Source organism: Haloferax marinisediminis, from assembly GCF_009674585.1.
Classification (GTDB): Archaea; Halobacteriota; Halobacteria; order Halobacteriales; family Haloferacaceae; genus Haloferax; species Haloferax marinisediminis.
Window position 1 is genome coordinate 1,453,559 of record NZ_WKJP01000001.1, and the last position, 51,981, is coordinate 1,505,539.

Annotated in this window: 68 protein-coding genes, 2 tRNA genes and 2 pseudogenes (2 of these 72 only partly in view); 29 read left to right on the forward strand and 43 right to left on the reverse strand. The window is 62.5% G+C overall.

Going from position 1 to position 51,981, the window contains the following annotated elements; all coding sequences use genetic code 11:
- The 25 genes in view from secY to GJR98_RS07635 are tightly spaced (at most 4 nt apart) and all read right to left on the reverse strand, a layout consistent with a single transcriptional unit that may run on beyond the window.
- A protein-coding gene (secY, locus tag GJR98_RS07515) for a preprotein translocase subunit SecY (RefSeq protein ID WP_151136996.1) crosses the window boundary here: on the reverse strand, positions 1-1,402 show its 5' portion. Its footprint begins 68 nt before the window's first position; only the first 1,402 of its 1,470 coding nucleotides appear in the window; its start codon is at positions 1,400-1,402; the stop codon falls past the left edge of the window.
- A 3-nt stretch (positions 1,403-1,405) separates the two neighbouring features.
- Positions 1,406-1,909: an uL15m family ribosomal protein gene (locus tag GJR98_RS07520; protein ID WP_151136998.1), complete on the reverse strand. Its 504-nt coding sequence runs from the start codon at positions 1,907-1,909 to the stop codon at positions 1,406-1,408.
- Positions 1,906-2,370 carry a 50S ribosomal protein L30 gene (locus GJR98_RS07525; RefSeq protein ID WP_151137000.1) on the reverse strand — a complete coding sequence of 155 codons (465 nt, stop codon included), beginning with the start codon at positions 2,368-2,370 and terminating at the stop codon, positions 1,906-1,908. The genes GJR98_RS07520 and GJR98_RS07525 overlap by 4 nt, the downstream gene beginning before the upstream one ends.
- On the reverse strand, positions 2,370-3,014 hold the full coding sequence (locus tag GJR98_RS07530; RefSeq protein ID WP_151137002.1) for a 30S ribosomal protein S5: 645 nt from the start codon (positions 3,012-3,014) through the stop codon (positions 2,370-2,372). Before GJR98_RS07530 ends, GJR98_RS07525 begins: the two co-directional genes overlap by 1 nt.
- On the reverse strand, positions 3,011-3,565 hold the full coding sequence (locus GJR98_RS07535) for a 50S ribosomal protein L18 (protein WP_058571910.1): 555 nt from the start codon (positions 3,563-3,565) through the stop codon (positions 3,011-3,013). The genes GJR98_RS07530 and GJR98_RS07535 overlap by 4 nt, the downstream gene beginning before the upstream one ends.
- The gene (locus tag GJR98_RS07540; RefSeq protein WP_058571911.1) at positions 3,565-4,020 is read right to left on the reverse strand and encodes a 50S ribosomal protein L19e; all 456 of its coding nucleotides are present in this window, start codon (positions 4,018-4,020) and stop codon (positions 3,565-3,567) included. Before GJR98_RS07540 ends, GJR98_RS07535 begins: the two co-directional genes overlap by 1 nt.
- Positions 4,020-4,733, reverse strand: coding sequence for a 50S ribosomal protein L32e (locus GJR98_RS07545; protein WP_151137004.1), 714 nt, complete (start codon positions 4,731-4,733; stop codon positions 4,020-4,022). Before GJR98_RS07545 ends, GJR98_RS07540 begins: the two co-directional genes overlap by 1 nt.
- Positions 4,733-5,269 (reverse strand): 50S ribosomal protein L6, encoded by a 537-nt coding sequence (locus tag GJR98_RS07550; RefSeq protein WP_151137006.1) that lies wholly within the window; start codon positions 5,267-5,269, stop codon positions 4,733-4,735. The genes GJR98_RS07545 and GJR98_RS07550 overlap by 1 nt, the downstream gene beginning before the upstream one ends.
- A 4-nt stretch (positions 5,270-5,273) precedes the next feature.
- Positions 5,274-5,666 carry a 30S ribosomal protein S8 gene (locus GJR98_RS07555; RefSeq protein WP_058571914.1) on the reverse strand — a complete coding sequence of 131 codons (393 nt, stop codon included), beginning with the start codon at positions 5,664-5,666 and terminating at the stop codon, positions 5,274-5,276.
- Positions 5,667-5,669: 3 nt separating this feature from the next.
- On the reverse strand, positions 5,670-5,846 hold the full coding sequence (locus GJR98_RS07560) for a 30S ribosomal protein S14 (RefSeq protein ID WP_151113216.1): 177 nt from the start codon (positions 5,844-5,846) through the stop codon (positions 5,670-5,672).
- Positions 5,843-6,361 carry a 50S ribosomal protein L5 gene (locus tag GJR98_RS07565; protein ID WP_151137008.1) on the reverse strand — a complete coding sequence of 173 codons (519 nt, stop codon included), beginning with the start codon at positions 6,359-6,361 and terminating at the stop codon, positions 5,843-5,845. Before GJR98_RS07565 ends, GJR98_RS07560 begins: the two co-directional genes overlap by 4 nt.
- A complete protein-coding gene (locus GJR98_RS07570) occupies positions 6,358-7,059 on the reverse strand; it encodes a 30S ribosomal protein S4e (RefSeq protein WP_151137010.1) in 702 nt (233 codons plus the stop codon). The genes GJR98_RS07565 and GJR98_RS07570 overlap by 4 nt, the downstream gene beginning before the upstream one ends.
- Positions 7,056-7,412 carry a 50S ribosomal protein L24 gene (rplX, locus tag GJR98_RS07575; RefSeq protein ID WP_058571918.1) on the reverse strand — a complete coding sequence of 119 codons (357 nt, stop codon included), beginning with the start codon at positions 7,410-7,412 and terminating at the stop codon, positions 7,056-7,058. Before rplX ends, GJR98_RS07570 begins: the two co-directional genes overlap by 4 nt.
- Before the next feature lies 1 nt (position 7,413).
- Complete coding sequence (locus GJR98_RS07580; RefSeq protein WP_151137012.1) at positions 7,414-7,812, reverse strand: 50S ribosomal protein L14; 399 nt, start codon at positions 7,810-7,812, stop codon at positions 7,414-7,416.
- A complete protein-coding gene (locus GJR98_RS07585) occupies positions 7,812-8,156 on the reverse strand; it encodes a 30S ribosomal protein S17 (protein WP_151137014.1) in 345 nt (114 codons plus the stop codon). The genes GJR98_RS07580 and GJR98_RS07585 overlap by 1 nt, the downstream gene beginning before the upstream one ends.
- Positions 8,147-8,578 carry a ribonuclease P protein component 1 gene (locus tag GJR98_RS07590; protein ID WP_151137016.1) on the reverse strand — a complete coding sequence of 144 codons (432 nt, stop codon included), beginning with the start codon at positions 8,576-8,578 and terminating at the stop codon, positions 8,147-8,149. The genes GJR98_RS07585 and GJR98_RS07590 overlap by 10 nt, the downstream gene beginning before the upstream one ends.
- Complete coding sequence (rpmC, locus tag GJR98_RS07595; protein WP_058571921.1) at positions 8,579-8,791, reverse strand: 50S ribosomal protein L29; 213 nt, start codon at positions 8,789-8,791, stop codon at positions 8,579-8,581. It lies immediately after the preceding gene.
- Positions 8,792-9,685 carry a 30S ribosomal protein S3 gene (locus tag GJR98_RS07600; protein ID WP_151137018.1) on the reverse strand — a complete coding sequence of 298 codons (894 nt, stop codon included), beginning with the start codon at positions 9,683-9,685 and terminating at the stop codon, positions 8,792-8,794.
- Positions 9,685-10,146, reverse strand: a complete 462-nt coding sequence (locus tag GJR98_RS07605) for a 50S ribosomal protein L22 (protein WP_151137020.1) — start codon at positions 10,144-10,146, stop codon at positions 9,685-9,687. Before GJR98_RS07605 ends, GJR98_RS07600 begins: the two co-directional genes overlap by 1 nt.
- 4 nt (positions 10,147-10,150) lie before the next feature.
- Positions 10,151-10,573, reverse strand: coding sequence for a 30S ribosomal protein S19 (locus GJR98_RS07610; RefSeq protein ID WP_151137022.1), 423 nt, complete (start codon positions 10,571-10,573; stop codon positions 10,151-10,153).
- A 2-nt stretch (positions 10,574-10,575) separates the two neighbouring features.
- A complete protein-coding gene (locus GJR98_RS07615; RefSeq protein WP_151137024.1) occupies positions 10,576-11,301 on the reverse strand; it encodes a 50S ribosomal protein L2 in 726 nt (241 codons plus the stop codon).
- 2 nt (positions 11,302-11,303) lie between these two features.
- Positions 11,304-11,555: a 50S ribosomal protein L23 gene (locus GJR98_RS07620; protein WP_151137026.1), complete on the reverse strand. Its 252-nt coding sequence runs from the start codon at positions 11,553-11,555 to the stop codon at positions 11,304-11,306.
- Positions 11,552-12,298, reverse strand: coding sequence for a 50S ribosomal protein L4 (rpl4p, locus tag GJR98_RS07625; RefSeq protein WP_151137028.1), 747 nt, complete (start codon positions 12,296-12,298; stop codon positions 11,552-11,554). Before rpl4p ends, GJR98_RS07620 begins: the two co-directional genes overlap by 4 nt.
- A gap of 3 nt (positions 12,299-12,301) precedes the next feature.
- Positions 12,302-13,318 carry a 50S ribosomal protein L3 gene (locus GJR98_RS07630; protein WP_151137030.1) on the reverse strand — a complete coding sequence of 339 codons (1,017 nt, stop codon included), beginning with the start codon at positions 13,316-13,318 and terminating at the stop codon, positions 12,302-12,304.
- Positions 13,319-13,322: 4 nt separating this feature from the next.
- Positions 13,323-14,165, reverse strand: a complete 843-nt coding sequence (locus GJR98_RS07635) for a putative RNA uridine N3 methyltransferase (RefSeq protein WP_151137032.1) — start codon at positions 14,163-14,165, stop codon at positions 13,323-13,325.
- 288 nt (positions 14,166-14,453) lie between these two features.
- Here GJR98_RS07635 and GJR98_RS07640 point away from each other — a divergent pair.
- Positions 14,454-14,524, forward strand: a tRNA-Gly gene (locus GJR98_RS07640).
- 12 nt (positions 14,525-14,536) lie between these two features.
- Positions 14,537-14,607 (forward strand) — tRNA-Gly (locus GJR98_RS07645).
- Positions 14,608-14,855: 248 nt separating this feature from the next.
- Here GJR98_RS07645 and GJR98_RS07650 read toward each other — a convergent pair.
- The 5 genes and pseudogenes from GJR98_RS07650 to GJR98_RS17460 all read right to left on the reverse strand — a co-directional run.
- Positions 14,856-15,186: pseudogene (locus tag GJR98_RS07650) on the reverse strand (VOC family protein); the annotation flags it as partial.
- 115 nt (positions 15,187-15,301) lie between these two features.
- Positions 15,302-15,556: a hypothetical protein gene (locus GJR98_RS07655; RefSeq protein WP_151137034.1), complete on the reverse strand. Its 255-nt coding sequence runs from the start codon at positions 15,554-15,556 to the stop codon at positions 15,302-15,304.
- 108 nt (positions 15,557-15,664) lie between these two features.
- Positions 15,665-15,940 carry a DUF7130 family rubredoxin-like protein gene (locus tag GJR98_RS07660; RefSeq protein WP_151137036.1) on the reverse strand — a complete coding sequence of 92 codons (276 nt, stop codon included), beginning with the start codon at positions 15,938-15,940 and terminating at the stop codon, positions 15,665-15,667.
- Between the two features lie 37 nt (positions 15,941-15,977).
- The gene (locus GJR98_RS07665; protein WP_151137038.1) at positions 15,978-17,036 is read right to left on the reverse strand and encodes a YihY/virulence factor BrkB family protein; all 1,059 of its coding nucleotides are present in this window, start codon (positions 17,034-17,036) and stop codon (positions 15,978-15,980) included.
- A 44-nt stretch (positions 17,037-17,080) separates the two neighbouring features.
- Positions 17,081-17,248: a hypothetical protein gene (locus tag GJR98_RS17460; RefSeq protein WP_191965434.1), complete on the reverse strand. Its 168-nt coding sequence runs from the start codon at positions 17,246-17,248 to the stop codon at positions 17,081-17,083.
- A 103-nt stretch (positions 17,249-17,351) separates the two neighbouring features.
- Here GJR98_RS17460 and GJR98_RS07670 point away from each other — a divergent pair, with 103 nt between their 5' ends.
- The 3 genes from GJR98_RS07670 to GJR98_RS07680 all read left to right on the forward strand — a co-directional run bounded on the left by GJR98_RS07670 (position 17,352) and on the right by GJR98_RS07680 (position 19,185).
- Positions 17,352-17,666: an MTH1187 family thiamine-binding protein gene (locus GJR98_RS07670; protein ID WP_151137040.1), complete on the forward strand. Its 315-nt coding sequence runs from the start codon at positions 17,352-17,354 to the stop codon at positions 17,664-17,666.
- Between the two features lie 104 nt (positions 17,667-17,770).
- A complete protein-coding gene (gene mch, locus GJR98_RS07675; RefSeq protein WP_151137042.1) occupies positions 17,771-18,703 on the forward strand; it encodes a methenyltetrahydromethanopterin cyclohydrolase in 933 nt (310 codons plus the stop codon).
- Complete coding sequence (locus tag GJR98_RS07680) at positions 18,700-19,185, forward strand: hypothetical protein (protein WP_151137044.1); 486 nt, start codon at positions 18,700-18,702, stop codon at positions 19,183-19,185. The genes mch and GJR98_RS07680 overlap by 4 nt, the downstream gene beginning before the upstream one ends.
- Before the next feature lie 6 nt (positions 19,186-19,191).
- Here the strand turns inward: GJR98_RS07680 and GJR98_RS07685 are convergent, their stop codons facing one another.
- From GJR98_RS07685 to GJR98_RS07705, 5 genes are all read right to left on the reverse strand, one after another.
- Positions 19,192-20,796, reverse strand: a complete 1,605-nt coding sequence (locus GJR98_RS07685) for a GTPBP1 family GTP-binding protein (RefSeq protein ID WP_151137046.1) — start codon at positions 20,794-20,796, stop codon at positions 19,192-19,194.
- Between the two features lie 136 nt (positions 20,797-20,932).
- Positions 20,933-21,481: a J domain-containing protein gene (locus tag GJR98_RS07690; protein ID WP_151137048.1), complete on the reverse strand. Its 549-nt coding sequence runs from the start codon at positions 21,479-21,481 to the stop codon at positions 20,933-20,935.
- A 93-nt stretch (positions 21,482-21,574) separates the two neighbouring features.
- Entirely contained in the window at positions 21,575-22,372 is a 798-nt protein-coding gene (gene pyrF / locus GJR98_RS07695; protein ID WP_151137050.1) for an orotidine-5'-phosphate decarboxylase, read from the reverse strand.
- A gap of 82 nt (positions 22,373-22,454) precedes the next feature.
- Positions 22,455-23,636 carry an MFS transporter gene (locus tag GJR98_RS07700; RefSeq protein WP_151137052.1) on the reverse strand — a complete coding sequence of 394 codons (1,182 nt, stop codon included), beginning with the start codon at positions 23,634-23,636 and terminating at the stop codon, positions 22,455-22,457.
- Positions 23,637-25,184 (reverse strand): amidohydrolase, encoded by a 1,548-nt coding sequence (locus GJR98_RS07705; protein ID WP_151137054.1) that lies wholly within the window; start codon positions 25,182-25,184, stop codon positions 23,637-23,639. It abuts the gene before it with no gap.
- A gap of 117 nt (positions 25,185-25,301) precedes the next feature.
- On the opposite strand from GJR98_RS07705, the gene hmgA reads away from it, so the two are divergent.
- The 4 genes from hmgA to GJR98_RS07725 all read left to right on the forward strand — a co-directional run bounded on the left by hmgA (position 25,302) and on the right by GJR98_RS07725 (position 28,807).
- A complete protein-coding gene (gene hmgA, locus GJR98_RS07710; RefSeq protein ID WP_151137056.1) occupies positions 25,302-26,513 on the forward strand; it encodes a hydroxymethylglutaryl-CoA reductase (NADPH) in 1,212 nt (403 codons plus the stop codon).
- A gap of 147 nt (positions 26,514-26,660) precedes the next feature.
- On the forward strand, positions 26,661-27,557 hold the full coding sequence (locus GJR98_RS07715) for a CPBP family intramembrane glutamic endopeptidase (protein ID WP_151137058.1): 897 nt from the start codon (positions 26,661-26,663) through the stop codon (positions 27,555-27,557).
- An 86-nt stretch (positions 27,558-27,643) separates the two neighbouring features.
- Positions 27,644-28,435 carry an alpha/beta fold hydrolase gene (locus tag GJR98_RS07720; protein WP_151137060.1) on the forward strand — a complete coding sequence of 264 codons (792 nt, stop codon included), beginning with the start codon at positions 27,644-27,646 and terminating at the stop codon, positions 28,433-28,435.
- Positions 28,436-28,657: 222 nt separating this feature from the next.
- Positions 28,658-28,807: a hypothetical protein gene (locus tag GJR98_RS07725; RefSeq protein ID WP_154269716.1), complete on the forward strand. Its 150-nt coding sequence runs from the start codon at positions 28,658-28,660 to the stop codon at positions 28,805-28,807.
- 26 nt (positions 28,808-28,833) lie between these two features.
- On the opposite strand, the gene GJR98_RS07730 is transcribed toward GJR98_RS07725, so the two are convergent.
- A complete protein-coding gene (locus tag GJR98_RS07730) occupies positions 28,834-29,373 on the reverse strand; it encodes a DUF5817 domain-containing protein (protein ID WP_151137062.1) in 540 nt (179 codons plus the stop codon).
- 86 nt (positions 29,374-29,459) lie between these two features.
- Between GJR98_RS07730 and GJR98_RS07735 the strand changes: the two genes are divergently transcribed.
- The 3 genes from GJR98_RS07735 to GJR98_RS07745 all read left to right on the forward strand — a co-directional run bounded on the left by GJR98_RS07735 (position 29,460) and on the right by GJR98_RS07745 (position 31,165).
- Positions 29,460-29,804 carry a cupin domain-containing protein gene (locus tag GJR98_RS07735; RefSeq protein ID WP_151137064.1) on the forward strand — a complete coding sequence of 115 codons (345 nt, stop codon included), beginning with the start codon at positions 29,460-29,462 and terminating at the stop codon, positions 29,802-29,804.
- Positions 29,805-30,017: 213 nt separating this feature from the next.
- Positions 30,018-30,560, forward strand: coding sequence for a hypothetical protein (locus GJR98_RS07740; RefSeq protein WP_151139402.1), 543 nt, complete (start codon positions 30,018-30,020; stop codon positions 30,558-30,560).
- 170 nt (positions 30,561-30,730) lie between these two features.
- Positions 30,731-31,165, forward strand: coding sequence for a hypothetical protein (locus GJR98_RS07745; protein ID WP_151137066.1), 435 nt, complete (start codon positions 30,731-30,733; stop codon positions 31,163-31,165).
- A 68-nt stretch (positions 31,166-31,233) separates the two neighbouring features.
- On the opposite strand, the gene icd is transcribed toward GJR98_RS07745, so the two are convergent.
- A complete protein-coding gene (gene icd, locus GJR98_RS07750) occupies positions 31,234-32,487 on the reverse strand; it encodes an isocitrate dehydrogenase (NADP(+)) (RefSeq protein ID WP_151137068.1) in 1,254 nt (417 codons plus the stop codon).
- 148 nt (positions 32,488-32,635) lie between these two features.
- On the opposite strand from icd, the gene GJR98_RS07755 reads away from it, so the two are divergent.
- From GJR98_RS07755 to GJR98_RS17465, 5 genes and pseudogenes are all read left to right on the forward strand, one after another.
- Positions 32,636-33,547, forward strand: coding sequence for an isoaspartyl peptidase/L-asparaginase (locus tag GJR98_RS07755; RefSeq protein ID WP_151137070.1), 912 nt, complete (start codon positions 32,636-32,638; stop codon positions 33,545-33,547).
- A 63-nt stretch (positions 33,548-33,610) separates the two neighbouring features.
- Positions 33,611-34,546: pseudogene (locus tag GJR98_RS07760) on the forward strand (oxidoreductase).
- A 106-nt stretch (positions 34,547-34,652) separates the two neighbouring features.
- Positions 34,653-35,093: a DUF7522 family protein gene (locus tag GJR98_RS07765; RefSeq protein ID WP_151137072.1), complete on the forward strand. Its 441-nt coding sequence runs from the start codon at positions 34,653-34,655 to the stop codon at positions 35,091-35,093.
- A gap of 95 nt (positions 35,094-35,188) precedes the next feature.
- Positions 35,189-35,821, forward strand: a complete 633-nt coding sequence (locus GJR98_RS07770; protein ID WP_151137074.1) for a DsbA family oxidoreductase — start codon at positions 35,189-35,191, stop codon at positions 35,819-35,821.
- Between the two features lie 87 nt (positions 35,822-35,908).
- Positions 35,909-36,064 carry a hypothetical protein gene (locus GJR98_RS17465; RefSeq protein WP_191965435.1) on the forward strand — a complete coding sequence of 52 codons (156 nt, stop codon included), beginning with the start codon at positions 35,909-35,911 and terminating at the stop codon, positions 36,062-36,064.
- 29 nt (positions 36,065-36,093) lie between these two features.
- Here the strand turns inward: GJR98_RS17465 and GJR98_RS07775 are convergent, their stop codons facing one another.
- Positions 36,094-36,732, reverse strand: coding sequence for a dienelactone hydrolase family protein (locus GJR98_RS07775; protein WP_151137076.1), 639 nt, complete (start codon positions 36,730-36,732; stop codon positions 36,094-36,096).
- A gap of 167 nt (positions 36,733-36,899) precedes the next feature.
- On the opposite strand from GJR98_RS07775, the gene GJR98_RS07780 reads away from it, so the two are divergent.
- The 3 genes from GJR98_RS07780 to GJR98_RS07790 are packed head-to-tail and all read left to right on the forward strand — an operon-like array spanning position 36,900 to position 39,236.
- Entirely contained in the window at positions 36,900-37,904 is a 1,005-nt protein-coding gene (locus GJR98_RS07780; RefSeq protein ID WP_151139403.1) for a thiamine pyrophosphate-dependent dehydrogenase E1 component subunit alpha, read from the forward strand.
- Positions 37,904-38,944: an alpha-ketoacid dehydrogenase subunit beta gene (locus tag GJR98_RS07785; RefSeq protein ID WP_151137078.1), complete on the forward strand. Its 1,041-nt coding sequence runs from the start codon at positions 37,904-37,906 to the stop codon at positions 38,942-38,944. Before GJR98_RS07780 ends, GJR98_RS07785 begins: the two co-directional genes overlap by 1 nt.
- Positions 38,945-38,975: 31 nt before the next feature.
- The gene (locus GJR98_RS07790) at positions 38,976-39,236 is read left to right on the forward strand and encodes a lipoyl domain-containing protein (RefSeq protein WP_151137080.1); all 261 of its coding nucleotides are present in this window, start codon (positions 38,976-38,978) and stop codon (positions 39,234-39,236) included.
- A 67-nt stretch (positions 39,237-39,303) separates the two neighbouring features.
- On the opposite strand, the gene ppk1 is transcribed toward GJR98_RS07790, so the two are convergent.
- Both ppk1 and GJR98_RS07800 read right to left on the reverse strand, forming a co-directional pair.
- Positions 39,304-41,574 carry a polyphosphate kinase 1 gene (gene ppk1, locus GJR98_RS07795; RefSeq protein ID WP_151137082.1) on the reverse strand — a complete coding sequence of 757 codons (2,271 nt, stop codon included), beginning with the start codon at positions 41,572-41,574 and terminating at the stop codon, positions 39,304-39,306.
- Between the two features lie 54 nt (positions 41,575-41,628).
- Entirely contained in the window at positions 41,629-42,330 is a 702-nt protein-coding gene (locus tag GJR98_RS07800) for a metallophosphoesterase family protein (RefSeq protein WP_151137084.1), read from the reverse strand.
- Between the two features lie 172 nt (positions 42,331-42,502).
- Between GJR98_RS07800 and map the strand changes: the two genes are divergently transcribed.
- The 3 genes from map to GJR98_RS07815 all read left to right on the forward strand — a co-directional run bounded on the left by map (position 42,503) and on the right by GJR98_RS07815 (position 45,019).
- Positions 42,503-43,393, forward strand: coding sequence for a type II methionyl aminopeptidase (gene map, locus GJR98_RS07805; RefSeq protein WP_151137086.1), 891 nt, complete (start codon positions 42,503-42,505; stop codon positions 43,391-43,393).
- A 57-nt stretch (positions 43,394-43,450) separates the two neighbouring features.
- Complete coding sequence (locus GJR98_RS07810; protein WP_151137087.1) at positions 43,451-44,002, forward strand: HIT family protein; 552 nt, start codon at positions 43,451-43,453, stop codon at positions 44,000-44,002.
- An 81-nt stretch (positions 44,003-44,083) separates the two neighbouring features.
- On the forward strand, positions 44,084-45,019 hold the full coding sequence (locus tag GJR98_RS07815) for a cation diffusion facilitator family transporter (RefSeq protein ID WP_151137088.1): 936 nt from the start codon (positions 44,084-44,086) through the stop codon (positions 45,017-45,019).
- A gap of 24 nt (positions 45,020-45,043) precedes the next feature.
- Here GJR98_RS07815 and GJR98_RS07820 read toward each other — a convergent pair whose 3' ends face one another.
- Positions 45,044-45,634 carry a S26 family signal peptidase gene (locus GJR98_RS07820; protein WP_151137089.1) on the reverse strand — a complete coding sequence of 197 codons (591 nt, stop codon included), beginning with the start codon at positions 45,632-45,634 and terminating at the stop codon, positions 45,044-45,046.
- A 113-nt stretch (positions 45,635-45,747) separates the two neighbouring features.
- Between GJR98_RS07820 and GJR98_RS17955 the strand changes: the two genes are divergently transcribed.
- Both GJR98_RS17955 and GJR98_RS07830 read left to right on the forward strand, forming a co-directional pair.
- Complete coding sequence (locus GJR98_RS17955; protein WP_151137090.1) at positions 45,748-46,017, forward strand: DUF7571 family protein; 270 nt, start codon at positions 45,748-45,750, stop codon at positions 46,015-46,017.
- A gap of 126 nt (positions 46,018-46,143) precedes the next feature.
- Positions 46,144-46,893, forward strand: a complete 750-nt coding sequence (locus GJR98_RS07830) for a class I SAM-dependent methyltransferase (RefSeq protein WP_151137091.1) — start codon at positions 46,144-46,146, stop codon at positions 46,891-46,893.
- An 18-nt stretch (positions 46,894-46,911) separates the two neighbouring features.
- Here the strand turns inward: GJR98_RS07830 and GJR98_RS07835 are convergent, their stop codons facing one another.
- Positions 46,912-48,192, reverse strand: a complete 1,281-nt coding sequence (locus GJR98_RS07835) for a tRNA (N(6)-L-threonylcarbamoyladenosine(37)-C(2))-methylthiotransferase (RefSeq protein ID WP_151137092.1) — start codon at positions 48,190-48,192, stop codon at positions 46,912-46,914.
- 235 nt (positions 48,193-48,427) lie between these two features.
- Here GJR98_RS07835 and GJR98_RS07840 point away from each other — a divergent pair, with 235 nt between their 5' ends.
- Entirely contained in the window at positions 48,428-48,829 is a 402-nt protein-coding gene (locus tag GJR98_RS07840) for a DUF5518 domain-containing protein (RefSeq protein WP_151137093.1), read from the forward strand.
- A 122-nt stretch (positions 48,830-48,951) separates the two neighbouring features.
- On the forward strand, positions 48,952-50,220 hold the full coding sequence (locus GJR98_RS07845) for an outer membrane protein assembly factor BamB family protein (RefSeq protein WP_151137094.1): 1,269 nt from the start codon (positions 48,952-48,954) through the stop codon (positions 50,218-50,220).
- 12 nt (positions 50,221-50,232) lie between these two features.
- Here GJR98_RS07845 and deoC read toward each other — a convergent pair whose 3' ends face one another.
- Positions 50,233-50,871, reverse strand: a complete 639-nt coding sequence (gene deoC, locus GJR98_RS07850) for a deoxyribose-phosphate aldolase (protein WP_151137095.1) — start codon at positions 50,869-50,871, stop codon at positions 50,233-50,235.
- A 66-nt stretch (positions 50,872-50,937) separates the two neighbouring features.
- Here deoC and GJR98_RS07855 point away from each other — a divergent pair, with 66 nt between their 5' ends.
- Together GJR98_RS07855 and GJR98_RS17470 are read left to right on the forward strand one after the other, a co-directional pair.
- Positions 50,938-51,750, forward strand: a complete 813-nt coding sequence (locus tag GJR98_RS07855; protein WP_151137096.1) for a DUF63 family protein — start codon at positions 50,938-50,940, stop codon at positions 51,748-51,750.
- Between the two features lie 211 nt (positions 51,751-51,961).
- Positions 51,962-51,981, forward strand: partial view of a DUF7344 domain-containing protein gene (locus tag GJR98_RS17470; RefSeq protein ID WP_195759377.1) — the 5' end (the start) only. The gene runs 370 nt beyond the window's last position; only the first 20 of its 390 coding nucleotides appear in the window; its start codon is at positions 51,962-51,964; its stop codon lies off the right edge, out of view.

The following is a 51,981-nucleotide window of genomic DNA, read 5'->3' on the forward strand; positions in this document are numbered from 1 at the left end:
CGTACAGCTTGTACGTGATGGAGACCGTAAGCAGCAGCCCCGTCCCGGAGACGGCACCGATGGTTCCCAGCATGTTCGCCATGACGGCGAGCAGGCCGACCAACGCGCCACCGATGACGGTCACTTGCGGGATGTACCGCTCCATGACCTTCTCGATGACCTGCGGGTTACGTCGGAAGCCGGGAATCTGCATCCCGGAGTTCTGAATCTGTCGTGCAGTCGCCTCGGGGCCCATGCCGGTCGTCTCGACCCAGAAGATTGCGAACACCGCACCACCGACGATCATGAAGACCAGGTCGATGAGCACGCGGATTGCAATGTCGAGTGGGTCAGCCGACGTGAGGCCCAGGAACCACATCCAGTCGGAGCGCGACTGGATGGGCGCGAGGTAGTAGAACAGGCCACCGGTGACCTGTCCACTCGCGTACTCGCCAAGCCACGCGGGCATCCCCGCCCACTGGCTGTCGAGAATGCGCCCGAGGAACTGGATGTTCGCCTGCAGGGCGCGGACGAGGATCATCGGCAGGACGCTCGCGTAGATGAGCTTCACCGGGAAGCGACCGCGGGCACCCTTCACACGAGCGTGCGACAGGGGAATCTCCACGCGGACACTCTCGGCGTACACGACGATAGCGAAGATGAGTACCGTCGTTGCAAGCGCGAGCAGTTGACCCTGACCGAGGAAGATGGTCGACAGCAAGTCAGTCGGCGAACTCGGCAGCTGAACGGAACCGGTGAAGATTCCGATCCACGTCGGGAAGAAACCCGACGCACCACCGAGGCCTTGCCAACTGAACAGCCCACCGACGAGCTGCTGGCTGACACCGGCGATGATGAACAGCCCAACACCGGAGCCGACGCCCCACTTGCTGACAATCTCGTCCATGAACAGGATGAGGACACCACCGACGGCGATCTGCGCGAAGATGAGTACCTCCACGCCGAACGTGCCGATACCGAGCGCAGATGCGACGGCAGGGTCGGCTGGCAGGAATCCGCCAGCGAACACCATCGGAACGCCCGTCAGGACAATCATGACCCCGACGAGCAGCTTTTGAAGTCCCTGATAGAGGACCTGATCGCGCGGGTTGTTGTTGGTGTCCAGCCCGAGCAGGTCAGCACCGCCAAGCAGTTGTAAGACGATGCTCGCCGTGACGATTGGACCGATACCCAGTTGGAGCACCGAGCCCTGCTGTCCGGCCAAGATGGAGCGGAACTGACCGAAGAGGTCGTTCGCAGCCCCAGCGTCGACACCGAACAGCGTCACGTTCGTCAGGAAGAAGTACAGGACGAGGATACCACCAGTCCACCCGAGTTTCCGGCGGAACGGTACGTGTCCCTCCGGTCGGGCGACTGAAGGCATCCGCGCCAGCACTGGTTCGGCGGCGTCCTTCCATCCCATGATTTATTCCTCGTTATCGTCGTCGGCGTCAGCCTCGGCTTCCGCTTCGGCTTCAGCCGCTTCTTCTGCGCGTTCGGAGAGTTCGGCGCTGCCGCCAGCCTCTTCGATGAGTTCGACGGCACCGGCGGTGAATGCGTCAGCGACGACGTTCAGTTCGTTGCGAACTTGGCCGCCACCGAGCACCTTCACGACGTCCGCGTCCCAGCCGTCCTCGGCCACGTCGCGAGCGTCGATGGTGTAGGCGTCACCGTCTTTCTCGGCGAGTCCGTCTGCGGCGAGGAGTGCAGCGTCCTCGTCGAGCTTCTGGACCTTGACTTCGGCGACGGTGTCCTGCAGGGTGTCCGGTCGCTTGAAGCCGTGCTTGCCGAGCGGTTCGTAGTTGTGGAATTCGTGCTTGTCGCGCCCGGCACGGCCACGGCCACCACGGTGTCCGGCACCACGCCGGTTCTTGTGGGTACCGCCGCTGTGGGTCCGGGAGCCACGCTGGCGTCGTTTCTTGGACGTCATCGCATTGCCTCCAGGAGTTCGTCGATCTGCTCGGTCTCGTGCTTACCGAGCTGACCGCCTTCCTTCGTGACGTGCTTCTGGCCGCGGTGGCCACCACGTGCAGGGTGGAGTCGGAGCACCGGGGAGACACCCTGCTTTCGCAGCGTCGTCTCCTCGTCGTAGACCGCCTGCGCGAGCGAGGCGATGTCGTCGTAGTCGGTGTTCTCGGAGACCCACTCGTCGGTGATGTCGGCGTCGCCCTCTTCGGGCTCGGCGCGCGTGCGGATGAGGGTCTCGACGACGTCGACACTCGGCGTGCCGTGTGCGACGTAGTCGTTGACCTTCGTGATCATGCCACGGTAGGTGTCCGACTCGGGGACGAACGTTGCGTGGTTCACGCGGGTGATGTTGAGCATCTTCAGCGTGTCACGAACGTCCTGTGCCATGTTGACTTCACCGCGAAGTTGAACGATAGCCTGCATTAGTCGCGCACCTCCTGACGGACTTCACGAGCGCGTCGCGGCGTACGGGACTGCGACGCGTTCTTGAGTGCGTTGTACGTTGCCTTTGCGAGGTTGACGGTCGTCCGCGTGTTCCCGTCGCTCTTGGTCCAGGCGTCCTGGACGCCGGCGAGTTCGAGGATGTTGCGGACCGTCTCTGCGGCCGCGAGGCCGAGACCCTGCGGTGCTGGGATGATTCGAACCGTCACAGAGCCTGCTTTCCCTTCTGCCTTGCGGGAGAGGGAGTTGAGGCCGCCTGCGCGGTCTTCCCAGGAACCGGAGCCGCGGTCAACCTTGATAATGTTCAGTTTCGCCACCTCGATCGCTTTCTGGATAGCGCCGCCGACCTGATCGTCGCGGGCTTCAGCGTAGCCGAGGTAACCGTCACGGTTGCCGACTGCAACGACACACCGGAACTTCACCCGGCGGCCAGAGTCGGTCATGCGCTGAACCATGTTGATGTCGAGAACTTCGTCTTCCAGTCCGGGGAGGAGCTGGTCGACAATCTGGGGCTCCTTGAGCGGAAGCCCGGTCTCGAGCGCCTGGTCCATCGACGTGACGTCGCCGTTCTGCACCATGCGGCCGAGCCGCGTTCGCGGCTCCCAGCCGTTGTTATTTCTGCTCATTCGTCCTCCTGAAGGTTCCCGAGCACTTCGTCGAAGTGGTCGGGGAGGTTCGTGGCGTCGAAGTCTCCACTGTAGAGCGGCTCGTCGAGCTGCTCTGCGTACTCAGCGATGTGGACACCGCGGTTGCGGTCCCAGTCTGCGAGCACTGCGTCGTTGTGGGGGATTTCGAGGCCAGCGTCGATAGCACCCTCTTGCACTGCGAAGACCTTGTTTCCGGGCGTGGCCGTGTTGAGGCCGATGTCGAGGACTGCTTCCTCGACGCCGGCGGCCAGTGCCCGCTTACCTGCCAGGTACCCCGTGAGGTACGCGCTCGGGAGGTTGCCCGTTGGGGCTTCCCAGCCGTACTCGGCGAGGTCGGCAGAGGTCGCTGCAGCGTGGGTCTCGTCGCCCTGCGGGCCCGGCGTGACCAGCTGCGCCCTGACGTGCTTGTTGCTCACGCGAGCAACGAGGCGGGGTTTACCCGATTTCAGCAGGCGCAACCTTTGATGGTAGTCCGTCCGGACTTCGCGGCGGCGACGCATCGGAACCTTGTATCGTGGTCCTGTCGCCATTATTGAATCTCCACCTGGTAGTTGTTCTGGATGTATGCTTCGAGCCGGTCCACGCTGTCGAATTCGCCACCGGACGCCTTGTTGTAGAGCGAGCGGTACTGGGTACGGTCGAGCGTACCGTCGTCACGCAGCTCTTTCAGGCGACGGCGCTGGGCGCGGATTCGGCTGACCCATGCGTCTTTCTTGTTCTTCCGAGCGCCGGAACGGCCCTTGCGGGAGCCGGCACCCTTGCGGTGACCGTAGGAACGCTTGGCGGCGCGCTCGCGTGCGCGACCTTTCGAGTTGCCCTTGGCGTCCTTGGCGCGAATCGTGCCCTCGTCGACGAGTTCACGGATGTCTTCGCGCGTGATGGCCTCCGCGATGTCGGACTGTGCCTCAGGGTCGAACCAAACACGACCCTTGCCAACGTCGAGGACGTCAGCGGCCATGCGCTTCTGTGCTTTCAGGTCCGTCATCAGTTATCCACCTCGACTTCGACGTAGGTGGGGTTGAGAACGCGAATCTCGCGCTCTTCAGCCACTTCCTCGATGCGCTCGCGCTTGCGCGCGCCGACCGAGGACGCGATACGAACAGCCTGCGTGTCACCGTCGACGCCTTCGAGGTCGTCCGTGTTGAACACACGAACTTCCTCGAAGCCGGACGGGTGCAGACCACGGGCGGCCTTCGGCGTGCGGTAACCCGCCTGAACCTTGGGGCCTTTGCCCTTGATGCCGCGTCGCTGCTTGGAGAGACCACCACGGGGGCGCCGCCACGACGTGGGCGTGCGCTTCTTCTTGTGGTAGTCCTGCCGGTTGAACTGCGGCTTGCCTTCGCGGCGCTTCTGTGCGAGTGCCGCTGCCTTCTCGGCGTCGAGTTCGGGCTTCTTGTCCGCGTAGCCGCGGGGGCGAAGTTCCGTCTCGACGTCTTCGGCAGGCTCTTCTTCGGCTTCTTCGGCTTCGGCGGACTCGTCTTCGACCTCAGCCTCCGACTCTTCGGAGACTTCCAGGCCACCGACGTCGGCTTTGATACGCGCGGCGAGCGCGTTACCAATGCCATCGGCTTCGGCCAGTTCGGACTGGCTCGCAGCCTTCACGTCGTCGACAGTCTCGAAGCCTGCTTCGCGAAGCGCGTCAGCTTTCGACGGGCCGACACCGCTGATGTCTTCGAGTTCGGTGATTTCTTCCGACATTAGGCACCACCAGTCTTGGGTTTCTGGGTGATGTACACGCCGTCGGTGAACACGCGAGTGTCCTTGTCCGTGACGCGAGTGAGTTGTTCGATGTCGGCGGCAGTCTGCCCGACGTCCTCCTTGCTGGGGCCGCTCAGGGTGACTTCTTCGCCGTCGACCTGTACCTGGGTGTCACCGCGAACTGCTGCTCGTCGCGGGGACTTCTCGCCGAGGAAGTTCTTGATGACGACTTCGTCGCCTTCGACGTTCACTTGCATCGGGAAGTGAGCGTAGTGGACTTCCATCTGGTACTCCCATCCCTCGGTGACGCCGTGAAGCATGTTGTTCACGTGGCTCTCGAAGGTGCCGATCGTCGCGTTCGTTTTCGCGTTCTCGACGTCGGTTTCGATGACCACGGAACCGTCTTCGACGGTGACCGAGACGTTCGGGTACCACAGGCGCTTGGTGACGCTACCGTTGGAACCCTCGACGGTGAGTTCGAGGTTGTCGACCTCGGCGGTTACCTCGTCCGGGATTTCGATTTCTATTCGGCTCATTGTTCTAGTAGACGTAGGCGATAATCTGGCCACCGATGCCCTGTTCGCGGGCCTCGTAGTGGCTCATGACGCCGTGGCTCGTCGTGACGATGAGCGCCCCGTAGTCACGGGCGGGGAGGAACTGCTTCTCCCATCGCTCGAAGTCGTCAGCACCCGCGGAGTACCGCGGCTTGACGGCGCCACACTTGTTGATTGCGCCTTTCAGTTCGACCTCGAACTTACCGGCCTTGCCGTCGTCGACGAATTCGAAGCCGTCGACGTACCCGCGGTCGTAGAAGACCTCGAGGACGGAGCCGATGATGTTCGAGGCGGGCTGGATCTCGTGGGACAGGTGTCCGACGCTCTCGGCGTTGTTCACACCGGAAAGCGCGCTACTGAGTGGATCGTTGTCAGCCATATATTATCGGTACTTCTTGAATCCCATCTCGCGGGCAATCTCTCGGAAGCACTGGCGGCACAGGTTGATGTCGTACTTGCCGACAAGTCCCTGCTTTCGCCCGCAGCGCCGGCACTCGTTCTCCTGGCCGGTGCGGCGGGTCGCGTGCTCGCCCGTCTGTTCTGTTTCGCTATCGCTCATTCTTCAACCTCCACGTCGAACGTGGATTCGATGAACGCGACGGCGTCCTCGACGGTCATCCGGTGGGATGACGGAATCTGTCGAGAGCGCTTGTCGCGCTTTTTCACACGGTATCCGGGGCGGACGAGGTTGACCGTCACGTCCAGGCCGTAGATACCGATCTGCGGGTCGTACTCCTGACTCGGGAACTCGGTGTGCTCTGCGACACCGAAACCGAAGTTACCCGTCTCGTCGAACGACGAGAACGAGAGGTCCGCGATTGGGAGTGCGGTCTCGAGGAACTCGACGGCGGCGTCGCCGCGGAGCGTAACCTTCGCGCCGACGGGTTCGCCCCGACGGACACCGAAGTCCTGCGAAGCACGGCCGGAGACCGTACGAACGGACTCCTGTCCCGTGATCTCTTCGAGGATGTCTTCGGCTTTCGCGAGTTCGCGACCACCTTCGCCGACGCCCATGTGGACGACGACTTTCTCGATACGCGGGTCGCGCATCGCGTGGAATTCAGCTTCGCTCATTCGTCATCACCCGTGAAGTTCTCGTCGATGACGACGACGTACTGTTCGATGGTCTCGAACGCGCCGTCTTCGGTCTCGACGACAACGGAGTTGTTTCCGCTGCCCTTCGTCGTGATAATCTCGGTGACTTCACCGATTTCGCCGGCGTGGGAGCCAGCGACGGCAGTGACGAGTGCGCCTTCCTCGTACGGGAAGTGCACGACGACGTCCTTCGTCTCGTTGTCGACGACGATGGAGTCCTTGTTGCTGTACTCCGAGGCGTCGTCGACGACGAGGTTCGAGCCGTCGTGAAGCGTCAGCTGGAACTTGCCGCCAGTGACCTGCGTCTTGCGGACGATCTTTCCGAGTCGGCTGGATGCCGAGTCGGCGTCGATGGGCGTCAGTGCGAGACGGCCACCCTCGTCGGGGAAGACACGGTAGTATTCGTCACGCTCGGTGAACGCCAGGATGTCGAACATCCCGATGGGACGGCGAACGTCGGATGCCGCGTCGCCGTTGACCAGAACACTCTGGTTGTTGAGGGCGTACTTGGCTTCCTTCTTCGAGTCCACGTAGCCGAGCACGTCGCGCAGGACGATGAGCAGGGGAACCCCTGCCTTGCCGTGCGGACCGGCACCGGCTTTGACCGTGAACGTGCCTGTCTTGCGCTCGACCGGCCAGGACTTCGGTACGGACAGTCGCTTCTGGTGTCGAGTCATTCGTTATCCTCCTTGAGTCGGGCCTCGCGCACGTCGTCTTCGAGGTCCAGTTCCGTCACGCGGACGTTACTGGCCTGAAGGGGTCGTGGGACCTCCTCACCGTCGGCTTTTGCCACAGTGACGCCTTCGACGTAGATGACGGCGTCCTTGAGGTCGACCTCGGTGACTTCGCCATCTTCGCCGGCGAAGTCGCCACGGAGTACCTCCACGGTGTCGCCCACGTTGACGCGGACGTTCCGGGTGTCGTACTCCTCGCGGAGGTCGGCCGACAGCGGTGCGCGGACCTGCTTTTGCCGCTCGTGGAGCGGCGCATTGCGAACTTCGTTTCGCTGTTTGCGCGGTTGTCGGGTCATACTATACAATCATCGTAGCCGTCGATGCGATACTCCCGAAGCGCTCGGCCACTTCGCGTGCGACGGGTCCTTTAATCTCGGTCCCGCGAGGCTCTTCCATCTCGTCGATGATGACGGCGGCGTTGTCCTCGAACTTCACACGCGTCCCGTCCGGCCGGCGGAAGGATTTCCGCTGGCGGACGATGACGGCTTCGAGCACCTGGCGGCGCATCTCTGGGGTACCTTTGGTAACCGAGACGGTCACCTTGTTCCCGATGCCTGCCTTGGGGTGTCGGTTCTTCGTGCCGGAGTAACCCGCGACGCTGATAACCTTGAGTTCGCGTGCGCCGGTGTTGTCGGCACACGTGATCAGCGAGCCACGAGCGACGCCTTTGGTGATGTCTGCTTTGAGCGCTTCCATCACTCGTCACCCCCGATGATTTCAACCACAACGTGTGATTTGGTCTTCGAGAGCGGGCGTGTCTCCGCAATCTTTACTTCGTCACCGACAGCGACGTGGTCGAGCACGCCCGGCACGTGTGCCGGAATGCGCGAACGTCGCTTCATGTAGCGGTCGTACTTCGGAACGAATACGTCGTACTCCCGCTCGACGATGACGGTCTTTGCCATGTCCGTCGAGACGACTTTGCCCTCCAGGGTCTGACCCCGGACGGAGAGCGAGCCGTAGAACGGACATTTTTCGTAGTCGTAAGCCTCGGATTCGTCGGGTTCCGGAGGCATTGGAACGTCTAGTCCTATCGCCATTTCGAGTCACCTGTAGTTTCGGTGCGTAGGGCGGGTCGTGAGAGCAGTTGTGAGCCATCCACCGTAACGTAGGCCATGCCCTCGCAATTCCCAATGTGGGAAGCGGCCGATGATGAGTCGGCGCGCCGGCCAGACTGACTGGCATCTAATCCGCCAGTAGTATCCGACCGAAGTTTGGACGTGGTCCCCGACACCTTCGCAGCGCCGGCGGCTTCATCTGTGCACGGAATCTCAAATTCGAAGGTCGCCCCTCGTTTCGGCACCTGCCGCACCCGAGTCCCATCGTCGACCATCAGCGTACGCATCGTCTCGACGACGATACGCCCGGCTATCCCGACAAGGTCGGGGTTCGCCGCGTCGACGACCTCTACAGAGAGGCCGTTGAGTTCGTGTCGCGCGAGGGTCTCGGGTGTCAGTGGCATTTATTCTTCGTCGAGGTCGCCTTCTTCGCCCTGAATCGTCTTGATTCGGGCGATAGTCTTCTTCAGTTCAGAGACGCGCCCCGGGTTGTCCGGTGCGCCACCCGCGGCCTGAACGGCCTTGGCGTTGAGCAGTTCGGTCTCGAGCTCTTCGAGCTCGGCGACGCGCTCTGCGGGCGTCATGTCGCGAATCTCTTCGGTGTAGAGGATTGCCATTTATTCTTCCTCCTCTTCGTCGTCGTCTTCCATCTCGGCAACGAGGTCGGCCGCCTCTTCGGCGACATCTTCGTCGAGGTCTTCCTCGACGGCTTCCTCGTCGGCGTCGGCCTCGTCCTCGACGACTTCTTCGTCGAGGTCTTCCTCGACGGCTTCCTCGACGACTTCCTCGTCGACGGCTTCCGTCTCGGGTTCGGCTTCGACGTCCTCGGAGACGTCCGGAACTTCTTCCGGTTCCTCTTCGAGGAGGTCTTCGACGCTCTCGGTCTCTTCGATCTGTTCGACCGCTTCAGGCTGGGCGTCTTCCTCGACTTCGAAGTCGTCGGGGAGGCGCGCACCCGGCGGGATGATCTTGACCGTGACGCCGATGGTACCGAGCTTCATGACTGCGACGCCCTGGCCCTCGTCGACGATTTCCTGTGCGGGTTCACCGTTGTGCTTGATGTAGCCACGGTTGAACTTCTCCACGCGCGAGCGAGCGCCCGTGACCTTGCCGGAGAGGACGATTTCGGCACCGAGGGCGCCGGCGTCCATGATACGGTCGATGGTCGTGTGGCCCGCTTTGCGGAAGTACCAGCCACGCTCGAGTGCGTTGGCGAGGCGGTCGGCGACGATCCGGGCGTTGAGGTCCGGCTCGTCGACTTCCTGCACGTCGATCTGGGGGTCGTCGAGGTTGAATCGCTCTTCGAGTTCCCGAGTCACCTTACGGATGTTTTTCCCACCCTTTCCGATGACCATACCGGGCTTCTCGGCCTTGAGCACGATCTGCGTGCCCATGGGCGTCTTCGCGACGTCCATGCCGCCGTAGCCGGCGCGGCCGAGCTCTTCGGCGAAGAACTCGTCGATCTGGGACCGCTGCAGTCCGTTCTCGATGAATTGGTGTTCGTCAGCCATTATTCCTCGACCTCCTCGATGATGAGTTCGACGTCACAGATTGGGGTGTTCCACGGGTCTGCCCGGCCGAAGGCGCGGGGCTTGCGACCCGGACGTTCGCCGACCTTGTGGGCGGCGACGTGTTTGATTTCCATGGCTGGGCCGTCGAATCCCTGTTCGGTCGCGTTGTTGCGGACGTTCTCGAGGAGCTCGAGGAACGCCTTGGACGCTTTCTCAGGGTATCGTCCTGCGTCCCAGCCCTCGATGTCGCTTCGGTGACCGACACCGGAGTTGTGCTGCTTGAACGGAACCGAGCGCTCGCCGTCGATGACGGCTGCGAGGTAGTCCTCGGCGTCGGCGACGGTCATCCCCTTGATGGCGCGGGAGATGGCCTTGCTGTGCTTGAGGCTGATGGGCCGGTCCCGGAGCATACCCTTGGCCGTGGAGTCCGGGTCGGCCTCGACGCTGTAATTGATTCCCATGGTTTTACTTGAGCGGCACGAACTTCGAGGACCGGGTCGCGCCGATACCGGCCTGACCGTGGGTCACTGACGAACGGGTCAGCTGGAACTCGCCAAGGTAGTGCCCGATCATTTCGGGCTGAATCTTGACGCGTTCGAACTCCTGACCGTTGTAAACGGCGAAGGTGAGACCGACGAACTCGGGGAGAATCGGCATGTCACGCAGGTGCGTGCGGACTGGCGCGTTTGCCGTCTCCTCTTCCGTCTTGTCTTCGACCTTCGCGAGCAGTTTTTCGTGCTCAGTGGACAGGCCACGGGTGATGGTTCGCCGCTGACGAGCGGGGAGCAGTTCCGCGACTTCGTCGAGGTCCATATCCTGGAGCTCTTCGAGCGTGTAGCCACGGTAGGTGAACTCACCTTCGCGGCCGGTACGGTATTGCGTGCTCATGATTACTTACCTCCCTTGCCACCGCGACCGGTGCGTTTGGAGGCGATGTCACCGACCTTCCGTCCCGGCGGGGCGTCCCGCGAGACGGACTTCGGCTGACCGGGGTGCTGGCGGCCACCGCCACCGAACGGGTGGTCGACGGCGTTCATTGCAACACCACGAACGCGCGGCCACTTGATACCGCGCGCTTTCATCTTGTGGTACTTCTTCCCTGCCTTGACGAACGGCTTCTCCGTGCGGCCGCCACCGGCGACGACGCCGATGGTGGCACGGCACTCGGGGTTGAGGCGCTTGACCTCACCCGACGGCAGCTTCACGACAGCGACCTTGCGGTCGTGCGAGAGGAGCTGCGCGCTGACACCGGAGGCACGGGCGAACTTCCCGCCGTCGCCGGGCTGGCGCTCGACGTTACAGACGGGGACACCCTCAGGAATCTCGGCGAGGGGCAGCGTGTTGCCGGGCTTGATCTCGGCGGAGACGCCGATCTGAAGCTCTTCACCGACAGTGATGCCCTCGGGAGCGAGGATCATGCGCTGTTCGTCCTCGAATTCGACGAGGGCGATAGGCGCACTGCGGGCGGGGTCGTGCTCGATGCCGACGACCGTACCCGAGATGGTGTCTTTCTTCTCAGACTTCTTGTGCGACAGTTCGGCCTTGTAGCGGTGCGACGGCGCCCGGAAGGTGGACGAACCGCGACCACGACGCTGGCCCTGAATTCGGCGTCCCATGGTTAGAACACCCCAATTCGCGACGCGACTTCCTGCGCGTCGTCGTCTTCAGAGAGACGAACGGTTGCTTTCTTTTTCCCTTTCATCGTGACCTGTGTGTTGATCTTCTCGACGGTCACGTCGTAGCGCGACTCGATTTCGTCCGAAATCTCGGACTTGGTCGCGTCGACGTGGACGATGAACTGGAGCTTGTTCTGGAAGTCCATCTGGTTCATCGCTTTCTCGGTGACCAGTGGGTGCTCGATGATGCTCATCGTTCTGCGACCTCCTCGAGTGCGCTTTCGGTGAAGAGCGTGAGGCGGCCGGCGTGCGTACCGGGCGCGAGGTCCTCGGCGGAGACGTTCGCCGCGGTGGCGACGTCGACACCGGCGAGGTTACGAGCAGCCTTCGAAGGCTCCTCGGACGTCACGAAGAGGATGGACTTCGGACGGGTGTACTTGCGGCCACGGAGCTTACCCTGACCGGCTTTCACCTTCTTGTTCTCTTCGGAGCGCTCGATGTCGGCGTAGACGCCGAGCGACTGCAGGAGGTCGACGACCTCCTTCGTCTTGACGAGGTCGTCGAAGTCGTCGGAGACGACGAGCGGAAGCTCGAGGTCATCGTCGAACTGGTGACCGCGCTCGCGGACGAGTTCGGGGTTCGCCGTTGCGGCGAGTGCCGAGCGGACTGCGAGTTTGCGCTCTTTCGTGTTGATTTCCTTCCCCTGGTCCTTCTCGGCCTTCGGCGGGTGTGCGCGACGACCGGAGACGGCGTGCGGGACACGTCGTGCGACGCCATTCTGGCGTGGGTCGTGCGACATGCCGCGACCGCTTCCCATGGACTCTGCCGGCGTTCGCATGCCAGCGTAGGGGTCGGCACCGTACGGCTGTTTTCGGTTTGCCTGAGCTGCGATGACTGCGCGCTTGATGAGGTCCGGACGGTAAGCCGTCTCGAAAACCTCAGGCAGGTCGATGCTGCCTGCGTCGTCACCGTTCAGGTCTCGGATAGTTGCCTGCATGGTTTAACCCTGGTTCGATGCGGTAGAGACGAAGCGCACCTCGGGGTCGAGGCGCGGCTGGTCGTTCGGCCGGACGGCCGGGCGGAACCGCAGAAGACGCTTGTTGGGACCCGGGAGCGAGCCCTTGATGAGCGCGTAGTTGCCGTCGACCTCGCCGTAGTTGACGAAGCCACCGTCGACGGAGGCGTCGTCGCCGTCGCCGAGGTCGATGAGGCGCTTGTTGAGCTCGGTGCGCTGGTGGTAACCAGTCTGACCGAGCTGCGGAACCGTCGAGCGGACACGCGACGGGTTCCATGGGCCGAGGTTGCCAATACGGCGTCTCCAACCCTGGCGGGCGTGCTTGCCCTTCCGCTTCTGGACGCCCCATCGCTTGACGGGACCTTGCGTACCCTTACCCTTCGTGACACCGGCGACGTCGAGATACTCGCCAGCACGGAACACGTCGGACATCTCGTGTACGCCACCCTCGCCAACGAGTTCGAGGGCGAAGTCGGCGCGCTCCACGAGGGAGCCGCCGCCGACGCGAGTCTCCATCACGTCGGGCTTCTTCTTAGGCACGTTCTTGAGTTCGGACGGGACCGTGTGCGTGATGACGCGGAGGTCATCGACTTCACCGGCCTCGACGGCCTCGCGAAGCGCTTCGGCGTCCTCTTCGAACGTGTCTTCTGCCGGAAGGTTGAGGACGCGGTCGAGTTCGTCGTGGAACTCGTTCGTCCAGACCTCAGTCTTCGGCTTCATACCGTACGACGTCTGCTCGTAGGCGCGAAGAGCAACAGCACGCATCGGTGGCGTCTCGACGACGGTCACCGGCACTGCTTCCTCCATACCCTCTCGGGGGGAGTCCGCTTCGTCGTTGACCATCATGACGTGGGTCATGCCGGCTTTGTAGCCAGCGAATCCCTGCAGTGCAGGAGAGCCATCGTCACTTGGCCACGACTTGATGCGCGGGACCTCTTTGGTCACACGCTTGCGTGGGCTGAAGCCCATCGAGCCTTTTCGTGGTCTGCTTGGTTGTGGCATGTATTCACTCCGTGAGTGTCAGGGAGGCGAGTGACGCGAACATCGCTTCTTCCGTTCGCACCACGTCGCTTCCCTGTCGCGGAATCGTATTGAGCCAGAGGTCGAACCCCGGACCACCGGAAGGTTCGACGTCTGCAACATCCTCGGGAGACATCCCGAGCATGTCCGGAAGCCCACGGCCCGGTGAACCGAAGACGACGGTCATACCGCCGGCATCGGCGATGCGGGCAGTCAGTTCTCCCAAACGGGGGACTGACAGCGGCTCGCCATAGCGAGACGTGGCGATTCGCACGCCCGCATCTGGCCTGCCGAGTGCTTCCGTGAGGTCCATGCGGGATACGTCGAACCCCGGAAGGGGGTCGTCGACGATCCTCGCACGGACCGGTTCTCGCGAAGAGATCCTGACAGCGACGCGCTCTCCCTCTGTGAGGTTCATCCCGGGAGGGACGAACAGGGAGATCGGGTGTTGCATTCCGCAATTGACCCGAACGCGGTCGTCAGGTCCGACCTCGGTCACGATTCCTTCTCGCAACGCAGGCAACTCGTCGGAGTCGCCCGCGGTCGTAGACGAGACGAGGACAGGGGGCAGAATCCCGGCGTACCGGAGTTCGTCACGCTTGCCCCACACTTCCTTCCGGAGGTATGGGGGCGTCGCAGCGTACCGAAGTACGGTTTCGACGAACTCGCCGCCCCACCTGGTCTCGCCATCTTCGTCGGGGAAGATGACGAGTTCGTCCGCCCGGAACACCGCCGCCGCACGGGCGACGTAGCCGAGTTTGCGAGTTGCCTCGCGTTGGTCTTCGGCTTCCCGGACGAGTGAGGTCGGCACGAGTACGCTAAGTTTCATGCCGAATTCATCCTCGTGTCGTCTAGACTGTGGCGTTTCTACCGTAGGGTCACCTAAAAGAGTAGCGAATCAAATCTGGGGTGATAGAGCCTCCCACGCACCAGTTTGTGGGGGATTGGCGAATGACGTGTGTGCGTGAATACCACGATTTTCGACCAGTCGGACGAACCGAATCCCACGTGGTAGCAGGTGCCGCGCTGTCATCCGATTTCTTCCCCGTTTCGCAAGTCTTATTTATCAACCCAGCATTATCCTGAAACGCAGCAAGCGCCACGATACACGCGGAATGCGCTGGTAGTGTAGTGGTATCACGTGACCTTGCCATGGTCACAACCTGGGTTCAAATCCCAGCCAGCGCACTTCCACCTCATGCGTCGGTAGTGTAGTGGTATCACGTGACCTTGCCATGGTCACAACCTGGGTTCAAATCCCAGCCGACGCACTTCTACAACGAACCTACCTTCCGAGCGACCGCTGTGCGTGTCGCTCGGACTGTGAGGAGTGAATGCGAGAACTGGGATTTGAATCAGGGAGCGTCGCGAGCGAAGCGAGCAGAGCGACCGAGGTTCAAATCCCTCGGGTTCGTTCTTCGCCCTCAAAGGTGAGTCTTCACCAACCGCTACATTCCGTTTACATCGGATACGCCACCTCCCACAGGTGGCCATCTGGGTCGGAGAAGTACCCGGATTACCCGCCCCAAAAGGCGTCCTGTGCCGGTTTCACGATTCGTCCGCCACCGGCTTCCACCTCGTCCAGAATCGCGTCCACCTCGGCTTTCGTGGACACGTTGTGTGCGAGGGTGACGCCCGAGAATCCGTTTCCTTCCGCGGCGACAGTCGCGTCTTCGGCGAGTGACTCCCACGGGTAGAGCGCCAGCCACGTCCCATCGAGTGTGAAGAACGCGATGTCGCTGTCCGGGTCGCGGTCGCGTAACGGAAAAACCGAGTCCGTCTCGATAGAAGCGAATAGAGTCAGCGAGGTCCGAGACGCCGAGTGTAACGATTGTGATTCGCGGGTCCATGCGCGAGGGACGACGACGCAGTGCAGAAGCATTGGTAGGCAGTCGGCCTCGACTCTGCGCTCGCGTGTGGGCGAAGAAGAAATTAGTACCCGAGCGTGTCGACCGTCTCGATTAATTAGTACCCGAGCGTGTCGACCGTCTCGATTCGTTCGATACCGTCGAGTTCGCAGAGCGCCGCCACGTCGGATTCGGAGAGGACGACCACCACACCACCGAACTGGAGTTCTTTCTCGACAGACCCACCGAGTGACTCCACGTGGTCGTCGAGAGCGAGCCGGGCGTCGTCGTCGACAGGTTCGACACGGAGTTCGGCCGTCTCGTCGTCGAATGGGTCGTCACGCATCCGTCGGACAGGATGAGAGAGGTACATACTCGTCGGTCGATGGCTGGCGGGAAAACGGTCGCGGTCGGTGCTGAGCACCCCCACGTGGCCACTTCGGAACTCGACGCTCGAACCCGACGCTCGTGTTCGTGACCCTCAGTCTTCGGTGTAGTAAAACAGCGATTCACGTGCGGCCCCACAGTCCGGACAGGAGGTGGGGAACGCCGTCAGTGACCCAGTTTCACCACAGCGGTCACACTGCCAGACGAGGTACGCTTCGCCCATGTGGTGGGTGCTCATCGTGCGGTTCTCGACGACGACGGGCGGGAGAACGGCCCGCGAGGCGGTGGTCGAACTCGTCTCGACGGTCTCCCACGTCGAGTGGTCGCCGTCGAGTGGCCGGGTCGGGTAGGACGGTGTCTTGATTGCCATGCGAGAGGTACGGTCGCTGGAGGGATAATGCACGTTGTCAGTCGTCCTGAGTGTCAGGCCACGACGACCATCTGAGTTCTAACCGGACCGGGCCCTCGGGGAGGAACGTGCTCGTGTCGGTGTCGACGACCACCTTTTCGGGGCGTGGAATCCACACCATCTGGTCGCCAACCGTGACCATGATGTCGTCGGTCGGGTTCGCGGCGACGAGTCTATCCAGTTTCTCGATGGCGGTGGTCACGTCGTGTCGGGTCGACCCACCGGCCTGCGAGTCGAGTGGGACGCCACCGAAGAGTGGGCGGACGTTCACGTCGCGAGAGCGATTCGAGAGAACTGCGTTCACCGCGGCACCCAGAAGGATGACGAGTCCACTGAAATACAGCCACGTCAGGAGGACGAGGATGCCAGCGACGACACTCGACTCGGGTGCTTGGCTACTGAACTGGACGTAGAGTCGAAAGAGCGACGCGAAGACCGTCAAGCCGACGGCAGCGACGAGTGTCCCGGGGACGACTTCGAGAAAGCCCACGTCTTCGTCTGGGAAGATGTAGTACATCGGGTAGAACGCCACGAAGAGGAAACTGATGAGAACGACCCGAGAAATGGCCCATCCGAGGGCCCCGTCGAGTGTGGGGAGGATCGTTTCGACGACGCCGCCCACGATTACGGCGAGTGAGACGGTGATCAAGACGATGAGGCCGTCGGTGACCTGGTCAGTGAACGTGTTCGCGGCCTCTGATTCGTAGATATCCGAGAACGCAGTGTCGAGTCCTCGGAAGATACGCAGCGTCCCCCACACGAGGACGAGGACACCGACGAGCGAGAGGCTGGAGAGTTGCCCGGACGTCTCGATTTCGGTGATGATGACGTCACCAGCGCCGGGGGTCAACACAGATTGGAGGACCGTAATGACGCTCTGCCGAAGGTCGAGACTCCCAATCGCCGAGACCGCAGCGAGAACGAGAAGGAACAGTGGCAGGAGAGAGACGAACGCGCCGTAGGCGATGCTCCCCGCCATGAACGTAAGCCGTTCAGTGCGCACTTCGTGGAGGATTGCTCGACCAAGAGTGAGCGCACGCGCGACACGTGGATTCATGGAATCAGATACGTTGGCGAAGAAGAAAAAGGACGACCAGCGCGTTATCGTTGCGTGGTGAAGAGTCCGACTGCGAGACCGAAGGCAGCACCCGTCGCCGTCCACTCTGTCGAGTAGCCAACGGCACCTCCAATCATCGAACCGAGGAGAACCCCGACGATAATCGTCGCCGCGAAGACGAGTGTCAGTTGAGTGATTCTACGTCGAGACATACAGGATTCTATGACTGTCAAGATGATAGCCTCATCGGTTCGATAGCAAATTGTCCATCAATCGACACTTCGTTTTACTATCTTGCGCGACGGCGTGTTCGGTATGACAGTCATCGCGATGTTGAGTGTCGCACCAGTTACCGAAGGGAGCATGTCCGGCGAAGTCGCCAAGGCGGTCGCCGCACTCGACGACTTCGACGTCTCCTACGAGACGAACCCGATGGGAACTATCGTCGAGGCGGCCGATATCGACGAACTGCTCGCGGCGGTGGCGGCGGCTCACAAGGCGGTCGACGGTGACCGAGTGAGCACGTTCCTGAAGATAGACGACAAACGAACGGTCGACCAGCGGGCCGCGGACAAGGTCTCGGCCGTCGAAGAACACCTCGGACGCCCGGCCAAACGCGACCACGAGTAAGCTGCCGACGCGTGCCTCAGGCGACGCACGCTGAGACACGTCCACGCACGCCGGAGAGCGGGCGACTGACAAACCCTTTAGCCGAAGGCGCGTAATCGGCGCCCATGGAAAGCATCAATCGAATGGCCATCGAACTGGTCGACGAGGCGCTCGATTTCGCCGACGAACTCGGCATCGAGGGCTACGAACTCGACTCCGGTGCGACGGTCATCGACTTCGGCGTCGACGCCGACGGCGGTGTCGAAGCGGGGATGCTCCTCGCTGAGATTCAGACCGCCGGCCTCGCGACGGTGCAGACACGAATGGGCGACGTTGCGGGCACGCCACGCCCAACCGTCGAACTCTCGACGGACCGCCCCGCACTCGCACTCCTCTGTTCACAGAAAGCAGGGTGGGAACTCGTCTTCGACGACTTCGACGGACTCGGGTCGGGTCCCGCCCGCGCGCTCGTCGGTGAGGAAGAAGAGTTCCACCACCTCGGCTACTACGACGAGTTCGACCTGACGGCGCTCACCGTCGAGAGCATCAACCTGCCGACCGACGAGGTTGCAGAACACGTCGCTGACATGTGCGGTGTCGAACCCAGTGCCGTCTTCTTGCCGACGTACGCGACCGGTTCGCTCGCAGGGAGCGTCACGGGCGCGGCCCGGACGGCGGAACTCGCGATGTTCAACCTGTTCGAAGCAGGGTACGAACCGTCGAGTGTCATCTCGGCCAGCGGGTCGGCCCCGCTGGCACCGGTCAGTTTCGACGAAGGTGTCGCCATGAGTCGAACGAACGACGCCGTCGCCTACGGTGGGAAGGTTCACTTGACCGTCGCCGAGGACTTCGACGACTTCGACCGCGCCATCTCGACGGCCGGCGAAGAGTACGGCGTCCCGTTCGAGCAACTGTTCGAAGACGCCGAGTGGGACTTCGGCGAGGTCGACCCCGGCGTGTTCGGTCCGGCACAGGCGACCATCGACGTGGTGGACGGCCCCACCTACACCTTCGGTGAGACGGACGAGGACGTCCTCGCCGAATCGTTCGGACTGTGAGGCGAAAGCCGGTCCCGCCCGCCCCGGATGCACTCGACCGACTCTGGGAGGCACACCGCGCGGTCCCGCTGATTCCGGGGTCCGAAGACGACTGCTGTGGCCGCCTCGCCACACGGTTAGACGTGACGCCGGACGAGGGTCGTGACTGGCTCGTCTTCTGTCAATCACTCGGCCTCGCTCGGGAGACGAGTCGCGGATTCGAGCGCCTCCGCGACGAGAAGACCGTCGAAGACCTCGGGCACGCGTTCGTCGAGCACGTCTTTGGCGCTCGGGAGGTGCTGGATGCACTCGGCGACGACCCACGTTCGGCCGACGCCGTGTTCGACGCGTTCGAACCGACAGTCCCGAACTGGGAACGGCACCGCGACCCAACTGGGTGGGAGACGCGCTGGCGTGACCGTGTACTCGACCTCCTCGACTGGGCAGTGCTGTTCAGACTCGCACGGCACGAAACAGCCGGATACGCCGCAGTCGACGCCTGAGTCTGCTTACTCGACGCTGGTCACGGTCCCGACGCCTTTCGACCGGCCTTCGCGGAAGACGAATCGCTGGCCTTCTTCGACGAAGTACGGCCGGAATTTGAACTCGACGCGAGTCTTCCCCGTATCGCCCGGGAGGAGTTGTCCACCCTCTGGGTAGAAGACAGCCGCTTCAGAGGCGGTTTCGAGGTGGACGACCGGTTCGTACCCCTCACGGATGCGCGTCGGGTGGTTGAGCACCATCACTTCGGCTTCGAACTCGCGGACTGCAGTGGGTTCGGCGTCGATTGGGAGCAACACCATTCCACGTTCGATTTCTGACTCACTGACGCCTTTGAGGGCGATTCCGACGATGCGTCCGGCGTTCGCCCGGTCGACACGGTGGTAGTGCATCTCGATGGACCGAACTTCGACTTCTTTGAACGACCCGTCTGCCATCGGACCCAAGAGGAGTGCGTCTCCCGCTTCGACCGCGCCAGAGTTGACCGTTCCGGACGCGACGGCGCCGACGCCAGTGACCGAGTACGTCCGGTCGATGTACATCTTGAAGTCACCCTCTGCGGCGCTTCGCTTCGGGAGCGACTCGAACATGTGGTCGAGTTCGTCGATACCGTCCATCTCGACGGCGCTCGTCAGGACGATTGGGACCACCGACTCGCTAATCTCGTCGACCGCGGCCTCGACGCCGTGGCGTTCGACGCTGAGTGGGGTTCGGCCCACACCGCGAAGGAGTCGTTCGACCTCGCGTTCGACCTCGTCGAGTCGCTCTGCTGAGACGGCGTCTGTCTTCGTGATGGCGACGATTGTCGGCAGTTCCATCGCGAGGAGGATGCCGAGGTGTTCGCGGGTCGTCCGGGTCGGTCCGTCGTCGGCGGCGACGACGAGGAGGCCGTAGTCGAGTCGTTGCCCGACGAGGCCGCGAATCGTCGTCCGAAGCCACGGTTCGTGGCCGACGGTATCGACGAACGAGACCAGTCGGTCGGCATCCTGGACGATCTGTGCGCGGTCAGATTTGCGGTGCGGATTTCGCATGTGGACCGGGCCATCGTCGGAGAATCCGTACACTGCGTACGAGAGGTCTGCCGACAGGCCGCGCTCGATTTCGTGCGGTTGCACGTCGAGGAACGCCCGCGTCCAGCCGTTCCCGTTGTCTGCTTGACCGGTTACGAGTGAGCCAACGAGCGTGGACTTCCCGTGGTCGACGTGACCAGCGGTCCCGACGACGATGTGGTCGTCGTCGACGTCCAGCATCGCCCCTTCGCGGATGGTTGCGACACCGACGAGCCCGCGTTCTGCCGTTTCGCCGACGCCCCACGTCTCGACGTCTTCGATGTGTGCGCCCGCCTCTTCGGCGAGTAACGAGAGGACGTCCATGGTCTCGGAGAAGTCGGCCGGCGAGATACCGGCGATACCGCCGTCATCGGTGACACCGACGACGTAGGTCGCCACTCCATCACCAGAGAGCACTCTGTGTCGGAGTTGGGCCGCAAGCGACTCCATCCGACCGTCGGACAGGTGAACGGCGCGAGTGAGGCGTTCTTTGAACTCGACGTTCCCGCCTTCTTCCTCACCGCGCTCGAGGGCCTCGTTGAGGAGAGCCCGGTCAGCGCTCATGGCCGGCCGTAGGAAACCAACCGTGAAAACGCTTTCCGCGGTAGTGGTTACCATGTTAATATCAACCACGGTTCACGACTAACTCGTCAACGGGCTATCTTGACACCGAACGGTGTCGACGAACGAGTAGTCGAAATTACTCAGACAGGCGTTCGTACGCCCGAGAGACTCGTTTGAACGCCTCTTGGTCCCCGTTCTTCGAATCGGGATGCGTCTCTTTGACGCGCTCTCGGTACGCCTGTTTCACTTCCTCGGGAGAGGCACCGTCGTCGAGTCCGAGGGTTCGGAGCGCCTCCTGTCTGCTCACGGGGTTTCGGGGTGGGCGAACGCGTTGAGAACGGTTTTGGTAGCCAGTTCGGCCTCCGACATCCCTGAACCGTCCAGCGCCCGGTCCCTGACGCGGGTCGCCGCGCGGGCCAGCGCCGAATCCGCCAGTCGTTTGTCGACTCGCGCGTCGGCGTTCCGACTGAAACCCGACGCCGCCGGCACCTGCTCGGACGCGGGTTCGGCGGAAGCGCTCTTCGAGGCGGCCGCTGACGTGCGAATACATGAAGTACGTCGTCGCACCGAACGGGATGGCCATGACCAGCAAAAACGGCTGGTAGACGAACGCCAACACCACGATGAGCATGGTGATTCCCGCGAACACGGCCGCGAGACCCATGACGAGTCGGTCCCGGTCCACAGTCGCAGTTGGTGGCGCACGGTGGTAAACGTCTCGCCGGTACTGAGACACCGTTCCGATGGCGGCGTGGTCGTCGTCGGTGAACGCGCCGGTTCAGCGGAACTGATTCAGGCGGTTCTTGAGACGCTTCGCCGCTTGACCGGCAGCCTTGTCGAAGTGTTCGCCCTGGTCCTCTCCAGCGAAGATAATCCCCCGAGAAGAGTTCACGAGGCCGACACCGTCGGCGAGTCCGAACTCGACTGCTGCTTCGGCGTCACCGCCCTGTGCACCGACACCGGGGACGAGAAACGGCAGGTCCGGAACCTGTTCGCGGATGTGTTCTAACTCGTCGGGACCCGTTGCGCCGACGACGAGGCCGACGTTTCCGTGTTCGTTCCAGAGGTCGCAAAGCGCCGCAACCCGTTCGTAGAGCGGTTCGCCCGAGGCGAGTTCGAGTGACTGGAGGTCGGACCCACCGGGGTTCGAGGTTCGGCAGAGCACGAACACGCCCTTGTCCGCTCGGTCGAGGAACGGTTGAATCGAGTCACGTCCCATGTAGGGATTGACGGTGATGGCGTCCGCCTCGTCCAGCAGATTCGCGTACTTTCGGGTCGTGTTGCCGATGTCGGCGCGCTTGGCGTCGAGGAGGACTGGCACGCCCTTTCCGTGGGCGTAGGCGATGGTCTCTCGGAGCGACCGCCACCCGTCGGCGTCCTCGTAGAACGCCGCGTTCGGCTTGTAGGCCGCCGCGTGTTCGTGCGTCGCGTCGATGATACGGCGGTTGAACGCCCAGCGTGGGAGGTCCTTGTCGAGGAGGTGTTCGGGGATGCGGTCGATGTCGGCGTCGAGGCCGACGGAGACGACGCTGTTCACCTTCTCGATGCGGTCGTGGAGGTCGTCGAAGAAGCCCATTGCCCGCGAGTGCGACGACCGGGAGTAAGGGGTTTTCCCTTCGGGTTGGATTCTCCGCTGTCTGGGGTGGTTCTATGCAGCGCTACACTGGCCGTTCGACTGCCCACAGCGCCCCCGACCCGAGCAGCAAAATCACACCGAACGCAGCGAGCGCGCCGGCCGGTGAGACCACGTCGGCGACGACGCCGCCGGCGAGTTCGAACGGAACGACGGCGAGCGACAAGACCATGCCAGCGGCCGAGAGCACCGTCGCTCGGCCGACCGAATCCACCCGGTCGTTGACGTACTGATTCCCGAGGACGACAGAGGCGTTGGTGATGGCACGGGTGACAATGAACGCGGGGAAGGCCAGTGGGCCGAACAGGGGGAGTGACCCGAACGCGAGCGCGACGAGGACGGGTGCGAAGAGAAACCACCGTCGAATCCCGATTCGGTCGCGAATCCAGCCAGCTCGGTAACTCGCTGCCGCCGCAGCGAGTGAGAAGACGGCGTAGGAGGCGCTGACTGCAGTGTTCGACGCCGAGGGTGGAACCCCGAGGCCGAGCGCCACGTCGCGGACGATTGGCTGGTCGAAGATGTACGCCATGTTGACGACGCCGAACAGGAGTGCGAAGTAGACGACGAACCCCCGAAGTGGCGGCCGAGTCAACTTCTCTCGAATGACGCGAATCGCCTTCTGCGGGGTGAAGTCGCTTCCGGTCGTCCCGGTCTCGGGAACCGAGAGGAGAATCGGAATGCCGAGTGCCGTCACGACTGCGGTGGCGAAGAACGGCACCGAGTAGTTCGTGGCGTCGGCGATGACGCCGCCTGCGAGTGTCGTCACCGCGCCGATTGCGAGGCCGACGCCAGTCGCCCGGCCACGAACGCTCGCGAACTCCTGTGTCTCGTCGGTCTCGCCCAGCAGGTCGTAGAGCCACGCGTCGTCGCTTCCGGAGCGGAACGTCTGTCCAACTGCCCACGTCGCGTAGACGACGGCGAACTGGAGAAACGTAGACGAGAGGCCCATGGCGACGGTCGAAACGGCGATGATGGCCGTCCCGACTACCATCGCAGTGCGTCGTCCGAGTCGGTCGCCGACGTACCCCGTCGGAATCTCGCTGGCGACGAGTGCAAGCCACCAGATGCTGTTGAGTGCGCCGACCGCCGCGAACGAGAGACCCTGCGACCGGACGAACAGAATCCAGATGGCTGCCGTAAACGAGACGAACTCGGTCGCCTTGTAGGCGTAATACTTCGCAACCGGCGAGCGGAGACCCGTCTCCATTCAGTCTCGTGCCTCGAAGACGATGCGGCCGTCGACGACGGTCATCGCCACGTCGATGTCACGAATGGAGTCGGACTCCCACGGCGACTCGTCGAGGACGACGAGGTCGGCGGCGTTGCCCGGGACGACGGTCCCCAGTCGGTCTTCGTCGAATCCGGCGTAGGCACCGCCCGAGGTGTACGCGCGGATTGCTTCGGTGACGGTGAGTGACTGGTCTGGGTTCGGATGGTCGGTGGCGAGGTCGATACCGAGCAACGGTCCGAGTGGCATGCAGTCGCTCCCGAACGCGAGGTGGACACCGGCGTCGAGGAGGTCACGGTACCGGTTCGTCTGGAGGCGACGGTCACCGAGACGAGCGTCGTAGAGGCCGTCTTCACCGGCCCACTTCAGGAAGTTCGGCTGGACCGAGGCGACCACTCCCGTGTCTGCGAATCGGTCCACTGCGTCGTCGGAGGCGAGTTCGACGTGTTCGACTCGGTGCCGGGCGGAGTCTGCGTCTCCGGTTTCTTCGTAGGCATCCAGGACGGTGTCGATAGCTTCGTCGCCGATGGCGTGCGCAGTGAGTTGGTAGCCGGCGTCGTCGGCCGCTGCGACGAGTTCGTGGAGTTCGTCGGGAGAGACGACCCACTGTCCAGTCTCGTCGGGGGCGTCTGCGTATGGTTCGGACACTTTTGCGGTGCGGCCGCCGAAACTCCCGTCGGTGAACGTCTTGATGGCACCCACGCTGACGAGTCCGTCGCCGTGGTTCGTCCGCAGACCGACTTCGTGGAGTGCGTCGAAGTGGTCCGACCAGTAGTTGATGCGAACGCGGAGGTCCAAATCGTCGGCAGCAGCGAGGTCGTGGTAGACTTCTGGGGCACGGGAGCCACGAACCATGTCGTGGACGCCGGTGACGCCGCGAGCAGTGGCGTACTCCTGTGCGGCGCGGACGAGTTTCGTCATCTCTTCGCGGTCCGGCTCCGTCGCCTCCCAGAGCACGTCGATTGCTTCCTCGACGATGACGCCCGTCGGCTCGCCGTCCGGGCCTCCACCCTCTGTTTGGACGCCTTCTGCGACCATCTCGTCGCGGTAGCGGTCGAGAACGACAGAGTTCACGCCGGCGGTGTGGAGGTCTTCTCGGAAGGCGACGACGGGGGCGGTGTCGGAGACGCTGTCGAGGTCGTCACAGGTGAGATAGCGCGATTCGTCCCACGTACTCTCGTCGTAGCCGAACCCAAGAATCCAGTCTCCTTCGTCGAGTTCCGACGCTCTCGCGCGGAGCAGTTCGAGGGCGTCGTCCACCGAGTCTGCCGCAGAGAGGTCAGCGTGAACGAGTGACCGTCCGACGTTCGGGAGGTGGGTGTGGGCGTCGATGAATCCGGGCAGGACGATTCGGCCGTCACAATCTACCACTCGCGTCTCGACGCCAGCGAGGAGTTCAACGTCGAACGCGCGGCCGACACGGACGATTTCGCCGTCGCGAATAGCGACTGCTTCGTGCGTCTCGTCCGGTGATTCGAGCGTGTGTACCTCCGCGTTCGTCAGTACGAGGTCCGCTGCCGCAGTCATACGTTCGACCCCGACGCGGGAGGGCAAAATCGTTCGGGATTGGGAGGAACTGACTGGGTAACTCGGCTTGCTCGAAGAACCGGAAACCGTTAGGGCCGGCGCGGGAAACGTCGGAGCATGACAGACGCCGCGTCCCTCGCCGACCGCGTTCGGGAGGGCGAACTCCGCCTCCACGAACTCGAAGCACACGCCGACGCCGACGTCGCCGCCGAAGCACGCCGCCTCCTCGTCGAAGAGCAGTCGGGTGCGTCGCTCGACTCGGTTGGTAACTACGGCTTCCCCGCCGAGAAGGCCGAGTCGGCCATCGAGAACATGGTCGGTGCCATTCAGGTGCCGATGGGTGTCGCTGGCCCCGTCACCGTGAACGGTGCCGCCGTCTCCAGCGAAAAGTACCTGCCGCTGGCGACCACCGAAGGTGCACTCCTCGCGTCGGTCAACCGAGGGTGCTCGGTTATCAACAGCGCTGGCGGCGCGACCGCCCGCGTCCTCAAGTCCGGAATGACCCGCGCCCCGGTGTTCCGCGTCGCCGACGTGGCCGAGGCCGAAGCACTCGTCTCGTGGACTCGTGACAACTTCGAGAAGCTGAAAGACGCCGCAGAGGAGACGACGAGTCACGGCGAACTCCTCGACGTGACGCCGTACGTCGTCGGCAACTCCGTCTATCTGCGCTTCCGCTACGACACGAAAGACGCGATGGGGATGAACATGGCCACCATCGCCACCGGGGCGGCCTGTGACGTCGTCGAGGCAGAGACCACCGGGTCGCTCGTCGCCCTCTCGGGCAACCTCTGTACCGACAAGAAACCTGCCGCCATCAACGCCGTCGAAGGACGCGGTCGGAGCGTCACTGCCGACGTTCGTATCCCCCGCGAAGTCGTCGAACAGCGACTCCACACCACGCCGGAGGCCATTGCGGAACTCAACACGCGAAAGAACCTCATCGGGTCGGCGAAGGCCGCGAGTCTCGGCTTCAACGCCCACGTCGCCAACGTCGTCGCCGCGATGTTCCTCGCGACGGGACAGGACGAAGCACAGGTCGTCGAAGGCGCGAACGCCATCACGACCGCCGACGTTCAAGACGGCGACCTCTACGTCTCGGTCTCGCTCGCATCGCTCGAAGTCGGGACGGTCGGTGGCGGCACCAAACTGCCGACGCAGTCCGAGGGACTCGACATCCTCGGTATCCGCGGCGGTGGCGACCCCGCCGGGTCGAACGCCGACGCCCTCGCCGAGTGCATCGCCGTCGGGTCGCTCGCCGGTGAACTCTCGCTTCTCTCTGCACTCGCCTCGCGGCATCTTTCGAGCGCTCACGCGGAGCTGGGACGGTAACTGACCTCGGCCGGGAGAGACTCGGCCCATCGAACGTTCACTCTATAACTGACCCGTCTGTTTTGGCCCGTTCGAGACCTGAAACTCAGAGGCCGAGAACTGAGTACTGCGTTCAATAGCTAAGAGAGCGATTGTCTATCAGACATTATGGTCGAGACAGCCAAAGTCCAACCGGGAGTAACGACTTCGTTCGTGACGAGCCCACTGGCGTTTTTCGGCGTCACGTACCTGATTACGTGGTCCTTCTGGGTGGCGGCTATCGCACTTGGAATCTCGTTCGAGAGTGCAGAAGGCCTCGTACTGCTGTTGGCCGGACTCGCCGGCCCGGGTATCGCCGGCATCGGGTTCACCTATCTCGTCTACGACGAACGTGGACGGAAAGACTACTGGAGACGTCTTACTGACGTGAGCCGAATCGGTCTCAAATGGTTCGCCGTCATCTTGTTTCTCCCCCTCGTGATGAGTCTCGTCGGAGCGGCAGTTGACCTCTTCCTCGGTGGGACTGGTGCAACGTGGAGCGAGGGTGTTCTTGGCTTTGCTGTGAGTCCGCTCGCGATACTTCCGGCGGTGTTCTTCGCGACGCTCCCACCGTTCATCGAAGAGTTAGGATGGCGTGGCTACGTGCTCGACCGCCTCCAGATGCAGTGGTCTGCTCTCACTGCGAGCCTCATTCTGGGTGTCGTCTGGGCCGTCTGGCACCTTCCGTTGTTCTTCGTCGAAGGGACGTATCAAGCAGGACTCGGGGTCGGGACGCTCGAATTCTGGTCGTTCATGATTGGAGTCGTCGGCCTCACGGGAGTGTTCACGTGGGTGTTCAACAACACCACCCGTAGCATCCTCGCGATTATCATCTTGCACGGGATGGTCAACTTCACGGGCGAGATAATCGCGCTCACACCACGTGCCGATGCAATCGCGACTGTCTCGTGGGTCGTCTTAGTCGGCGTCCTCGCAGTTGTCTGGGGGTCGCAGACGCTGACCAGTTCGGACGAGGTGCCACAACCGCCACCGGTCGTCGAACGATACCACGACAGCAACCGGTAGTCGGACAGTAGACACACCACGAATGAGCAGTGCTAACGTGAGTAATGCTAACGTGGTTTGACGACCTAGTTCTAGTCTTGAAGAGTATGGAGACCATCTCTTCAGTGGACGGCACACAGATTGCCTACGAACGAACCGGAAGCGGCCCGCCACTGGTCCTCGTACACGGGACGTCCGCCGACCACACGCGTTGGGAAATCGTCCGGTCTCCCCTCGAAGAACACGCCACAGTCTACGCAATCGACCGCCGAGGGCGCGGTGAAAGCGGCGATAGCCCCGACTACGCGCTGGAACGAGAGTTCGAGGACGTCGCCGCAGTCGTCGACTCGATTGGTGAACCGGTGATTCTCCTCGGCCACTCGTACGGGGCGCTCTGCTCGCTGGAGGCGGCCCTCCGCACCGACAACCTCAGTAAACTCATCCTGTACGAACCCCCATTTCCCGTCGGCGATAGCTTCCCCGACACTGCAGACGTCGTCTCCGAGATGAAGGCGTTGTACGAAGACGACGCAGCTGAAGATGCGCTCGTGTTGTTCTTCACCGAGGTTGCGAGAGTTCCACCGATGGAACTCGACGCACTCCGTGCGGCACCGAACTGGCCCAACCGTGTGGCCGCGGTCAACACCGTCATTCGAGAAGTCCTCGCACCCACTCAGTACGAGTTCGATGCGAGTCGGTTCGAAGACCTGACCGTCCCGACGTTGCTGTTGTCCGGGAGCGAGAGCGCACCGTTCCTCAAAGACGCGGTTGAGACGCTTCGAGTTGTGTTTCCAAACAACCGGGTCGTCGTCTTCGACGGACATGCCCACGCCGTGATGAACACTGCACCGGACCGCTTCGTCGACGAGGTGCTCGTGTTCATCCAAGAACCGAGCTAACGACTGCCGACTGAGAACCGGCGTTCACTTTCGCTGTGTGTTCTCAATCGAATCACGCGTTTCGGAACTTCACTCGAACGAAATCAGCTCGAACCACTGTGAACACACCACGTTCACTTTCACTCTACACCCGTGGCTCGATTTTAATCCAGTCTCACTGGTATATTCAGAGGCGTCCGTCAGGAGAGCACCTGCGGGCGTGTCCACACTCCCGTCCCGACCATGTACGCACCCACCTCCAGTACCGACCCCGAATCGAACGATAACCACGACGAGGTCCAGCGCCTCACACTCGCGTTGCGTCTGTTGAAGTTAGCACTCGGCGTCGTCGCGTCCGCGCTCACCATCGCGAAGTTGCTCGGATTCCTCTGAGCGTCGGTCTGGCGCTATACCTGCTCTCAGAGCAGGCGATACCGACCGCCGGACTCTGAGACTTCGCCGCGACGCCGGAGCTTCTCCAGCAGGTCGCGGGCGCGCTCTTCGGGAACACCACGCTCGCTGGCGACGGCCACGATTTCGTCTTCCGACGGTCTGTCACCGTCCCGAATCGACTCGCGGACGATAGTCAATCGGTCTTTCGACCCCGACGAGGCGGCCCGACCACGTTTCGCCTGTTCGCCGGCGTCGAACACCTCGTCGGCGTCGAGTCCCGACCCTTCGAGATACTCCCGGTCGTCGATACCCGACTCCTCGACCTGCCGGTCGAGTTCCGAAACGTGTTCCAACTGCGCGAACGCCTCGCTGTCGCCGTGTTTCTTCGCCAGGAGCGCCGCCCGTGCCTGTCTCGCGGCGTCGCGGTCTTCCGACTCGAAGAATCGGCGAAGTTTCTTGGTCTGGTGTCGCTTCCCGCATCGCGGACACGTCGCCGTCTTCGACTCCCGCGGGTTCGAGAGCAACCACATGTTCGCACAGTCCGTACAGCCCACGACCGCGTACATGGTCGTGAGTTGCTCGCCATCCGATTTGAACGTTCGGGGGTCGTCGAGCCCACCGGTTTTATCTCGGCAGCGAGTGCCCTGTCACCATGGACCGAATCTCCATCGACGACGTAGAACCGACCGAGGCAGTCGACGACGTGTATCTCGCAGTCCTCGCCGGCGGCGACAAGATGAACGTCCAGCACTTCCGCATCGAACCCGGCGCGTCGGTGCCGGTTCACAACCACCCCCACGAACAGGTCGGATACATCGTCTCCGGCGAGTTGACGTTCGTCGTGGGCGACGATGGCGAAGAAATCGTCGTTGGCCCCGGTGACTCCTACTCGCTCGCAGGCGACGAACTCCACGGCGCAGACAACCGTGGTGACGAACCGGTCGTCGGCATCGACGTGTTCTCACCGCCTCGTGACAGCGCCCCGTGGATGGACTGACCGCGAAGACGAACAGATTCGAGGTCGGGAATGGCATCACGCCGGACGTGTGCGCAGCTCTATCCTGACTGTGAGGGAGAAGACATTTATCAATAGGTTGTAATTATTTTGCCGACGGAACTCCCTAACTATGCCCTCCCACCGCGTATCTCTCCCATGGATAGCGTCCAGCCCGCCGAACGCCCTCGTGGCAACTCCACGTCGCAGACGGCGATGAGCCGTACGTCACTCTCGCGTGAGCCGTGGCTCTGGGTGTTCGTCGGCGTGTGGGCGGTCTTCGTGAGTGTGCTGCACTTCGGTGGACTGGCCTACGGTATCTACACGAAGATTTGGTGGTGGGACCTACTGACCCACTCGCTGTCGGGATTCGGGGTCGCCGGTGTGTTGTTCCTCGTCTTCCCGCAGACGTTCAACGGGAGTCGGGCGCCGGTCGTCGTTGCCGGCGTCATCCTCGCAATCGGCGCCGGGTTCGAAGTGTACGAGTACCTGTTCAAGGACTTCTGGTACGGATGGTCGGCAGCGTACTACTTCGAAGACACCGTCACCGACCTCGTGGTCGACGTCCTCGGTGCGCTCGCGTTCGTCGTCCTCGTCGACGGCGTCGTTCGGTTCACGACCGACCCGTCGCGGTTGACCGAGTCACAACCGTCGGGTAACCCCGCAAACCTCCGGTCTGACGGTGGTGATGCGTCGACGTCTCCCGACGCCGCAACTCCGTCGGACGACGACACACTGTCCACACAGTCACAGCGTTGAGTTTCCGTCCCTCGTGACGGTCGGGTTAATTTAATCAATAACCTGCTTCTCGGTGGGAATAACGTACATATTTTAGATTCCCTTTCACCCGGTATGGACTCGCATCGAACTGGCCTGCAGCAGCAGGCATCACACACGGCACCCGGCGCACAGCGCCCCCCAGCTCTCGGATGCTGAAACAGACGTGGGACCAGATGGTCGTACCGCGGTGGGAAGAACGCCCACGAGAGATGGCAGTCGTCGCCACGTGGGGCGGTGCGGTCACCATCACTCACTTCGTGAGCATGGCGTTGTTCCTCTACACGAAGATTTGGTGGTGGGATATCTTCGTCCACGCAGCCTCTGGGTTCGGTGTCGCGGCGTTGCTGTACGTGTTCAAGCCGCGACTGTTTCGCTCGCCGGTCGCACTGCTCGTCGTCCTCCCGGTTGCCGTCGCCGCGATTGGAACGTGGTTCGAAGTGTACGAACGACTCTTCACGGATTTCTGGGTCGAGTGGACTACCGCGTACTATCTCGAAGACACGGGAGTCGACATCGTCGCCGACACGGCCGGTGCTGTCGTCTTCGGTCTGGTCCGCCCCCTGTTCGACCGCCTTCGACGGTGAGCGACCGCTCAGGAGCGAGTCGAAAGAGAAGATAATCGAGGCCAGATGGCCTCAGTGTGGTGTCTGGCTTACGCCAGTTCCTGAATATTCTCGACGACCTTGTCGGCGTACTCGCTCGTGGCGAGCTTGTTGCCGCCTTCGATCTGACGCTCGAGGTCGTACGTGACGTTGCCCTCGGAGATGGTCTTCTCGACGGCGTCGCGGATGAGCTGTCCGGCGTCCTTCCAGCCCATGTACTCGAACATGATGCGGCCGGAGAGAATCATCGCGGTCGGGTTGACCTTGTCCTGACCGGCGTATTTGGGTGCGGAGCCGTGGACGGGCTCTGCGAGACAGAGACCTTCACCGAAGTTGCCACCGGGGGCGATGCCGAGGCCACCGATCTGGGCGCCTGCGGCGTCGGACATGTAGTCGCCGTTGAGGTTCATCGTGGCGATGACGTCGTAGTCGGCGGTGCGGGTGAGGAGCTGCTGGAGCATGTTGTCGGCGATGCGGTCCTTGACGACAACCTTGTCCTCTGGCTTCTCGCCGTCGTACTCTTCCCAGAGTTCGTCCTCGGTGATGGTGACGTCGCCGAACTCCTCTGCTGCGAGTTCGTAGCCCCAGTCACGGAAGGCACCCTCGGTGAACTTCATGATGTTACCCTTGTGGACGAGGGTGACGGAGTCACGGTCGTTTTCGAGGGCGTACTCGATTGCTTCGCGGACGAGACGCTTCGTCCCGAACTCGGTGATCGGCTTGATGCCGATGCCGACTGGGCCGTCGTGGATGACGTTGTCGAAGCCCATCTCGTCTTCGACGAACTCCTTGACCTGCTGGACTTCGTCGGTACCGGCTTCCCACTCGATGCCGGCGTAGACGTCTTCGGTGTTCTCACGGAACGTGACCATGTCCATCGCCGAGGGGTTCTTGACGGGCGACGGGACACCGTCGAGGTGGTACGTCGGGCGGACGTTCGCGTAGAGGTCGAGCTTCTTACGGAGTGCGACGTTCAGCGAGCGGAAGCCTGCGCCGACGGGCGTCGTGAGCGGGCCCTTGATGGCGACGCGGTGGTCGCGGATGGCGCTGACGGTGTCCTCGGGGAGGTTCTCGTCGTACTTGTCACGGGCCGAGGCGCCGGCGTAGACGCGCATCCAGGATACAGAGCGTCCAGTTGCCTCTGCGGCGGCGTCGAGGACCTTCTGTGCGGCCGGGCCGACGTCCGTTCCGATACCGTCACCGTGGATGATTGGGATGATCGGGTTGTCGGGAACGGAGAGTTCGCCGTCCTCGAACGTAATTTTCTCGCCGTCTTCAGGTACCTCAATCTGGTCGTAGCTCATGAACAATGAGGGATTTTGAGTACGGTGTAAAAGTCCTGCCGTTCTCCCGCTCGTTCCGCAAATATCACGTCATCCACTGGCGTTCGGTTGCTGTTCGGTTCGATTGGTGTTCGATACGTTTACCCGCAATCTCCGAGTGCGCGTACGTATGCGGATTATCCTGCACGGTGGGGCCGGTGGCGTCCCCGACGAACCCGAACCACGACAGGCCGTTCTGGACGATGCTGCGACCAAAGGGGTCGCCGAGCCCGACCCGCTCTCGGCGGTCGAAACCGCAGTTCGCGTCCTCGAATCGGACTCACGGTTCAATGCAGGCGTCGGCGGTGCAGTTCAGTCCGACGGCGTCGTCCGAACTGACGCCGGTGTGATGCTGAGCGACCGACGCGCAGGCGCTGCCGCCGGAATGGAGGGCGTCGAGCACGCAGTCTCGGTCGCCCGGAGCGTCCTCGAAGAGACACCACACGTCCTGTTGGCGGGCGACCCGGCGGTCGACTTCGCGGCCGACATCGGCGTCGAGACTGGCGTCGACCTGTTCACCGAGGAGACGCGCGAGCGCTGGGAGGCCGCCGAGGCACCCGAGGGGTCGCCACGAGAACATCTCGACTGGTTGGCCGACCGGTTCGGAGGGAGTACGAGCGACCCGACGGCAGAGGCGGCTGATGGAGCCGTCACCGCCGCGAATCTCCCCGGCCACGATACGGTGGGCGCCGTGGCGACGGATGGTGAGACGTTCGCGTCCGCGACCTCGACTGGCGGCCGCTGGTTCGCGCTCGCCGGACGTGTCGGCGACGTGCCGCAGATTGGCTCTGGGTTCTATGCCTCCCCGGCCGGCGCTGCTTCCACGACGGGTGCCGGCGAAGACATCGCTCGCGTGACGCTCGCCCGGCGCGCAGTTCGGCACCTCGAACAGGGTCGTGACGCCCAGACCGCTGCAGACCTCGCTATCGAGGAGTTCGGCGAACTCACCGGGTCGTCAGCGGGTGTCATCCTCCTCGACGACGAGGGGTTCGGGTCGGCGTTCAACTCAGACGGCATGCAGACGAGCACGGCGTCTCGGTAACTCGTCTGTCGGGAACTACCACTCGCCAGCACGGTTTTTTCGCTTCGGTCCTACTATCGATACATGAGCGACTGGACTGCCGAAGACGTCCCCGACCTCTCGGGGAAGACCGCTGTCGTCACCGGCGCGAACAGCGGGATTGGCTTCGAGGCGACGAAGGTGTTCGCCGAGAAGGGCGCACACGTCGTCATGGCCTGCCGAAGTGTCGACCGAGGCGAGGCAGCGATGGCGGAGATTCGACGCGACGTCCCGGCGGCCTCACTGACCGTTGCAGCACTCGACCTCGCAGACCTCGACTCAGTCGACCGATTCGCCGACTAGTTCACAGCCGAACACGGGTCACTCAACGTCCTCTGCAACAACGCCGGAGTGATGGCGATTCCGCGACAGGAGACCGCACAGGGGTTCGAGATGCAGTTCGGCGTGAACCACCTCGGTCACTTCGCGCTCACCGCGCGACTGTTCGCACACCTCCGTGACACGCCCGGTGAATCACGCATCGTCACGGTGTCCAGTGGGCTCCACGAGCGCGGGCGGATGAACTTCGACGACCTCAACGGCGAACGTGGATACGACGAGTGGGACGCGTACGCCCAGAGCAAACTTGCGAACCTCTTGTTCGCGTTCGAGTTGGACCGCAGGCTGACCGCTTCAGGTATCGACGACGTGTCGAGCGTCGGCGCACATCCGGGGTACGCCGCGACGAACCTCCAGTTCCGAGGGCCGTCAGAGTCAGGGTCGACTGCCCGTCTCTGGATGAGTAAACTCGGGAACGCGATTTTCGCCCAATCAGCGGAGATGGGTGCCCTCCCCACCCTCTACGCCGCCACTGAACCAACCGTCGAAAGCGGAGCGTACGTCGGCCCACAGGGACTGTTCGGCATGCGCGGCCATCCGGGAGTCGTGGAACCGAGCGAACGGGCACGAGACCCCGAGACAGCAGCGCGACTCTGGGAGGTTTCAGAGACGTTGACTGATACCCGGTTCCGACTCGCTTGAGTGCGAACTGATTGCGTGTTGATTGCCGTCGGCTGATTTCTACTCACACGTCTGAAAGCCTGAACGTGGCGAGATAGCCAAGTACTGGCGAGTGCTATGAGTGTCTATGACACGTTCCTCCATTGACGTTTCACAGGCCTTCACAGACGCCATCGTCTCCACCTGCCGCACGACGCTCGGCGACTCTCTCCGGAGCGTCGTCTACTTCACGCGTGACGACTTCGAGACGCTCTACATCCGACAGGACCTCTACGGCGGCGACGAAGAGATGGCACGCGCGGCCAAGGAGAGACTCGTGGAAAACGAGCGTGCGGCGTTCGGTCCACACGAGACGTACAGCAAGACCAGAGACGACAGCAGTGACCTCACCAGAACCGAGTTCGGCGAGTACGAGTTTACGCTCCGTATCTTCTCTGAGGGCTTCGTCGGTCGCGCCGTCATCGGTGACCACGGCGTCATCGTCACCACAGACGAACTCGAACTCTCCGAATTCGAAGAGATGGAAGTCGCAATCTGCCAGATTCTCGAAGAAGAGTCCGCTGCGTGAACATGCCACCGGCCGGACAGAGACTCTACCGCTCTGTCGACTCGGGCGCACAGCCAAGCAATTCGTTTTTGTAACCGTGCTCAATACGAGTGTGTATGACCGACGCTGACGCGGAGAGCATCACTGTCTACTCGGATTACGTGTGTCCGTTCTGTTATCTCGGACGCGAATCACTGAAGCGCTACCAGGAGACGCGCGAGGACGAACTCGACATCGACTGGCATCCGTTCGACCTTCGAAGCCAGAAGCGCCGGCCCGACGGAACCATCGATTTCTCCGTCGACGACGGCAAGGACGAAGACTACTACGAACAGGCGAAACAGGGTGTCCGTCGCCTCCAAGACCGCTACAACGTCGAGATGAAACAAGAGATTGCGACGGACGTCGACTCGCTTCCCGCGCAGGTCGCGTCGTACTACGTGAAACAACACTACGACAACGAGACGTGGCTCGCGTTCGACGTGTCCATCTTCGAGGCGCTCTGGCAGGAGGGTTCCGACATCGGCGACGAAGCACTCCTCGTCGAACTCGCCGAAGACGCCGGTATCGACGGCGACGAGATTCGGTCTGCACTGGACGACGACACGTTCTTCGAAGAAGTTCGTGAGCAGTTCGCCGAAGCACAGCGCCACGGCGTCACCGGCGTTCCGACGTTCGCCTACGAGGGTTACGCCGCGCGCGGTGCTGTCCCACCGGAACAACTGGAACGACTCGTCGAAGGCGTCTAAGCGGGTTCAGGGCCCAGTTTTGGGGACTATTCATCTCGAACCGTTCCCCCAGCCTAGGTTAATCTTGTTAGCTGTCGTAGGTTTACCATGACCAAGCGACATCACCGCTGTAACCTCTGTGGACGCGACTTCGACGCTGGCGACAAACTGAAAGAACACGTCGAGCGACGCCACCCCAAAGAAGACGTTCGCTGGTGGGTCGTCGCCGAGAACCCCGAGAAGGACCTCAAGTTCTCCCGGTGAGACGGGGTCCGTCTCGTAGCGCGGGTCGGTCAGAGATGCGTCTCGAACCACTCGGCCGCCACGTCGGCGACGGCCTCCAGTTGACCTGCCCCCTCGAACAGGTGACCAGCGCTCGGAACGACCTCCAACGACTTTTCACAGTCGAGTTTTTCGTACGCCTCACGGTTGAGACTGAGGACGGGTTCGTCTGCACCACCGACGACGAACAGCGTCGGCGCAGTCACCTCCGAGAGACGTTCGTCTGCGAGGTCGACGCGGCCGCCACGTGAGACGACGGCACCGGTCTCGTCACCGAGTTCGGCCGCTGCGAGCAGTGCTGCTGCAGCACCCGTACTCGACCCAAAGTAGCCAATCTTCAGGTCGCGCGTCTCGTCTCGACTCCGAAGCCACTCGGTCGCGGCGAGCAGTCGCTCGACCAACAGCGGGATGTCGAACCGTGTTTCGTACGTCTCGTCTTCTTTCTCGGTCAGGAGGTCGAACAAGAGCGTCCCGACGCCGTGTTGTCGGATGACGTCCGCGACGTAGTTGTTTCGGGGACTCTTCCGGCTGCTCCCGCTTCCGTGCGCGAAGACGACGAGGCCCGAAGCATCCGCAGGAATCCCGAGGTCTCCTTCGAGTTCGACGCCGCCAGCGGGTATCGTGACTGGCGTTGGTGTCGTGTCAGCCATACGGAGAGAGTCGTCGAGCGATTACTTATTTTTGTACGCTAGCGGCCCCACAACTGTCAATTTCAGTGGTTCGGTGAAACAGACGGTCCTATTCTTCACAATTAATGTTAATACAATATATCGTGTAGTCTCACGAGCATATGGTGAGTGTTACCGAACTACGGACGATGTACGAGCAGATGGTGACTGCTCGGTACTACGAAGAGCGATTACAAGAGGAGTATCTCGTCGGCAAGCAACCGGCGTTCGACATCTCGGCGGGGCCGATTCCGGGTGAACTGCACCTCGCTGCAGGGCACGAGTCTTCGGGCGCCGGCGTCTGCATCCACCTTCGAGACGACGACACAGTGACGGCACCGCACCGACCGCACCACATCGCGATTGCGAAAGGTGTGGACCTGAAGAAGATGACAGCCGAGATATTCGGCCGTGAGACGGGACTGTGCCGCGGGAAGGGCGGACACATGCACCTGTTCGACCCGGACGTAAACTTCGCGTGTTCAGGCATCATCGCACAGGGGTGTCCGCCGGCAGTCGGTGCCGCGATGGCCGCGAAGAAACGAAACACGGACTCGGTGGCCGTCGCGTTCCTCGGCGAAGGGGCAATCGACCAAGGCGGGTTCCTCGAATCACTCAACCTCGCGGCGGTTCAGGACCTTCCGGTCGTCTTCGTCATCGAGGACAACGACTGGGCGATTAGTATGCCGAAAGACCGCGTGACCGACGTCGAAGACGGTTCTCGACGCGCGCAGGGATTCGACATGCCCGGAGAACGAGTCGACTCTGACGACGCGGTCGCCGTCTACGAGGCAGCGGAAAAAGCCATCATGCGCGCCCGCGATGGCAACGGACCATCGCTCATCGAAGTGCAGGTCCACCGCCGCATGGGACACTTCATGGGTGACGCCGAAGCGTACAGGCCAGAAGCGGACATCGAACGCGCCAAACAGCGCGACTCTATCGAACGACTGGCCGACGACCTCAGAGCACACGGCGTGAGCGACGACGACCTCGACGAGATCCGAGAACGCGCACACGAACGGGTCGACGAAGCAATCGCGTGGGCGAAAGAGCAACCGGAACCAGACCCGTCGGAGGCGTACGAGAACGTCTTCACGAACCCGCCAGCGCAGACAGCGACTGACGGTGGGAGTGAGGGAGGTGAGCAATAATGGCGACTGAATCACGAGATATCACGGAAGCAACCGAGACGGACCGCGAACTGACCATGAGTCGCGCGATGGTCGAAGCTATCGCGTGGGAGATGCGTGAGAACGAAGAAGTGTTCTACATGGGCGAGGACGTCGCCGACTACGGCGGCATCTTCTCCAGTACGACCGGCCTGTTAGACGAGTTCGGCCGAGACCGCGTGATGGACGTGCCAATCAGCGAGACGGCGTTCCTCGGTGCCGCCGTTGGGGCGGCACAGGCCGGCATGCGGCCGATTGCCGAACTGATGTTCGTCGACTTCTTCGGCGTCGCCATGGACCAGATCTACAACAACATGGCGAAGAACACCTACATGAGCGGCGGGTCGTTCTCCGTCCCGATGGTGCTGACCACCGCCGTCGGTGGCACCTACAACGACGCCGGGCAGCACTCCCAGACGCTCTATGGGACCTTCGCCCACCTCCCCGGGATGAAAGTCGTCGTCCCGAGTACGGCCTACGACGCCAAGGGACTGATGCACAGCGCCATCCGCGACGACGACCCTGTGGTGTACATGTTCCACAAGCGCCTGATGGGTCTCGGCTGGATGCCGTCGCCCACGGGCCCGAAGACGCCCGTTCCGGAAGAAGACTACACGATTCCGTTCGGTGAAGCCGACATCAAGCGCCACGGGAACGACGTGACCGTCGTCACCCTCGGCCTGCACGTCCACCGGTCGTTGGAGGCGGCGAGTCAACTCGAAGACGACGGCATCGACGCCGAAGTCATCGACCTGCGGACGCTCGTCCCACTCGACACCGAGACTGTCCTCGACTCGGTCCGCAAGACCGGGAAACTCCTCGTCGTCGACGAGGACTACCAGTCGTTCGGTGTGACGGGCGAAATCATCGCCCGCGCCGCAGAAGGCGCGCTCGACGACCTCTCGGCGGTCAAGCGCCTCGCCATCCCGGACGTGCCGATTCCGTACGCTCGCTCGCTGGAAGACGAAGTCAACCCCAGCACCGACAAAATCGCGGCGGCCATCCGCGAACTCCACGAATGAGCGGGTCGCCCGACGCAAACGGAGGAGGCACATGACCGAGGACGTCGACGTCGATTCGGCATCCATCTGGCCCGACGACGCGGACGACGTCAACGAGGGCTACCTCGCCAACTGGTTCGTCCGCGAAGGCTCTGCCGTCGACGAAGGCGAAGCCATCGGCGAAATGCAAGTCGAGAAGGTGAGTATCGACGTGTCGGCACCGACGAGTGGCACGGTGACCGAACTCGTCGTCGCGGAAGGCGGTGAGTTCAGTCGCGGTGACGTCCTCGCTCGGATTCGACCGAGCGCCTGAGGACGGCTATTTTTCGGGGAGCTAGGAGAGACGACAGCACCACTGGAAACCACCCCTACCTGCCCCGTTACGACTCGTGCTGACCGTTTCTCGCTCGGTGCGTCTCGGCCAGCGCACGGTTCATCAACTCGGTGTGTGCTTCCACCTCGGGTTCGTCGTCTGCTGGGCGGAGTTGCTGATATCGTCCCTCGGAGTCCATCACCCAGCGTCGGCGATTGTCCGAGAGGAGCGCGTCGAGAACGGCGTCGAGTTCGACCCGCAGCGACGGGTCTACGACGGGGGCAATCGCTTCGACGCGACGGTCGAGGTTTCGCGTCATCCAGTCCGCCGACCCGACGTAGTACTCGGGGTTGCCGGCGTTCTCGAAGTAGAAGATACGCGAGTGTTCGAGGAACCGGCCGACGACGCTCGACACCGAGATGGTCTCGGAGATTCCCTCGATACCGGGGCGAAGGCGGCAGATGCCACGGACCACGAGGTCGATTTTGACGCCAGCCATCGACGCTCCGTAGAGTTCACGGACCATCTCCGGGTCTTCGAGCGCGTTCATCTTGGCGACGATGTGGGCGTCGCGCCCGGCGCGAGCGTGGTCGGCCTCGCGACGGACGAGTCGGGTCATCTCCTCGCGGAGGTTGGTCGGTGCGACGAGCAGTTTGCGGTACGTCTCGTGCCGCGAGTGGCCGGTGAAGAAGTTGAACAGGCGCACGAGGTCGTGACCGATGTCTGGGTCGGCAGTGAACAGGCCGAGGTCGGTGTACAGTTTGGCCGTCTGGGAGTGGTAGTTCCCGGTCGAGACGTGTGAGTACAGTTGAACCCCGTCGCCTTCTTCGCGGACGACGAGCGCCGTCTTCGTGTGCGTCTTCAGGCCGATGGTCCCGTAGGCGACGTGGATACCCTCTTCTTCGAGGCGACGGACCCATCGGATGTTGTTCTCCTCGTCGAACCGGGCTTTGAGTTCGACCATCACCGCGACCTGTGTCCCGTTCTTCGCCGCCTCGATGAGCGTCTCGATGACCTCTGAGTCGGGTGCGGTTCGGTAGATAGTCGCCTTGATAGCGAGCACCTTCGGGTCGTTCGCCGCCGCGCCGAGGAACGTCCCGACGGTGCCCGTAAACGAGTGATACGGATGATGCACGAGGACGTCTTTCCGCGCGATTTCCGCGAAGAGCGCGTCAGGGTCGTCCGCCGAGAGGCCGGCAAACCGTGGGTGGGGTTGTGGGTGCCACGGGTCGACTTCGAGTTCGGGCCGGTCGAGGTCGAACAGCGTCGTCAGTTCTGTGAAGTCCAGTGGAATCTCGCGCTCGAACACCTCTCTCTCGTCGAGGTCGAGCTGTTCGACGAGGAGGTCACGAACCGCAGTCGGCGTGTCGTGTTCGACTTCCAGTCTGACGACCGTGGCGAACCGACGCTGCCGGAGCACGTCTTCGATCATCTCGATGAGGCCCTCTGCGACCTCCTCGTTCCGCCGGACTTCGGCGTTTCGCGTCACCCTGAACATCGACGTGTCGAGGATGTCGACGTTCGGAAACAGCAAGTCGAGGTTGTGTTCGATGACGCGAGCGAGCGGAACGAACCGTTTCGTGGTGCTGGTCTCGTCGGCGTCGCCGCTCGGGCCGGTGTCGCCGTCGACGTGGGCGTCCACTCGGACAAGTCGTGGGCGGTTGCCGGGGACTTTCACACGGGAGAACTTCGTCGGTGCATCGTCGTGTTCTCTCGTGAGGACAGCGAGCGACAGCGAGAGGTTCGAGATGAACGGAAACGGGTGTGCAGGGTCGAACGTGAGCGGTGTGAGCGTCGGGAGAACCGCGGCCTCGAAGTAGTCTCGGAGCGCGGCTTGTTCGTCCGACGAGAGCGAGTCGTACGTGACGATGTCGATACCGGCGTCTGCGAGAGCGGGGCGAACGAGGTCACGGAAGCAGTCGGTCTGTTGGTCGAGAAGAGTCCGAGCGCGCTCTAAGACGAGTGCCCACTGTTCGCGTGGTGTGCGACCGTCGGGAGAGAGCTCCGTCACGTCCGCGGCGATTTGCTGTTTCAACCCGCCGACGCGTTTCATGAAGAACTCGTCGAGGTTCGAGGTGAGAATCGAGAGGAACTTGACGCGCTCGAAAAGCGGGTTGCGCTCGTCGAACGCCTCGTTGAGCACGCGCTCGTGGAACGACAGTTCGCTCAGTTCGCGGTTGAGATACAGCGTCGTCTCTGAGAGGTCCACCGTGTCTGGAGCCTCCGGTACGTCGACGACGCGACCGACGCGGACGGGCTCGGTCGTTGGACGCTGAACAGTCGTCTGGCCGCCGTCGAACTCGGTTGGCTCACCGCTCTGCGCCTCATCTTCGGACATGTACTGAGAGAAGATGGTACGGCAGTGAACTTTACTTCGCCGCCTGTTCGGGAGTCAGACGAGTGCGGGTTGCCGCGGTTCGAGAATCTTCGAGTCTTTGCGTGACTCGTGGGTCACGTCCACGTCGACCGAGACGAGTTCGTCCGCGTGAAGGTCGTAGGCGGTGAGTGCGCCCCCGTAGACTGCACCGGTGTCGAGACCCATCGCGTACCGGAACACCGCTGGGTGTGCCATGACGGTGTGCCCGAAGAAGACGCGGTCTGGACCCTCGTAGTGTTCGAACCAGAACGGCCCGTCGTAGCTGTCGCCCGGATTCATCGCACGGGTGTTTTCGAGGGCGTCGACGTCGTGTTCTTCGAGTGGGACGTCGGGGTGGACGCCGCCGTGGACGACGAGTGCGCCGTCCCACGAGATGGCGACCGGGAGGTCTTCTATCCACTCGAGGTCGTCGTCGGTGAGTGCGTCGATTTCCTTCTTCCCACGGATGAGTTTCTCTTCGTTGTTCCCGCGGACGGTGAGGAAGTTGTCGCGTTCGCGGACGTAGTCGACCACACCTTTGCTGTCCGGTCCTTTCCGAACGAGGTCGCCGACGAAGACGACGAGGTCGTCGTCGGAGGGGTCGAGGCGGTCGACGAGCCGTTCGAGCGCAGGGAGACACCCGTGGACGTCACCGACGACGTACACGTCGTCCCAGTCGTCGATATCTACACGAAGGTGCTGTTCGGCGACGTCGGGGTGGAAGGTTGGGACACTCATAGTGGGCGCTGTCTTCTCCTATCCAGCACCGGAGATTTAGAAAGGGTTACTAGTTGCTGAATGTTGAGCTATATAGTCACGCCAATGTGACACATGGCCTCCGACGAGAGAGCGCCGATGCGGTGCCACTCGTCCCGCAATCGCTTTCCGGCGGGACCCCGAATCCGGGAGCATGAGCATCGGACCCCTCGACGACGAGACGGTCGAGAAGTATCGAGAAGCAGGGGAGGTCCTCCGAACGGTGATGGACGAGTCGGCCGAGATGGTCGAACCGGGCGTCACCCACCTCGAAGTGGCCGAATACGCAGAAGAACGGATTCGTGAACTGGCCGATGGCTGTGCGTTCCCAGTCAACATCAGCGTCAACGAAGAAGCGTCGCACGCGAGTCCGGGCCGCGGCGACGACACCGTCTTCGGCGAGGACATGGTCTGTCTGGACATCGGCGTCCACGTCGACGGCTACATCGCCGACTCGGCGGTGACAGTGGACCTCTCGGGCAACGACGAACTCGTCGAATCCGCCGAAGAGGCGCTCGACGCCGCGCTCGACATGGTCGAAGCGGGCGCACACACCGGCGAAATCGGTGCTGAAATCGAAGACGTCATTCGGGGCTACGGCTACACGCCGGTTCTCAACCTCTCGGGCCACGGCGTCGAGCAGTGGGACGCGCACACCGACCCGACGATTCCGAACCGCGGGTCTGACCGCGGCGTCGAACTCGAAGTTGGCGACGTCGTCGCTATCGAACCGTTCGCAACCGACGGGTCCGGGAAAGTTACCGAAGGCTCGAAGAACGAGATTTACAGTCTCGTCCACGACCGCTCGGTCCGCGACCGAATGTCGCGCAAACTGCTCGACGAAGTCCGCGAGACGTACAAACTGCTCCCCTTCGCGGCCCGCTGGTTCGAAGGTGGCCGATCCGAGATGGCGATTCGCCGCCTCGAACAGCAGGGCGTCCTCCGTGGCTACCCCGTCCTGAAAGAAGAAGAGGGCGCGATGGTCGGACAGGCGGAAGACACTATCATCGTCACCGAAGACGGCTACGAGAACCTGACTCGATAGGGCTCTCGCCCACCAGCGACCGAAACGGCTTGCATCCCCCCGTTCGTTCACCCCGTCATGGACCAACTGTTCGCCCCGTGGCGCATCGAGTGGGTGACCCGAGACGGTGACCAGGATGCAGACGACGACTCCTGTCCCTTCTGTGCGCTTCCCGAACGCGACGACGACGCCGAGAGCAACATCGTCGCTCGCTCTGAACACTCGTTCGTCCTCCTCAACAACTACCCGTACGCACCGGGTCACGTGATGGTCATTCCGTACCGCCACACCGGCGACTTCGCGGACCTCACCGACGAGGAACTCCTCGACCACGCCCGGTTGAAGTCGCTCACACTCGACGCCCTCGACGCCGCGTTCGGCCCCGATGGCTTCAACGCCGGCGAGAACCTCGGCGGGTCGGCTGCGGGCGGGTCGATCGACGACCACCTCCACACCCACGTCGTCCCTCGGTGGAGCGGCGATACGAACTTCATGCCAGTCATCTCGGATACCAAAGTCCTCGTGCAAGCGCTGGACGACTCCTACGAGCATCTTCACGAGGCGTTCTCGGACCTCGATGGGTCCAGCACCGACGGCGACGACTCGGCGGTTATCTTCGATTTAGACTGACTCAAAAACTCTCTTAATCGTCGTCTAAACGGCTGCTATCACCCGAAGCGCATTTCAACCCCACACCCGAAAGCCAGTGTAATGGAGCGGAAACGGGCCATCCGTCGGGTCGGTGTCGTCGTCCTCGTGGCCAACGCCATACTCGTCCTCGGGAAGGGGGCGGTGTGGTGGACGACTGGAAGTCTGGCGGTTGGGTCCGAAGCGGTGAACAGTCTCGCAGACGTCATCTACAGCACCATCATTCTGGCGGGCCTCTATCTGACGACGAAACCGCCGGACTTCGAACACCCGCACGGACACGAGCGAATCGAACCGTTCGTCTCGCTGTTCGTCGCCGTCGGTATCTTCGCGGCGGGTGGCGCGATTCTCTGGCAGAGTACGAGCAGTATTCTCAACCAGAGCTACGGCGGTGCCGCAGGGATGCTCGGTGTCGTCGTCCTCGTCGGCGCCGGCGTGTTCAAATTCGCGCTCTATCGCTACTGCCTGGACGTCGGTAAAACGCGGAACTCCCCCGCGCTCGTCGCCGCCGCACTCGACAACCGCAACGACATCCTCACGGCGGCGGCCGCACTCGTCGGTGTCCTCGGCGCACAGTTCGGCTATCCGATTTTGGACCCGCTGGCCGCGATGGTCGTCTCCATCGGCATCGTCTACACCGGGTACGAAATCGTCCGCGACAACGTGAACTACCTCGTCGGTGCTGCCCCACCCGAGTACCTCCGCGCACTCATCGTGCAGACGGCGCTGTCCCACCCGGACGTGAAAGGTGCCCACGACGTGGTGGCCCACTACGTCGGCCCGGAAATCGACGTGAGTCTCCACATCGAAGTCGAAGGCGACATGACGCTCGCGGAGGCCCACGACATCGAGACGTGGGTCGTCCAAGCCATCCGCAACATCGACGAAGTCGACGACGTGTTCGTCCACATCGACCCCAGGGAACTCGGCGAGTGGAAAGAAGACCCGGACGCAGAGCGGTTTACACCGTTCACGCCCGACGGCGGCGATGGAAAGTAGCGTCGGACACCACTGATTCTCCCGTTAGAGTGCGTCTTGCAGTTCGAGCCTGACGGTTCCCAGATACGGGACGTGGAACTGCGCTTTGGCCTTAATCCACTCGGGACGGACGGGTGGCGCGATGCTGGACGCCTGGTCGTAGTAGCCGTTATTGTCGCCTTGGGTGATGTACCCTGCATGCGGTGCGGGACAGTTCCGCAACTCTGCACAGGAGTTCGCACCGCGGACGTACGCGCTGTTCGCTTCGTCGTACCAGTTCTCACCGGCGTCGACGTAGAACACCGCTCGGTGGATTATCGGTGACCCGTCTCTCGTCGGCGGTGCGTACACGATAACGTCACCTTCGGCACCGACTCTCTGGTATCCATCACTCGCACTCGCCGTGACGATGCCGTGGTCGTCAGCACTGGGGCCAGCGTACCTGTCCTCGTCTGTGACGACGACGAGGTCACCGCGTTCGAGATGTGGCTCCATACTGCCACTCTCGACGGCGACCATGGGTGGCCAGACGCCGGTGACCGCAAAGAGAACGAGACCGACGAGAGTGACGGCGAGAACGAGTTGGAGCGCATCTCGGGCGACGAGTCGCGAGAGTGGCGGGGCGTCAGCTGACACACGCGATGCTGTGTTCCGAGTGACAACAAGGTATCGGTGGGGGAATAGTACGTCCGTCAGCTTCCTGGGGACAAGTATATGTGTCACGGTCACATGTGGCAAGGTGCATCGCTATGAAACCGTGTCACCGTTGTCAGGCGGTCGTCGACGAGTACATCCTGGATAAACAACTCGAACCCTTGCGCGACCTCACAGTTGACGAATTCAACATCTGTGCGGACTGTGCGACAATCGTTGCTGATGCGTGTGTGGAGTGTGGCGGCGGCGTGTACGTCCCTCGTACCGAATCAACCACTCCTGACTACTGTCCCGCATGTCGGTCCGACCTCATACGCCGTACCGGCCACGACCCCGGTTGGCACTGTGATGCTGTGTCTCCCTGACCGACACCGCAGACCACGCCCTCTTTTGGTTCCGACAGTCAGTCTGCGTTTTCAACAGTACAGATGATTTCAACAACCGTCGCATACCGAGCGAAGGTTTAAGGACGAATCGGACGCAGACCGTCCATGGAATCGGATGGCGTCATCGACTTCTACGACACGTGGGCCCCGTTCTACGACGCAGAGGAGACACCGACGACGGACGTGTCGTACTACGTCGCCCGCGCCAGTGAGGTGGATGGTCGCGTCCTCGAAGTTGGGTGTGGCACCGGACGAATCTACCTCGAACTGCTCCGTGAGAACATCGACGCCGCCGGAATCGACCTCTCGGAATCGATGCTCGACCGCCTCCGAGAGAAAGCGACCGCCGAGGGACTGGAACCCGAGGTATGGCAGGCAGACATGCGGGAGTTCACCGTCGATGCGCCGTTCGACCTCGTCATCGTCCCCTTTCGGGCGTTCCTCCACAACCTGACTATCGACGACCAACTGGCCGCACTCCGGTCGCTCCTCGATGCGACGGCCGACGACGGCGAGTTGGTGCTGAACTTCTACGCGCCTGACTGCGAGTTCGTCGTCGAGAACTACGGCGTCGAAGAAACGGAAGCAGTCGAGGTTACGGGCGAACCGCACCGAGTGCTCCACCGTGCCGACTTCGAAGACGAAATCGACGCCATCGTCCGGGGCGAAAAGGTCCTCTTGGACGAACACGACGAGGTGGTCGCCTCTGAGACCTACCGATTGAAGTCGGTCTCGAAACGCGAGTTCGAACTCCTGTTGCGACTCGTCGGCGTGTCGTCGTGGACGCTGACGAACTTCGACGGCGACCCACCAGCGTCGGCAAAAGACGAACTCGTGTGGTCGATTCGACCGTAAAAGTGGGTCCGCAGTCTCTCAGGCCGCTTTCGGCTCGACTCGTGTTTCGACCGGTTCGCCGAAGGCGTAGACAGTCTGGTGAGCGGTGACCGTCACGCGAGCGAAGTCACCAGGTTCGAGGCCGTGTTCGGAGGCGTTCTGGACGATGATTTGCCGATAGGCCTCGTCGCGGCACTTCACGGAGTCGCCAGTTCCCTCTTCGACGACGAGCACGTCGTGTTCGGTGCCGACCATCTCTTCGTACGCGGCGGCGACGATGTCCATCTTGGCTTCGGACATCTCCTTCGACCGCTCTTTCTTGATGGTCCCACCGAGGCCCTTCAGGTCGGCAGCGTCGGTGCCGGGGCGCTTCGAGAAGCGCGTGACGTTGATCTTCTCGGGGCGAATCTCGCGGAGCAGGTCCATCGACTTCGCGTGGTCCTCGTCGGTTTCGGTTGGGTAGCCGACGATGAAGTCCGTCGAGAGCGTCCAATAGCCGAGCGTCTCGTCGAACGTCTCGACGATGTCACGGAACTTGTCGACGCGGTGCTGGCGGCGCATGTGTTCGAGGACTTCGTCGGACCCCGACTGCACGGGCGCGTGGATGAAGTTGTAGAGTTTGTCGTGCTTTGCGAACACGTCCGCGAGTTCCTGCCGGATGCCGTGGACGCCGCCGGGGTTGGCCATGCCGACACGAACGCGGAAGTCGCCCTCGATTTCCGAGCAGATGCGGTCGAGGAGTTCCGGAAGCTTCCGGTCGCCTTTGTCCCAGCCGTAGACGCCGGTGTCCTGGCCGGTGATGCGGAGTTCCTTCGCACCGGCGTGGACGAGTGCGCGGGCTTTCTCGACGTTCTCTTCGACCGATGGGGAGTCGACGCGACCGGTCGCGAACTTCGTGATGCAGTACGAACAGTTCGACATGCACCCGCGGGCGATGGGGAGGATGCCGACGACGCCGTCTAAGACGGGTTCGACACCCGGGCCGGGCGTCGGACATTCGCCGTTGGTGACGGCAGTCGGCACGTCGTCCCAGTGGAGAATCTGGGCGTCGATGCCCTCCTCGCGGAAGTCGTTCCCCTGTGCGAGCGCCATACAGCCGGTGATGATGAGGTCGGCCGTTTCCTGTTCGAGTTCTTTGGCCCGACGGAGCATGTTCCGCTCCGTCTTCTCCACGACCGTACAGGTGTTCATGATGGCAACGTCGGCTTCCTCGGGACCATCGACGCGGTAGTGACCCGCGTCGCGGAGCGCACTCTCGATGGCACGGCTCTCGCCGCGATTCGAGGTACAGCCGTACGTCTCGATGTGGTATCGGGCCATTCGGTTACTCCAAGTATCGGGTGCGCGGCCAAAAGCGACGCGGTATCCGACGAGACGACGACGGACTCGAAGGCTGTGAAAGACGGTGACCACGTACGATGGAGTCACATCCACTCTCCCTCGAATCACGTTCCGTATTCTGGATCTTCAGCCGCTGTAGATGCTCTGGTCGCCGGAATCATCCGTAAAACCGCGAATATAATTCATGCCCTCATCCGTTGTATATAGATTTGCTATGGAACTTAGTCTACGCGCGATTGCATACGGTTTCGCCGCAACACTCGTCATCGGGTTACTCAGTGGCTTCACAGTGCCGTTTACGAGCTTCACTCTCCCGACGATTGGGTACATCCTGACCGGGATTATCGGTGGGTTCGTCGCTGGATACATGGTCACGACGGGAACGACAGACGGCGCGATTAACGGCCTCGTCGCAACGACTGTCGGTGCCATATTCGTCGCCATCGGACTCGTCCTGTTCAACATCCTGTTCACAGGCGTGTTCTTCGGCCTGACCACGTTCGCGGCCGCCATCGTCATCATCGCGATCGCCGGCATCCCGGGCGCCCTCGGTGGCGCAGTCGGCAGCATGATGCACGACCGCTCCGCAGAACGTGCCGGCAGACCCGCTGCCTGAGTTCGCACAGCGGACGTGCGAAACAGCCGGCCCAGATTCCTTCTTATTCGACTGTCCCTTCGAGCGAGAGCAGCCCATTTTCACAACAAGGTACTTGTCACCCTGTTGTGAACTCGTGACCAATGAATTCGCGCGATACGCCCTCCAGTCGACGCGAAGTCGGCGGACGGCGGTCACCTTCGTCGGGACACCGACTACAACGGCGTGACGTGCTTCGACTCGCCGGCGCAGGCACGCTCGCCGCGCTCACCGGATGCCTCGGTGGCAACGACGCCGGGTCGACCGGCGACGGCCGTGCCGACTGGCCACATCCGAACTTCTCGCCACGGGGAACCAGCTACAATCCCCGAGCGGTTGGACCGTCATCGAAACCGAGCGAAGCGTGGGGCGTGGAGGTCGGCGGGTTGGGACTGGCTCGGCCGACCGTCTACGAAGATACGGTCTACTACGCGACGGCTGAGCAACTCCGGGCCTTCGCCGTCGAGGACGGGACGGAGCGCTGGTCGGTCGACGTAGAGTCACGAAGTGGGTTCAGGTCGCCGGTGACCGTCGACTCCGACCACGTCTACATCGGCCAGACGGGAACCAGAACGGGAGTCCTCGCGTTCACCCACGACGGCGAAGAGGTGTGGCACGCGCCGACCGAGTCGAGCGTCTGGGCATCGGTACTCCGTCCGAATCCTGATGACGACCACGTCTACGCGGCCGATACAGACAGCAACGTCTTCCGTATCCGAGCGAGCGACGGTACTGTCGAGTGGCAAACAACCGTGTTCGGTCCTGTGGTCAGGCTGGTTGCTCGATGGGACGAACTGGTCGTCGGGACCGAGGCTGGCGAAGTCGTCGCACTCCTCGATTCGGGGGCAGAACCGACGGGCATGTGGCGGACGAAACTTCCCGGGTCGATACAGGCACTCTCCATCATCTCTGGCGGTGACGTCATCGCAGGCGCGTTCGGGGCAGGAGTCGCCCACCTTCGAGGTGCCGGCCGTGCCGGTCGAATCGGGTGGCATCAAACCGAGTCCTCGCCGCACCGCTCCGTGGTCGTCGGGCCGGACCGCGTGTTTTCCACCGACGGGAGCGGCATCCACGCCTACGACGAAAACGACGGGTCATCCTCGTGGAACGCCGACGGCGACTACTTCGCGCCGCCTGCTGGTGCTGGGGACACGATTTTCGTCTCAGAGACGAGCGACGGGGGCGGTGTCATCGCCTACGACCGCTCGGGTGGAATCGGCGTCGGAGGCGCGAGACTCGGTAACCATCGCTGGGAGTACTCGTTAGAGGGCGGTGCTGCGACAGGACCGACGCCTGCACACGACACGCTGTTCGTCGTCGAAGATGGCGGCGAAAACGACTCTGCGAGATTGGTCGCGTTGCGGGAAGAGTAGCAGAACAGACCGTTATTCGTCTGGCGCGCCCGAGACGATTTCGACACCTGAAGACGCACCGATACGCTCGGCACCTGCTTCGAACATCGCCAGCGCGTCCTCGTAGGACCCCACGCCGCCGGACGCCTTCACGGGTAGATACTCCGCCATGAGTTCGACGTCTTCGACCGTCGCGCCACCGTCTGCGAATCCGGTCGAGGTCTTGACGAAGGCGGCGTCTGCTTCGACTGCCGCCTCACAGGCACGGTGCTTTTCCTCGTCCGTGAGGAGCGCCGTCTCGATGATGACCTTCACCGGGATGGGGACGGCTGCGACGACTTCCGAGATATCCTCGGCGACGAGTTCGTCTTCGCCGGCTTTGAGCCGACCGACGTTGATGACCATGTCGAGTTCGTCGGCGCCAGCCTTCCAGGCGTCGACCGCTTCTTCGCGCTTCGCGGCCGTCGTGTTCTGGCCGTGGGGAAAGCCGATGACCGTGGCGAGGACGACGTCTGGAGCGTACTCACTGGCTTCGGCGACGTAACACGGCGGGATGCAGGCGTTCATCCCCCATTCGGCGGCGTCGTCGAGGATGGCTTCGACGTCTTTCATCGTCGTCTCGGGTCCGAGGACCGTGTGGTCGATACGGGGCGCGAGGTCGTCTCGGTTCATACCGGGTGGAGGCGACGGGGACCTAAAGAACGTAAGGCTTTCACGCCGCCCGGTTGGGCCTCTTGCATGGCCATCCTCCCCGAAGGATTCGCGCTTCCCCCACTGCCGTATCTCGTCGTCCTCGTCGCTGGCCTCGTCGGCGTCGGTGTCGGCCTCGTTAGAACGCGCCCGTCTGTCTCGGAGGGGCACATCCTCGCACTCGTTCCGTGGATGGTGTCGGGGTCGGCGCTTCACGTCCTCTACGTCGTCGGACTGCTCCCGTCCGCTATCGAACCGTTCGGCGGGACGCCCGCAGTCTACCTCACTGTCGCAGTGCTCGCCGGAGCAACGTGGCTTGCACTGGCGCTCGCCGAGTCTGCGTCTCCTCGAAACCTCGCACTCCCGGGTATCGTCCTCGCGGGACTGCTCGTCGTACTCGCCCTCGGTAGCGGACTGGCCGCCGGGACGCTCAGCCCACTCTGGCCCGGAATCGCCCTCGCCGTTGCGTTACTCATCACGCCCGTGACGTGGGGTGTCCTGACCCGAATCGACCCCAACGCAGCGGTCGCAGGCACCCTCGGCGTCGTCGCCATCTTCGGACACGCGCTCGACGGTGTCTCGACTGCCGTCGGCATCGACGTTCTCGGCTTCGGCGAGCGAACACCACTCTCGCGTCTCATTCTCGAAGCGGCCGGTGCACTTCCAACGGCGGACATCATCGGGACCGGGTGGCTCTTCGTCCTCGTGAAACTCGCCGTTGTGAGTGTCGTCGTGGCGCTCCTCGCCGATTACGTCCGCGAGGAACCCGTCGAAGGGTCGCTTCTCTTGGGGCTCGTCGCTGCCGTTGGACTCGGACCCGGCGTCCACAACCTGCTGTTGTTCGCAATCTCGGGAGCCTAACTTCACGTAACGCTCGTTGCACGCGTTTCGAAAAACGAGCGTAGTCGACAGGAAAGCAGTGAGCGACGATAGCCTCACGATTCAAAACACATAGCCAGTTAATTTCTGAACTTTCTGACATCACCTGCATCAAATTTAAATATGTCCTGTTTTAACTATCTTCTCTCCAAGTTTAACATAGGCTTTTGTGTTTTTGTGACGAATTGTCCCATTGCAGGATTTGATTATTCT

Bases quoted from the DNA above. Each gene is read 5' to 3' on its own strand.
- GJR98_RS07520 (WP_151136998.1), bottom strand. From the start codon at position 1,909: ATGACGTCCAAGAAACGACGCCAGCGTGGCTCCCGGACCCACAGCGGC.
- GJR98_RS07525 (WP_151137000.1), bottom strand. From the start codon at position 2,370: ATGCAGGCTATCGTTCAACTTCGCGGTGAAGTCAACATGGCACAGGAC.
- GJR98_RS07530 (WP_151137002.1), bottom strand. From the start codon at position 3,014: ATGAGCAGAAATAACAACGGCTGGGAGCCGCGAACGCGGCTCGGCCGC.
- GJR98_RS07535 (WP_058571910.1), bottom strand. From the start codon at position 3,565: ATGGCGACAGGACCACGATACAAGGTTCCGATGCGTCGCCGCCGCGAA.
- GJR98_RS07540 (WP_058571911.1), bottom strand. From the start codon at position 4,020: ATGACGGACCTGAAAGCACAGAAGCGCATGGCCGCTGACGTCCTCGAC.
- GJR98_RS07545 (WP_151137004.1), bottom strand. From the start codon at position 4,733: ATGTCGGAAGAAATCACCGAACTCGAAGACATCAGCGGTGTCGGCCCG.
- GJR98_RS07550 (WP_151137006.1), bottom strand. From the start codon at position 5,269: ATGAGCCGAATAGAAATCGAAATCCCGGACGAGGTAACCGCCGAGGTC.
- GJR98_RS07555 (WP_058571914.1), bottom strand. From the start codon at position 5,666: ATGGCTGACAACGATCCACTCAGTAGCGCGCTTTCCGGTGTGAACAAC.
- GJR98_RS07560 (WP_151113216.1), bottom strand. From the start codon at position 5,846: ATGAGCGATAGCGAAACAGAACAGACGGGCGAGCACGCGACCCGCCGC.
- GJR98_RS07565 (WP_151137008.1), bottom strand. From the start codon at position 6,361: ATGAGCGAAGCTGAATTCCACGCGATGCGCGACCCGCGTATCGAGAAA.
- GJR98_RS07570 (WP_151137010.1), bottom strand. From the start codon at position 7,059: ATGACTCGACACCAGAAGCGACTGTCCGTACCGAAGTCCTGGCCGGTC.
- rplX (WP_058571918.1), bottom strand. From the start codon at position 7,412: ATGACCCGACAACCGCGCAAACAGCGAAACGAAGTTCGCAATGCGCCG.
- GJR98_RS07580 (WP_151137012.1), bottom strand. From the start codon at position 7,812: ATGGAAGCGCTCAAAGCAGACATCACCAAAGGCGTCGCTCGTGGCTCG.
- GJR98_RS07585 (WP_151137014.1), bottom strand. From the start codon at position 8,156: ATGGCGATAGGACTAGACGTTCCAATGCCTCCGGAACCCGACGAATCC.
- GJR98_RS07590 (WP_151137016.1), bottom strand. From the start codon at position 8,578: ATGCCACTGACACCCGAGACCCTCGCGCGACACGAACTCAACGGCCTC.
- rpmC (WP_058571921.1), bottom strand. From the start codon at position 8,791: ATGGCAATCCTCTACACCGAAGAGATTCGCGACATGACGCCCGCAGAG.
- GJR98_RS07600 (WP_151137018.1), bottom strand. From the start codon at position 9,685: ATGGCTGACGAACACCAATTCATCGAGAACGGACTGCAGCGGTCCCAG.
- GJR98_RS07605 (WP_151137020.1), bottom strand. From the start codon at position 10,146: ATGGGAATCAATTACAGCGTCGAGGCCGACCCGGACTCCACGGCCAAG.
- GJR98_RS07610 (WP_151137022.1), bottom strand. From the start codon at position 10,573: ATGAGCACGCAATACCGTACCGGCCGCGAAGGTGAGTTCACCTACCGT.
- GJR98_RS07615 (WP_151137024.1), bottom strand. From the start codon at position 11,301: ATGGGACGCCGAATTCAGGGCCAGCGTCGTGGTCGCGGTTCGTCCACC.
- GJR98_RS07620 (WP_151137026.1), bottom strand. From the start codon at position 11,555: ATGAGCATCATCGAGCACCCACTGGTCACCGAGAAAGCGATGAACCAG.
- rpl4p (WP_151137028.1), bottom strand. From the start codon at position 12,298: ATGCAGGCAACTATCCGAGACCTGAACGGTGACGACGCAGGCAGCATC.
- GJR98_RS07630 (WP_151137030.1), bottom strand. From the start codon at position 13,318: ATGCCACAACCAAGCAGACCACGAAAAGGCTCGATGGGCTTCAGCCCA.
- GJR98_RS07635 (WP_151137032.1), bottom strand. From the start codon at position 14,165: ATGAAACTTAGCGTACTCGTGCCGACCTCACTCGTCCGGGAAGCCGAA.
- GJR98_RS07655 (WP_151137034.1), bottom strand. From the start codon at position 15,556: ATGTACCTCTCTCATCCTGTCCGACGGATGCGTGACGACCCATTCGAC.
- GJR98_RS07660 (WP_151137036.1), bottom strand. From the start codon at position 15,940: ATGGCAATCAAGACACCGTCCTACCCGACCCGGCCACTCGACGGCGAC.
- GJR98_RS07665 (WP_151137038.1), bottom strand. From the start codon at position 17,036: ATGAATCCACGTGTCGCGCGTGCGCTCACTCTTGGTCGAGCAATCCTC.
- GJR98_RS17460 (WP_191965434.1), bottom strand. From the start codon at position 17,248: ATGTCTCGACGTAGAATCACTCAACTGACACTCGTCTTCGCGGCGACG.
- GJR98_RS07670 (WP_151137040.1), top strand. From the start codon at position 17,352: ATGACAGTCATCGCGATGTTGAGTGTCGCACCAGTTACCGAAGGGAGC.
- mch (WP_151137042.1), top strand. From the start codon at position 17,771: ATGGAAAGCATCAATCGAATGGCCATCGAACTGGTCGACGAGGCGCTC.
- GJR98_RS07685 (WP_151137046.1), bottom strand. From the start codon at position 20,796: ATGAGCGCTGACCGGGCTCTCCTCAACGAGGCCCTCGAGCGCGGTGAG.
- pyrF (WP_151137050.1), bottom strand. From the start codon at position 22,372: ATGGGCTTCTTCGACGACCTCCACGACCGCATCGAGAAGGTGAACAGC.
- GJR98_RS07700 (WP_151137052.1), bottom strand. From the start codon at position 23,636: ATGGAGACGGGTCTCCGCTCGCCGGTTGCGAAGTATTACGCCTACAAG.
- GJR98_RS07705 (WP_151137054.1), bottom strand. From the start codon at position 25,184: ATGACTGCGGCAGCGGACCTCGTACTGACGAACGCGGAGGTACACACG.
- hmgA (WP_151137056.1), top strand. From the start codon at position 25,302: ATGACAGACGCCGCGTCCCTCGCCGACCGCGTTCGGGAGGGCGAACTC.
- GJR98_RS07715 (WP_151137058.1), top strand. From the start codon at position 26,661: ATGGTCGAGACAGCCAAAGTCCAACCGGGAGTAACGACTTCGTTCGTG.
- GJR98_RS07720 (WP_151137060.1), top strand. From the start codon at position 27,644: ATGGAGACCATCTCTTCAGTGGACGGCACACAGATTGCCTACGAACGA.
- GJR98_RS07725 (WP_154269716.1), top strand. From the start codon at position 28,658: ATGTACGCACCCACCTCCAGTACCGACCCCGAATCGAACGATAACCAC.
- GJR98_RS07730 (WP_151137062.1), bottom strand. From the start codon at position 29,373: ATGTACGCGGTCGTGGGCTGTACGGACTGTGCGAACATGTGGTTGCTC.
- GJR98_RS07735 (WP_151137064.1), top strand. From the start codon at position 29,460: ATGGACCGAATCTCCATCGACGACGTAGAACCGACCGAGGCAGTCGAC.
- GJR98_RS07740 (WP_151139402.1), top strand. From the start codon at position 30,018: ATGAGCCGTACGTCACTCTCGCGTGAGCCGTGGCTCTGGGTGTTCGTC.
- GJR98_RS07745 (WP_151137066.1), top strand. From the start codon at position 30,731: ATGCTGAAACAGACGTGGGACCAGATGGTCGTACCGCGGTGGGAAGAA.
- icd (WP_151137068.1), bottom strand. From the start codon at position 32,487: ATGAGCTACGACCAGATTGAGGTACCTGAAGACGGCGAGAAAATTACG.
- GJR98_RS07755 (WP_151137070.1), top strand. From the start codon at position 32,636: ATGCGGATTATCCTGCACGGTGGGGCCGGTGGCGTCCCCGACGAACCC.
- GJR98_RS07765 (WP_151137072.1), top strand. From the start codon at position 34,653: ATGACACGTTCCTCCATTGACGTTTCACAGGCCTTCACAGACGCCATC.
- GJR98_RS07770 (WP_151137074.1), top strand. From the start codon at position 35,189: ATGACCGACGCTGACGCGGAGAGCATCACTGTCTACTCGGATTACGTG.
- GJR98_RS17465 (WP_191965435.1), top strand. From the start codon at position 35,909: ATGACCAAGCGACATCACCGCTGTAACCTCTGTGGACGCGACTTCGAC.
- GJR98_RS07775 (WP_151137076.1), bottom strand. From the start codon at position 36,732: ATGGCTGACACGACACCAACGCCAGTCACGATACCCGCTGGCGGCGTC.
- GJR98_RS07780 (WP_151139403.1), top strand. From the start codon at position 36,900: ATGTACGAGCAGATGGTGACTGCTCGGTACTACGAAGAGCGATTACAA.
- GJR98_RS07785 (WP_151137078.1), top strand. From the start codon at position 37,904: ATGGCGACTGAATCACGAGATATCACGGAAGCAACCGAGACGGACCGC.
- GJR98_RS07790 (WP_151137080.1), top strand. From the start codon at position 38,976: ATGACCGAGGACGTCGACGTCGATTCGGCATCCATCTGGCCCGACGAC.
- ppk1 (WP_151137082.1), bottom strand. From the start codon at position 41,574: ATGTCCGAAGATGAGGCGCAGAGCGGTGAGCCAACCGAGTTCGACGGC.
- GJR98_RS07800 (WP_151137084.1), bottom strand. From the start codon at position 42,330: ATGAGTGTCCCAACCTTCCACCCCGACGTCGCCGAACAGCACCTTCGT.
- map (WP_151137086.1), top strand. From the start codon at position 42,503: ATGAGCATCGGACCCCTCGACGACGAGACGGTCGAGAAGTATCGAGAA.
- GJR98_RS07810 (WP_151137087.1), top strand. From the start codon at position 43,451: ATGGACCAACTGTTCGCCCCGTGGCGCATCGAGTGGGTGACCCGAGAC.
- GJR98_RS07815 (WP_151137088.1), top strand. From the start codon at position 44,084: ATGGAGCGGAAACGGGCCATCCGTCGGGTCGGTGTCGTCGTCCTCGTG.
- GJR98_RS17955 (WP_151137090.1), top strand. From the start codon at position 45,748: ATGAAACCGTGTCACCGTTGTCAGGCGGTCGTCGACGAGTACATCCTG.
- GJR98_RS07830 (WP_151137091.1), top strand. From the start codon at position 46,144: ATGGAATCGGATGGCGTCATCGACTTCTACGACACGTGGGCCCCGTTC.
- GJR98_RS07835 (WP_151137092.1), bottom strand. From the start codon at position 48,192: ATGGCCCGATACCACATCGAGACGTACGGCTGTACCTCGAATCGCGGC.
- GJR98_RS07840 (WP_151137093.1), top strand. From the start codon at position 48,428: ATGGAACTTAGTCTACGCGCGATTGCATACGGTTTCGCCGCAACACTC.
- GJR98_RS07845 (WP_151137094.1), top strand. From the start codon at position 48,952: ATGAATTCGCGCGATACGCCCTCCAGTCGACGCGAAGTCGGCGGACGG.
- deoC (WP_151137095.1), bottom strand. From the start codon at position 50,871: ATGAACCGAGACGACCTCGCGCCCCGTATCGACCACACGGTCCTCGGA.
- GJR98_RS07855 (WP_151137096.1), top strand. From the start codon at position 50,938: ATGGCCATCCTCCCCGAAGGATTCGCGCTTCCCCCACTGCCGTATCTC.